Source organism: Abyssisolibacter sp. ZYX002 (assembly GCF_056892235.1).
In genome coordinates, this window is sequence record NZ_JARMXH010000004.1 from 230,687 (window position 1) to 288,357 (window position 57,671).

General features: G+C 30.0%; 48 protein-coding genes (2 of these 48 running past the window's edge). 44 read left to right on the top strand and 4 right to left on the bottom strand.

Translation table 11 applies throughout. The features are described from left to right. From P3X86_RS13600 to P3X86_RS13735, 28 genes are all read left to right on the top strand, one after another. A protein-coding gene (locus P3X86_RS13600; protein ID WP_483293245.1) for a nucleoside recognition domain-containing protein crosses the window boundary here: on the top strand, nucleotides 1-1,073 show its 3' portion. The gene continues 379 nt to the left of window position 1, outside the view; 1,073 of the gene's 1,452 nt are visible here — the last part of the coding sequence; its start codon lies off the left edge, out of view; it ends in the stop codon at nucleotides 1,071-1,073. After that, nucleotides 1,070-1,267: a hypothetical protein gene (locus tag P3X86_RS13605; protein ID WP_483293246.1), complete on the top strand. Its 198-nt coding sequence runs from the start codon at nucleotides 1,070-1,072 to the stop codon at nucleotides 1,265-1,267. The genes P3X86_RS13600 and P3X86_RS13605 overlap by 4 nt, the downstream gene beginning before the upstream one ends. Continuing rightward, nucleotides 1,242-1,487, top strand: coding sequence for a FeoA family protein (locus tag P3X86_RS13610; protein ID WP_483293247.1), 246 nt, complete (start codon nucleotides 1,242-1,244; stop codon nucleotides 1,485-1,487). The genes P3X86_RS13605 and P3X86_RS13610 overlap by 26 nt, the downstream gene beginning before the upstream one ends. A gap of 226 nt (nucleotides 1,488-1,713) precedes the next feature. Then, nucleotides 1,714-2,322, top strand: a complete 609-nt coding sequence (locus tag P3X86_RS13615) for a hypothetical protein (protein WP_483293248.1) — start codon at nucleotides 1,714-1,716, stop codon at nucleotides 2,320-2,322. Nucleotides 2,323-2,338: 16 nt separating this feature from the next. Next, a complete protein-coding gene (locus P3X86_RS13620; protein ID WP_483293249.1) occupies nucleotides 2,339-2,605 on the top strand; it encodes a hypothetical protein in 267 nt (88 codons plus the stop codon). A gap of 81 nt (nucleotides 2,606-2,686) precedes the next feature. Continuing rightward, on the top strand, nucleotides 2,687-3,973 hold the full coding sequence (locus tag P3X86_RS13625; protein ID WP_483293250.1) for an NAD(P)H-hydrate dehydratase: 1,287 nt from the start codon (nucleotides 2,687-2,689) through the stop codon (nucleotides 3,971-3,973). Nucleotides 3,974-3,983: 10 nt separating this feature from the next. Next, nucleotides 3,984-4,601 (top strand): LolA family protein, encoded by a 618-nt coding sequence (locus tag P3X86_RS13630; protein WP_483293251.1) that lies wholly within the window; start codon nucleotides 3,984-3,986, stop codon nucleotides 4,599-4,601. A gap of 21 nt (nucleotides 4,602-4,622) precedes the next feature. Then, entirely contained in the window at nucleotides 4,623-5,798 is a 1,176-nt protein-coding gene (gene alr, locus P3X86_RS13635) for an alanine racemase (protein WP_483293252.1), read from the top strand. A gap of 247 nt (nucleotides 5,799-6,045) precedes the next feature. Continuing rightward, complete coding sequence (locus P3X86_RS13640; RefSeq protein WP_483293253.1) at nucleotides 6,046-6,321, top strand: CopG family ribbon-helix-helix protein; 276 nt, start codon at nucleotides 6,046-6,048, stop codon at nucleotides 6,319-6,321. A 1-nt stretch (nucleotide 6,322) separates the two neighbouring features. Then, on the top strand, nucleotides 6,323-6,673 hold the full coding sequence (locus P3X86_RS13645; RefSeq protein WP_483293254.1) for a type II toxin-antitoxin system PemK/MazF family toxin: 351 nt from the start codon (nucleotides 6,323-6,325) through the stop codon (nucleotides 6,671-6,673). Nucleotides 6,674-6,796: 123 nt separating this feature from the next. Continuing rightward, complete coding sequence (locus tag P3X86_RS13650) at nucleotides 6,797-7,327, top strand: hypothetical protein (RefSeq protein WP_483293255.1); 531 nt, start codon at nucleotides 6,797-6,799, stop codon at nucleotides 7,325-7,327. 176 nt (nucleotides 7,328-7,503) lie between these two features. After that, nucleotides 7,504-8,631, top strand: coding sequence for a glycosyltransferase family 4 protein (locus tag P3X86_RS13655; RefSeq protein WP_483293256.1), 1,128 nt, complete (start codon nucleotides 7,504-7,506; stop codon nucleotides 8,629-8,631). Between the two features lie 11 nt (nucleotides 8,632-8,642). After that, nucleotides 8,643-9,140, top strand: coding sequence for a DUF4330 domain-containing protein (locus P3X86_RS13660; RefSeq protein WP_483293257.1), 498 nt, complete (start codon nucleotides 8,643-8,645; stop codon nucleotides 9,138-9,140). Nucleotides 9,141-9,149: 9 nt separating this feature from the next. Continuing rightward, the gene (locus tag P3X86_RS13665; RefSeq protein WP_483293258.1) at nucleotides 9,150-9,692 is read left to right on the top strand and encodes a hypothetical protein; all 543 of its coding nucleotides are present in this window, start codon (nucleotides 9,150-9,152) and stop codon (nucleotides 9,690-9,692) included. Beyond that, nucleotides 9,683-11,026: an O-antigen ligase family protein gene (locus P3X86_RS13670; protein WP_483293259.1), complete on the top strand. Its 1,344-nt coding sequence runs from the start codon at nucleotides 9,683-9,685 to the stop codon at nucleotides 11,024-11,026. Before P3X86_RS13665 ends, P3X86_RS13670 begins: the two co-directional genes overlap by 10 nt. A gap of 21 nt (nucleotides 11,027-11,047) precedes the next feature. Continuing rightward, nucleotides 11,048-12,157, top strand: a complete 1,110-nt coding sequence (gene csaB, locus P3X86_RS13675) for a polysaccharide pyruvyl transferase CsaB (protein WP_483293260.1) — start codon at nucleotides 11,048-11,050, stop codon at nucleotides 12,155-12,157. Further along, complete coding sequence (locus tag P3X86_RS13680) at nucleotides 12,154-12,912, top strand: WecB/TagA/CpsF family glycosyltransferase (protein WP_483293261.1); 759 nt, start codon at nucleotides 12,154-12,156, stop codon at nucleotides 12,910-12,912. The genes csaB and P3X86_RS13680 overlap by 4 nt, the downstream gene beginning before the upstream one ends. A 39-nt stretch (nucleotides 12,913-12,951) precedes the next feature. Beyond that, nucleotides 12,952-13,815, top strand: coding sequence for a YitT family protein (locus P3X86_RS13685; protein WP_483293262.1), 864 nt, complete (start codon nucleotides 12,952-12,954; stop codon nucleotides 13,813-13,815). A 50-nt stretch (nucleotides 13,816-13,865) separates the two neighbouring features. Further along, nucleotides 13,866-14,672, top strand: coding sequence for a transketolase (locus tag P3X86_RS13690; protein WP_483293263.1), 807 nt, complete (start codon nucleotides 13,866-13,868; stop codon nucleotides 14,670-14,672). Then, nucleotides 14,669-15,607: a transketolase family protein gene (locus tag P3X86_RS13695; protein ID WP_483293428.1), complete on the top strand. Its 939-nt coding sequence runs from the start codon at nucleotides 14,669-14,671 to the stop codon at nucleotides 15,605-15,607. The genes P3X86_RS13690 and P3X86_RS13695 overlap by 4 nt, the downstream gene beginning before the upstream one ends. A gap of 527 nt (nucleotides 15,608-16,134) precedes the next feature. After that, nucleotides 16,135-17,829: a LysM peptidoglycan-binding domain-containing protein gene (locus tag P3X86_RS13700; RefSeq protein WP_483293264.1), complete on the top strand. Its 1,695-nt coding sequence runs from the start codon at nucleotides 16,135-16,137 to the stop codon at nucleotides 17,827-17,829. Nucleotides 17,830-17,962: 133 nt separating this feature from the next. Beyond that, a complete protein-coding gene (locus P3X86_RS13705) occupies nucleotides 17,963-18,397 on the top strand; it encodes a protease complex subunit PrcB family protein (RefSeq protein WP_483293265.1) in 435 nt (144 codons plus the stop codon). Between the two features lie 497 nt (nucleotides 18,398-18,894). Next, complete coding sequence (locus P3X86_RS13710; protein ID WP_483293266.1) at nucleotides 18,895-21,195, top strand: Lon protease family protein; 2,301 nt, start codon at nucleotides 18,895-18,897, stop codon at nucleotides 21,193-21,195. A gap of 298 nt (nucleotides 21,196-21,493) precedes the next feature. After that, the gene (gene ftsE, locus P3X86_RS13715) at nucleotides 21,494-22,180 is read left to right on the top strand and encodes a cell division ATP-binding protein FtsE (RefSeq protein ID WP_483293267.1); all 687 of its coding nucleotides are present in this window, start codon (nucleotides 21,494-21,496) and stop codon (nucleotides 22,178-22,180) included. Beyond that, entirely contained in the window at nucleotides 22,170-23,069 is a 900-nt protein-coding gene (ftsX, locus tag P3X86_RS13720) for a permease-like cell division protein FtsX (RefSeq protein WP_483293268.1), read from the top strand. The genes ftsE and ftsX overlap by 11 nt, the downstream gene beginning before the upstream one ends. A gap of 46 nt (nucleotides 23,070-23,115) precedes the next feature. After that, the gene (locus P3X86_RS13725; protein ID WP_483293269.1) at nucleotides 23,116-24,252 is read left to right on the top strand and encodes a murein hydrolase activator EnvC family protein; all 1,137 of its coding nucleotides are present in this window, start codon (nucleotides 23,116-23,118) and stop codon (nucleotides 24,250-24,252) included. A gap of 100 nt (nucleotides 24,253-24,352) precedes the next feature. Beyond that, a complete protein-coding gene (locus P3X86_RS13730) occupies nucleotides 24,353-25,576 on the top strand; it encodes a S41 family peptidase (RefSeq protein ID WP_483293270.1) in 1,224 nt (407 codons plus the stop codon). Between the two features lie 207 nt (nucleotides 25,577-25,783). Further along, nucleotides 25,784-26,215 (top strand): hypothetical protein, encoded by a 432-nt coding sequence (locus P3X86_RS13735; protein ID WP_483293271.1) that lies wholly within the window; start codon nucleotides 25,784-25,786, stop codon nucleotides 26,213-26,215. 136 nt (nucleotides 26,216-26,351) lie between these two features. Here P3X86_RS13735 and P3X86_RS13740 read toward each other — a convergent pair whose 3' ends face one another. Then, on the bottom strand, nucleotides 26,352-27,161 hold the full coding sequence (locus P3X86_RS13740) for a MerR family transcriptional regulator (protein ID WP_483293272.1): 810 nt from the start codon (nucleotides 27,159-27,161) through the stop codon (nucleotides 26,352-26,354). Between the two features lie 292 nt (nucleotides 27,162-27,453). On the opposite strand from P3X86_RS13740, the gene P3X86_RS13745 reads away from it, so the two are divergent. From P3X86_RS13745 to P3X86_RS13765, 5 genes are all read left to right on the top strand, one after another. Beyond that, the gene (locus tag P3X86_RS13745; RefSeq protein WP_483293273.1) at nucleotides 27,454-28,959 is read left to right on the top strand and encodes a DUF1846 domain-containing protein; all 1,506 of its coding nucleotides are present in this window, start codon (nucleotides 27,454-27,456) and stop codon (nucleotides 28,957-28,959) included. Between the two features lie 564 nt (nucleotides 28,960-29,523). After that, entirely contained in the window at nucleotides 29,524-30,870 is a 1,347-nt protein-coding gene (locus P3X86_RS13750) for a radical SAM protein (protein ID WP_483293274.1), read from the top strand. A gap of 301 nt (nucleotides 30,871-31,171) precedes the next feature. Next, nucleotides 31,172-32,485 carry a radical SAM protein gene (locus tag P3X86_RS13755; RefSeq protein WP_483293275.1) on the top strand — a complete coding sequence of 438 codons (1,314 nt, stop codon included), beginning with the start codon at nucleotides 31,172-31,174 and terminating at the stop codon, nucleotides 32,483-32,485. Nucleotides 32,486-32,507: 22 nt separating this feature from the next. Further along, nucleotides 32,508-33,920, top strand: coding sequence for a radical SAM protein (locus P3X86_RS13760; RefSeq protein ID WP_483293276.1), 1,413 nt, complete (start codon nucleotides 32,508-32,510; stop codon nucleotides 33,918-33,920). Next, the gene (locus P3X86_RS13765; protein WP_483293277.1) at nucleotides 33,917-35,134 is read left to right on the top strand and encodes a radical SAM protein; all 1,218 of its coding nucleotides are present in this window, start codon (nucleotides 33,917-33,919) and stop codon (nucleotides 35,132-35,134) included. The genes P3X86_RS13760 and P3X86_RS13765 overlap by 4 nt, the downstream gene beginning before the upstream one ends. A gap of 83 nt (nucleotides 35,135-35,217) precedes the next feature. Here P3X86_RS13765 and P3X86_RS13770 read toward each other — a convergent pair whose 3' ends face one another. After that, the gene (locus P3X86_RS13770; protein ID WP_483293278.1) at nucleotides 35,218-37,620 is read right to left on the bottom strand and encodes an ABC transporter permease; all 2,403 of its coding nucleotides are present in this window, start codon (nucleotides 37,618-37,620) and stop codon (nucleotides 35,218-35,220) included. Continuing rightward, nucleotides 37,613-38,587 (bottom strand): ATP-binding cassette domain-containing protein, encoded by a 975-nt coding sequence (locus tag P3X86_RS13775; RefSeq protein WP_483293279.1) that lies wholly within the window; start codon nucleotides 38,585-38,587, stop codon nucleotides 37,613-37,615. Before P3X86_RS13775 ends, P3X86_RS13770 begins: the two co-directional genes overlap by 8 nt. A gap of 242 nt (nucleotides 38,588-38,829) precedes the next feature. Here P3X86_RS13775 and P3X86_RS13780 point away from each other — a divergent pair, with 242 nt between their 5' ends. The 4 genes from P3X86_RS13780 (at nucleotide 38,830) to P3X86_RS13795 (ending at nucleotide 46,364) form a co-directional block, all read left to right on the top strand. Then, a complete protein-coding gene (locus tag P3X86_RS13780; protein WP_483293280.1) occupies nucleotides 38,830-39,945 on the top strand; it encodes a hypothetical protein in 1,116 nt (371 codons plus the stop codon). Between the two features lie 995 nt (nucleotides 39,946-40,940). Beyond that, nucleotides 40,941-42,908, top strand: coding sequence for an excinuclease ABC subunit UvrB (uvrB, locus tag P3X86_RS13785; protein ID WP_483293281.1), 1,968 nt, complete (start codon nucleotides 40,941-40,943; stop codon nucleotides 42,906-42,908). Between the two features lie 24 nt (nucleotides 42,909-42,932). Next, nucleotides 42,933-45,752: an excinuclease ABC subunit UvrA gene (gene uvrA, locus P3X86_RS13790; protein WP_483293282.1), complete on the top strand. Its 2,820-nt coding sequence runs from the start codon at nucleotides 42,933-42,935 to the stop codon at nucleotides 45,750-45,752. Nucleotides 45,753-45,824: 72 nt separating this feature from the next. Next, on the top strand, nucleotides 45,825-46,364 hold the full coding sequence (locus P3X86_RS13795; RefSeq protein WP_483293283.1) for a hypothetical protein: 540 nt from the start codon (nucleotides 45,825-45,827) through the stop codon (nucleotides 46,362-46,364). A gap of 347 nt (nucleotides 46,365-46,711) precedes the next feature. Here P3X86_RS13795 and P3X86_RS13800 read toward each other — a convergent pair whose 3' ends face one another. Next, complete coding sequence (locus tag P3X86_RS13800; protein ID WP_483293284.1) at nucleotides 46,712-47,401, bottom strand: hypothetical protein; 690 nt, start codon at nucleotides 47,399-47,401, stop codon at nucleotides 46,712-46,714. Nucleotides 47,402-47,523: 122 nt separating this feature from the next. On the opposite strand from P3X86_RS13800, the gene uvrC reads away from it, so the two are divergent. The 7 genes from uvrC to rapZ all read left to right on the top strand — a co-directional run. Then, nucleotides 47,524-49,377, top strand: coding sequence for an excinuclease ABC subunit UvrC (gene uvrC / locus P3X86_RS13805; protein ID WP_483293285.1), 1,854 nt, complete (start codon nucleotides 47,524-47,526; stop codon nucleotides 49,375-49,377). Nucleotides 49,378-49,385: 8 nt separating this feature from the next. Then, nucleotides 49,386-50,306: an HPr(Ser) kinase/phosphatase gene (gene hprK / locus P3X86_RS13810; RefSeq protein WP_483293286.1), complete on the top strand. Its 921-nt coding sequence runs from the start codon at nucleotides 49,386-49,388 to the stop codon at nucleotides 50,304-50,306. A gap of 17 nt (nucleotides 50,307-50,323) precedes the next feature. Beyond that, nucleotides 50,324-51,055 carry a phosphatase gene (locus P3X86_RS13815; protein WP_483293287.1) on the top strand — a complete coding sequence of 244 codons (732 nt, stop codon included), beginning with the start codon at nucleotides 50,324-50,326 and terminating at the stop codon, nucleotides 51,053-51,055. 266 nt (nucleotides 51,056-51,321) lie between these two features. Then, nucleotides 51,322-54,855, top strand: coding sequence for a pyruvate:ferredoxin (flavodoxin) oxidoreductase (gene nifJ / locus P3X86_RS13820; RefSeq protein ID WP_483293288.1), 3,534 nt, complete (start codon nucleotides 51,322-51,324; stop codon nucleotides 54,853-54,855). Between the two features lie 506 nt (nucleotides 54,856-55,361). Continuing rightward, entirely contained in the window at nucleotides 55,362-56,288 is a 927-nt protein-coding gene (gene murB, locus P3X86_RS13825) for a UDP-N-acetylmuramate dehydrogenase (protein ID WP_483293289.1), read from the top strand. Between the two features lie 2 nt (nucleotides 56,289-56,290). After that, complete coding sequence (locus tag P3X86_RS13830) at nucleotides 56,291-57,028, top strand: PHP domain-containing protein (protein ID WP_483293290.1); 738 nt, start codon at nucleotides 56,291-56,293, stop codon at nucleotides 57,026-57,028. An 11-nt stretch (nucleotides 57,029-57,039) separates the two neighbouring features. Further along, nucleotides 57,040-57,671, top strand: partial view of an RNase adapter RapZ gene (rapZ, locus tag P3X86_RS13835; protein ID WP_483293291.1) — the 5' portion only. Its footprint extends 235 nt past the window's final position; the window shows 632 of its 867 coding nt (coding positions 1-632); it begins with the start codon at nucleotides 57,040-57,042; its stop codon lies off the right edge, out of view.

The window sequence follows — 57,671 nt, forward strand, 5'->3', positions numbered from 1 at the left end:
TATTATATTTTGGTTTATATAAGTTTGTAGGACAATTTGGTGCTGGTACAGTAGTAGACTATATAGAAACGAATATATTTAGTGCATACGTAAATCCGTTTATTAACAATATAGTAAACAACTATATACCTTGGGAGTGGTTGCAAAATCTGATAGCTAATGATTATGGGATACTTACGTTAGGTTTTAGATATGCAATAGCCATAGTTTTACCCATAGTTGGAGCATTTTTCTTAGTGTTTTCAATAATAGAAGACAGTGGATATTTGCCAAGATTGTCTATGTTAGTTGATAGACTATTTAAATGTATAGGACTAAATGGAAGAGCAGTTATACCTATGGTGCTGGGATTTGGTTGTGATACTATGGCTACTATGGTTAGTAGGACATTAGAAACAAAGAGAGAAAGAGTTTTGATAACACTATTATTAGCATTGACTATACCTTGTTCAGCACAATTAGGTGTTATAATGGCCTTATTATCAGAAAATGTTGTAGCATTGTTAGTATGGATATTATTTATGGCATTTATATTTTTGTTTATTGGATATCTGACATCAAAAGTTTTACCAGGGGAAAATGCAAAGTTCTATATGGAGGTTCCGCCTCTTAGGATGCCAAAAATTACAAATGTATTATCTAAAACGTATACTAGAATGCATTGGTATCTAGTTGAAATAATACCATTATTCGTGTTTGCAAGCGTACTTATATGGTTAGGTAATATTACAGGATTTTTTGATATTATATTAAAATGGTTAAATCCTGTTGTAAATATGATAGGGTTACCAGATGAGTTGTCAAAAGTATTTTTATTTGGATTTTTTAGAAGAGATTACGGAGCGGCAGGATTATTTGATATGAGACAATCTGGTCTCCTTAATTACAGACAGTTAGTAGTAGCAGCTTCAACACTTACATTATTTGTTCCATGTGTTGCACAGTTTGCTATGATGATAAAAGAAAGAGGAGCAAAAACAGCATTTGCTATGGGTGCATTTATATTTGTATTTTCATTTATAGCTGGATATTTTCTAAATATTATACTAAGTGTATTAGGAGTGTTAGCATGATAAAATGCAGTTATTGTGGGTATGAATTTAACGAAAAAGATACTCTAAAAGGCTGTAAAACATGTCCTATGACAAAGGTATGCAATAAATATAAATGCCCGAACTGTGGATTTCATATACTTAAAGAACCTAAGATAATCAAACAACTTAAGAAATGGGTGAGTAAGATTGGTTTCAAAAACAAAAACAGATAGTATTAAAGCTGTAAGTGAGCTAGAAAAAGGCGAAGAAGCTATAGTTGTTGAAATAAAAACAGAAGATGATTCAGTACTAAGAAAATTAATGGCGATGGGGGTTTTACCAGGTATTAAACTAATAGTACTACAAAGATTTCCATCCTTTTTATTTCAAGTAGGGTATACTAAAGTAGCTGTAGATAAAGATATAGCTTCAATGATATTAGTAAGCATATAAGTTTTACTCAGGAATAGATCATATAATAATGGTCTATTTTTTATCTCCTTAAAGTAACAGTCAATGTGATTTTATGGTAAAATGGCAGTAGCATACTTTTTCATGCTCAATAAATAGCTTTAAAATGTCGATATATATTTAACCTGATTTATATAATAAACTACAACGTATTTATTGAGGTTTAATAAATAAACTAAATTTAGTATAATACACTTAGGAGGAGCTTATGTTTAAATTTGGATCTAAAGAAATAGATATAGATTATAGCATAATGTCAAAAAACAATATACCAATACTTATAGAAGATAAGAGATGGTTAAAAATATTTGGAGATATAAAAGATAGGGAATTAGAAAAATTAAAAAGAGATTTAATGGTGGTTATAGCAGATTTAAATAAAGCAAAAAAAGACAAAAATAAAGCTACTAAAGACAAAAGAAAGTTAATGGCCGAAATTATAAATTTATCGCATAGAGTAAATAATGGAGATGAAAAGAATTCTTTAGCAAAACTCCAAGTTAAAAAAGAAGAATTACTTAAAATAAATGATATAATAGAAGAAGCGCAATTTAATACAGAAATACTACCATCAAAAATAAAAAAAGCAAACTTTAATTTACTAAAAACAACAATTAAGAAGGCATATGAGAATTTAAAAGAAGATGAAGAATGCTTTGAGGGAATAGTAGGTCAGATAGATGAATATCGTAAGTTGCTTAAAGATCTAATAGACAAGAAGAATGATTATGAAGAAAAGATAAATGAAACATATAAGTTTATGCACAGTATACTTGGAAGTAGTGAAATAGACAAATTAGATAAAAATATGTATTAAATAGGGGGAATATTATTTGAGTACAGAAATTATAATGGCTATTATACTGATAGCCAGTTTTTTGGAAATATTCACTAAATTATTTAGTAAAGTTTTAGAAAAATTAATCAAGACATTTAAATTAGGTGACAAGATACCTATGAAGCTAGATGTAGTATTTAAACTAATTTGGGTGGCATTGTTATTAGTTTCAGCAGTATATTTTATGTTTGCTGGAGTAGAAATTTTAGCTAAATTCTTAGGTATAAACTTAGATCAAGGTTTGTTTGATATTTTTAAATAAAACACATTACAAGTATTTTTAACAACCAATTTGTATATTAATAGATATAACCCTAAATTGGAGAATGGAAGGAACAACTATATGATAATGGGAAACGGCATAGACATAGTTTCAACACTAAGAATAAAAAAAGCTATAGAAAAAAATATGAGATTTATAAATAGAGTATTTACAAAAAAAGAGATAGAATATTTCAAAGAAAAAAACTATAGTGTAGAGACTATAGCTGGGTATTTTGCGTCAAAGGAAGCGATAAGCAAGGTGCTTGGATGTGGTATAGGCGAGATAGGATGGCATGATATAATTATACGCAACAATAAAAAAGGAAAACCACTAGTGTGCTTAAGTCAAAAAGCTACTGATTATGCTAATTCAAAAAATATAAAGCATATACACTTAACAATAACTCATAATAAGGATTATGCAGTTGCAAATGCTATAGGTGAAGATAAAGAACCTTCAGAATTCATTTTTGTCAATGAAAATACTAATAGTGACCCATTAATAACAATGGAGTATGTTAGATCAAAATTAGTGCAACGAAAAAAAAATTCGCACAAAGGTAACTTTGGAAGAGTTGGAATAATAGCCGGGAGTGTAGGTTTTAGTGGAGCAGCATATCTTACCTCTAAGGCATCAATAAAAAGTGGGGCAGGTTTAGTTTATTCGGTATTACCTAATAAGATTAACATGATAATGGAAATGAAAACAACAGAAACTATAACTATTCCAGTGCAAGATGATGATAAAGGTTTTTTCACCAAAGACAGTATAGATGAGATATTAACTAATATAGATAAGTTTGATGTTATAGCACTAGGACCAGGTATAGGAGTAGATAAAAATAGAAAAGATTTAGTTAGAGAAATACTAAAGCAATACAAGAATACCATAGTTTTAGATGCAGATGGTATAAACTGCATAGATGATGTACAGGTGCTCAAAAAACGAGAAGCTCCTACTATAATCACACCGCACCCGGGAGAGATGGCAAGGCTCTTAAAAGTTACTATTAATCAAATTTTAGAAAATAAAATATATTATACACAAATGATATCAAAATACAGTAAAGTTTTAACAATACTTAAAGGACATAGATCACTAGTAGATATAGGAGAAGAGCAATATTATAATACTACAGGAAATCCAGGAATGGCTACAGCTGGTAGTGGAGACGTATTAACGGGTATTATAGCCAGTTTAGTTGCTCAAGGGTTTAAACCAACTGATGCGGCAAATATGGGTGTATTTATACATGGATTAGCTGGAGATATGGCTGCTAACAAAAAAGGTGAATATGGAATGACATCAGTTGATATATTGGAAAATGTACCATATGCAATGAAATATATTAATAGATGGAGATGATAATGATAATATGAAACATTTCATTTTAGTGCTTTTAGCATTGTGTTTGTTGTTATTTACTTCATGTGAGAGTAACGTTAAAACAAAAGAAGATATATACAAAGAGCTTAAAAACACGATAAATGATATAGATACATATAAATGCAAAGTAAGAATAAATGTAAAAGGTACAAAGGTAGATAAGAAATATTTAGTAGAACATATATTTAAAAAACCAAACCTATTTATGATAGAAATAATAGAGCCAGCTGATAGTAAAGGATGTAAGACAATTTATGATGGCAAAAAATTGAAATATTATCATCCACAGATAGATCAATCATATATGCTAGATAGAGATAAGAGAAGATTATCTGATCATTTCTTTATGGGTTATTTTTTAAATAGTATAATGAATTCCGATATATCACAAATTAGCAAAGAAGTTTTAAGAGACGACGTATACATAGTAATAAAAAAAGAAACTAAAAGTAAACAAGGCACAAAAACTGAAAAATTGTGGGTAAATATTAAAGATTACAAACCATATAAATTTTTGATAAAATATGATGGAGCACTAAAACAAACAATAGAAATGTTATATACCAACTTTGAGTATAATTGCAAGATACAAGAGATTTTTAAATAACAATATTAATAATACAGTAAAATGGGGGAAACGACAGTGGATAAGTTGCAGGATTTAAGACCTACTTGGGCAGAAATAAATATAGATAATCTTATAAACAACATAAAAGAAGTTAAGAGATTATCAAAAGAAGACACTTTGATTACAGCAGTTGTAAAGGCAGATGGATACGGCCATGGAGCAGATGTAATAGCAAAATATTTGTTAGAAAACGGAGCAGATAGATTAGCAGTTGCTACACTAACAGAAGCAGTTCATTTAAGGCAATACTACAACGGATCTATACTAGTTATGGGATATACACCAAATAATCAATCAAATACAGTAATAAAAAATGATATAACACAAACAATATATAGGTATGAAGATGCTTTAGAATTGTCAAACTCGGCTAAAATACTAAATAAAAAAGCTCAAATACATATCAAAATAGAAACGGGTATGGGAAGATTAGGGTTAATGGTTGACAGTGAAGGAATAGATACTATTATTAAAATATCAAAACTTGAGAATATTATAATAGAGGGAATGTTTACACATTTTGCTCTTGCAGATTCAAGAGATAAAACAACTACTAAAAAACAATACGAAAAATTTACTAAATTAATAGACGAATTAAACAAAAGAGAAATTAATATTCCAATAAAGCATGTGGCTAACAGTGCATCAATTATAGATCTAAAAGAATATAATATGGATATGGTGAGAGCAGGTATTATGTTGTATGGACTAAGACCGTCAGACGAAGTAAACTTAGATAAAGTAAACCTAAAGCCTGCAATGTCATTAAAGACAAAATTAGCACATATAAAAGAAGTTGATAAAGGATATGGTATAAGCTATGGGCATATATATAAAACAAACAAAAAACAACTTATAGGAACACTACCTATTGGGTATGCTGATGGTTATACTAGATTATTATCTGAGAAAGCATATGTAAGTATAAATAACAAAAAAGCTCCAATAATAGGACGTATTTGTATGGATCAATGTATGGTGGATCTAACAGATATAGATGCTAAAGTAGGTGATGAAGTAATATTGTTTGGAGATGATGGTATAAGTCCATCAATAGATGATATAGCTGAAATGATAGAAACAATTAATTATGAAATAGTTTGTATGATTTCTAAAAGAGTTCCTAGAGTTTATGTTAAAGATGGTAAGATAATAGATGTGATAAATTATATCTAATGAAGTAATTTAAATTTAACATAAGTGATGCATTATATTGGTTGACAGAAGCAAAAAAATAGATGTATAATCAAGTATATACTAGCATATATATGAATATACTTAAAATAAAAAATATGGCAATCATAAACATTTGTGGCAGAGCGATATAGATTATAATACGAAATTTACATAAGACAAGATATTAGGGTATGAATACATTTCTGGTCTATATTTATGTTGTCAGTTTTCTTGTGGAGGTGGAAGAATGGCCCAAACAAAAAGAATTATGATAAGTTTACCAGATTCCTTATTGAAAGAAATAGATGGAATCGTTTGTATTGAAAAAAAGAACAGAAGTCAGTTTATAAGAGAGGCTATGAGGTTATACATCAGAGAAAGAAAGAAAATGCAAATGAATGAAAGCTTAAAAATTGGATACGAAGAAATGGGTGAAATAAATTCAATTATAGCTGAATTAGGATTGCAAAATGATACAAAAGAACTTTTGAAGTATGAAGCCAGACTGACAGGATGTGAATAATTTGATTGTAAAAAGAGGAGATATTCTTTATGCAGACTTAAGCCCTGTTATAGGTTCAGAGCAAGGTGGCGTCAGACCTGTACTTGTCATACAAAATAATGTAGGAAATAAATATAGCCCAACTATAATAGTTGCGGCAATAACATCCCAGATCAATAAAGCAAAACTTCCCACACATATAGAGATTAAAGCTTCTGAATACGGATTGACCAAAGATTCTGTTGTTTTAATGGAACAAATAAGAACCATTGATAAGAAAAGACTAAGAGAGAAAATAGGTCACTTCGATGACGACATGATGACTAAAGTTAATGATTGTGTAAAAATAAGTTTAGGATTAGTAGATTTTTAATAATACAATATATTTGTCATACATAATAGCTACAAATAAATATTAATAATCGATTATAGGCTTGGGGTATACCGAGCTGTATTTTTTTGATAAAATAGAGAACAGAGAGGATGTGACTGTATAATGAAAAAAAGAATGTACCTAATAATATTACCAATTGGAATAATGATACTCAGCAGTATAGCCTTTGGTCAGCCAGGATCACAAGATGATCCACTAGTAACATTAAAATATGTACAGAAGAGAATTGATCAAGTTAAGTTTTATGTAGATGAGAAGACAAATGGTATAACAAGTAAAGGGGAAGAAAATGCCAAATTGATTCAAGACTTAACAAATGAAAACAAACAATTAAAAGAGAAAATTAGTAAATTACAGGTATCAGGGGCAAGTACTTTAGATGTAGTAGAGCTCAAAAATGGACAAACATTAGTATGTAAATCAGGTTGTGAGATAATACTAAGAGGTGGCAGTGCTAAAGCTGTAGCTAGTCAAAATGGCGGTTTAGCAGACATAACAGCAGGATTAGATATACAGATGAATCAAGATATACCTTATAACCATATGCTTATAGTACCTAGAAGTGACTCTAGAGGAGTAGTAGCAGATAAATATGCTATATTAATGGTTAGAGGAAGCTATGAGATAAAATAGAAAGCAAAAAGTGTTATCAAAATAAAAAGATGGTTAATACTACATAATAAGTTAAATGGCTTAGTATAAAATGAGCTAATGTTCAGTTTATCTGTATAGAAATAGTAGAAAAGATGTGGTATAATGATTGAGATAATAAGGAAGGAGGGGAGAGCTCTTTATAATGAGCACATGATATGAAGATACTTCATTTGATAAGTGGAGGCGACACTGGAGGAGCAAAAACTCATGTATTATCTTTAGTCAAAGAACTAGGGAAGCATGTAGATGTGAAAATCATATGTTTTTTAGAGGATTCTTTCTATACTGAAGGTAAAGAGATGGGATTAAATATACAGATTTTAGCGCAAAAAAAACGTTGGGATATGTCAGTAATTAAAAAACTAAAGGAAATAATAAAAGAAGATAACTATGATATCATACACTGTCATGGTGCTAGAGCTAATTTTATAGCTATGATTCTTAAGCTATACATAAAGAGGACTATGGTTACAACAATACATAGTGATTATATGCTGGATTTTAAAGACAATGTATATAAAAGAATTATTTATACATTTTTAAACAAACTAGCTTTAAAATCATTTGATAACTATATAGTTGTTTCAAGTAGTTTTAATAAAATGATGTGTGATAGAGGTTTTGCAGCTAGCAAGATATATACAGTTTATAATGGAGTAGATTTTAACCAGAAGCTAGATGTATCTACTAAAGAGGAGTTTTTAGCTAATTATGCAGTAGAATACAAAGGTGAGAAGATAGTAGGAATAGCAGCTAGGCTTGATACAAATAAGGATATTATTACATTGCTAAGAGCTGCAAAAAGAGTGCTAGCACATAGAAAAGATGTACTGTTTTTAATAGCAGCAGAAGGTACAGAAAGAGAGAGATTAATAGATTATACAACTAAAAATAATATAGATAAGAATGTAAAGTTTTTAGGTTTTGTTAACGAAAAATACTCTTTTTTTAACGCACTTGATATAAATGTATTAACATCAAAAAGTGAGAGTTTTCCATATGTTATACTTGAAGGTGCTAGGCTCAAAAAGCCGATAATCAGTACAAATGTCGGTGGAATAGAAGATCTAGTAGAAGATGGGGAGAATGGTTATTTATTTGAAGTAGGTGATGAAAAAGCTTTAAGTGATAAATTGATAACACTACTGGATGATGAGCAATCCTGCCTGAAAATGGGAGAAAATTTATATAACAAAGCAAAAGAGTGCTTTTCAGTAAACAAGCTCTCATTAGATCACTGTGAAATTTATAGTAAGATAAAGAATAAAACAAAAAATATTTAGGAGGTAAAGTAGTGAAACTTATTGATAAAAAAGGTAAATTATTTGGTTTAATAAACATAATAGATTTATTAGTAATTTTAATAGTAGTTCTTGCAGTTGGAGGTATCGGATATAAACTAAAAACTAGACAAGGTATTGGTGGAATAGGTTCAAAGACGGAGAAAGTTAAAGCTATTATAGAAATTAGCGATGTAAGATCAGCAACAGTAAATAACCTAAATGAAGGTGACAAGCTGTATCACTATGACAGAGGAAATTACTTTGGAACAGTAAAAGAAGTTGCAGTTTTTCCACATAAAGAAGCAGTTTCAACATCAGATGGTAAAATAGTATTAGCAGAAGAACCAGACAAGTTTGATGTACAGCTGACGCTAGAATCAAATGCTTCAGTGAGCGATTCAGTCATAGTTATCGGAGGAGAACATTCTAGAGTAGGTGCTCAGTTTAGACTTAAAAATAAAAAAGTAGCAGTAATGAGCACAGTATTAAAAATAGAAGAGACGGAGTAGGTGCTGACTATGTATAACAGCTATACAGTAAGCATATTAATTAAGGTAAAAAATATCTTTGATGATTTATATGAACATAGTGTAATAAAAGCTATTTTAGATTGCATATTAAATTACTGGAGAAGAATTAACAAGTCTTCTAAAATATATAGTTTTTTAACAGAAGAAAGAAACTATATAGAGGATAGTTTCGTATATAGAATATACAAAAAAATAATAGAAGTTCTAAATAAACTATTTATATGGACAAAAAGGATTATGAATAAATCCATAAAAGGTAGTAAGACAATAGATATAATGAATGAAAGTATGAATGAGAATAGTTCAATAGTAGGACTACTTGGTTTTTGCGTTACTATGATGATACTTAAAATTTTAAATATAATTGTACTTAGCTATATTACGATGAGTCTTTTGTCATTAGTGATATTAGTTGCTATACTTATACTTATAACAAATGTCAAAATATCTGATATATTAAAAAATAGTTATATAGCAAAAAAAGTAATTTCAGTATTTACAATGGATAGCGGAGGAGAAGAATGGTGGTAAAAAGTAGAGGTATAAAAAGTATGATACTGCCATTGATTGTAGGAGTAGCATGTGCATTATCTTTTGCATACTTAGATAACAAGCTATTCATAGCAATGATAGGTGGTTTATCAATAATATGTATGACACTTTATAATGTCAATATAGGAATAGGAATAACATTATTAGCATTTCCATTTGTGTCAAATACAAAGGCACTGCTGTTATTAACGCTAATAGTGGGATTATTTATTATAAATAAAATGTTTGTAAGCAATAGAAGGCTAACAAAAAATCAAATGGATATACCAGTTTTGATATTCCTGGCAATGGCTGTTATAACGACAATAATATCTGTAGATTTAAGAGGTAGCCTAAGAGATATATCTGTGCATTTAGTGGCAATTAGCTTTATGTTTATTATGATAAACTCTATAAATAAAAAAGAAGATTTAAATATTTTAGCTACAGTATTTGTTATTGCAGCAGTTTTGCTATCACTTTATGGATTATATCAATTTAAAGTAGGAGTAAAATTAGATAAAGCATGGGTTGATGAGGCAAATAATCCAGACTTACTTACAAGAGTATATTCAGTATTTGGCAATCCAAACATATTTGCAGAATATTTAATAATGGCTATGCCTTTTTCAGTTGCATTGTTTTGGTCAAGTAAGAGATTAATAAAGAAAGCCATGTTCTTAGGAACAACATTAATATTAGTACTTACATTAGTGTTGACATCTTCAAGAGGAGGATGGGTTGGTTTTGCATTTGGAATGGTTGTATTCGTTGTGTTAGTAGATAAAAGGTTGTTATTAGGAGCAATACCTGTAGGATTAGTAACAATATTCCTAATGCCTGCTTCAATAATAAACAGGATAATGTCAATAGCGAATTTAAGCGATTCATCTACTACAACTAGATTTAAGATATGGGATATAACATTAGATATGCTTAGAGATTACTGGGTGCAAGGTGTTGGATTTGGATATATGCCCTTTAAAAAAACATTTGTAACATATATAAGAACAATGAATGTATTTCATGCACATAATACGTATCTAGAAACATTTGCTGAGATGGGTATATTTGGATTAATTGTGCTTATTTTATTAATATTTGTAGTATTTAAGTACACCATTATAGCAATAAAGAATGCCTCTGGATATCTTTCAGTAATGGGTGCAGGAGCTTTAGCTGCTTTTGCCAGTGTATTATGTCATGGATTATTTGACAGTATATTATATATGCCAAAGATTATAATGACCTTTTGGATATTGTTAGGCTTTATAATAACAATTAATAGATTGGCAAAAAAAGAGCAAATAGAGGCAAAAAGAAACACTTACTAATACAAATCGAAGGAGTATCGTATGAAAAAAGGTAAAAAGATACTTATTTCAGGATATTATGGATTTAGAAATAGTGGAGATGACGCAATACTAAAAGCGATCATAAACGAATTCAAAAAAATAGATGATACATTAGAAATAACTGTGCTATCAAAAGACCCTCAGAGTACACAAGAAATATATAATATTCGGGCAGTTAATAGATTCAGTATTTTTAGTGTTTATAAAGAAATAAAAAATAGTGATTTATTGATAAGTGGTGGAGGAAGTCTTATACAAGATATCACAAGTACCAAATCAATATTATACTATTTGTCACTTTTAAAATTGGCAAAACATATGAAAAAGCCAGTGATGGTTTACGCAAATGGTATAGGGCCTATAAATAAAAGACTGAATAAAATCTTATCAAAAAAAATACTTAATAAAGTTGACGTAATAACACTAAGAGATTTTGACTCGCTTAATACATTAAATAAACTAAATGTCAACAACGAGAATATTCACGTAACAGCGGACCCTGTATATGCATTAAAAGAAGAGAACGAAGACAGAATAAACGAGATACTTAATCTTGAAGGTATAGACATGCGCAAAGAAACCATAGGTCTTGCTGTTAGGTCGTGGAAAAATGACGAACATAACATAAAAGAGTTCGCAAAAGCAATAGATTATATAAATGAAAATTATGATGTAAATATATTATTAGTTCCTATGCATTACCCAAGTGATTATGAATTTAGCGTAGAAATCAAAAAGCATACTAAGAGTAAATGCTTTATACTAAAAAATGAATACAGTGTAGAAGAAATAATGGGTATAATCAAAAGGCTAGAGCTGATAATAGCGATGAGATTACATTCTTTGATATATGCTGCTACACAAACTACACCTATGATAGCGGTAGTATACGATCCAAAAGTAGATGGATTTATGAACAATATAGGCTTGGAGCACAAAATAGATATACAGAGCTTTAAATATGATGAATTAGCAGATATATTTGATAAAGCTTATACCAAGAGAGAAGAGACAAGAGCTCATTTAAAAGAACATAAAGAAGAATATAGAAAAAAATCACATGCAAACGTAGAATTAGCTATGAGCTTATTGAAAAGAGGTAGACAATGAACACAGTTAAAATAATGGGTGTAAATGTAGAAAATATAACATTACTAGAGGCATCTGAAGTTGCCCAAGAATCACTAGAACATAATAAACAAATTGCTATTTACACACCAAATACAGAAATAGTCATGCGCTGTAAAGACGATGAGAATTTAAGAAAACTAATCAATAGAGGAAATTTAATAATACCAGATGGAATAGGGCTTATATATGCTTCCAGAATTAAAAAGAAGCCACTTAAAGAGAGAGTTACAGGCTATGATTTATCAAAGAAGTTGATAGAAATATGTAACAAAGAAGGATATTCACTTTATATAATGGGTGGAAAAGAAGGCACAGCTAAAAGAGCAGCGGATAATATAAAGAAAGATTACCCTAATATAAAAATAGCAGGTACACATAACGGATTCTTTAAGGGTACGCATATAGGTTATGAAGGCCATGAAGAAGAGCAAGAAGTTATTAATGATATAAATAACTCAGGAGCAGATGTTCTTTTTGTGTGTTTGGGTGCTGACAAACAAGAAAAATGGATTGATAAAAATAGAGATAAGTTAAATTGTAAAGTCATGATTGGCAATGGTGGAACAGTTGATGTATTAGCTGGAGATTTAAAAGAAACACCTAAAATATTTCAAAAGCTAGGGTTAGAATGGCTATATAGATTGATGAAGCAACCTTCAAGGATAAAAAGACAATTGGCACTACCTAAATTTGCATTTACAATACTATTTTCAAAAGAAAACCTAGTTGAGTAAAAGTTTATTAAAGTTTTATATTTAGGAGGTGTAAAAACTATGAATTTGTTAAAAAACAAATGGTTTAAGCTTGCAGGGAGTTATATTTTCGTAACATTAGGAACATTGTTATTGGCACTATCATTAAATATGTTTTTACAGCCAAATACAATAGCGCCAGGTGGAGTGACAGGATTTGCAGTAGTAATATATAAACTTTTTGGGATAGAGGTTTATATACTTAACTTGGTAATAAATATTCCATTATTTATAGTAGGTGTTTTAGTACTAGGAAAAGTTTTTGGAGCAAAAACATTGTATGCTACTATAACATTATCAATTTTTCTAAAGGTATTGCCTAGCACTAACGCAACAACAAATATCCTATTAGCAGCAATATCTGGTGGAGTACTTTCAGGTATAGGAATAGGTCTAGTATTCAAGGCTGGAGGAACAACAGGGGGAACAGATTTAGCAGGAGCAATTTTAAATAAATTTTTTCCTGGTTTTAGTACATCAAAATTGATGATGGCGATAGATTTATGTGTTGTGGTATTTGCTGGTTTAGTATCGAAAAAGATAGAAATATCACTGTATTCAGTTATAACACTATATATCAGTGTTAAAGTTATAGACCAGATACTAGAAGGAATGAGCTATGCAAAATCATTTTTTATAATATCAAAATATCCTGATCAAATAGGTAGAGCAATAATAAAAGAACTTAACAGAGGAGTAACAGTATTCAAAGGAAAAGGAATGTATACAGGTGCAGATAAAGATATACTATATTGTGTAGTAAACAGAGCTCAAATAGTAAAACTAAAAAAACTTGTTTATGAAATAGATAATACAGCATTTGTAATAGTTAATGATGCCTATGAAGTACTAGGAGAAGGCTTTAAAAGAATAGAGTGTGTTTAAATAATAGTTTATAGATAAAATAATAAAGAGCAAAAGAAGGAGGTTATATAATGTTAAAAGAAAAAGCAAATATTCTTAGAAAAGATATCATAGAAATGCTATTTGAATCTCAATCAGGGCATCCGGGGGGTTCACTATCAGCATGTGATATAGTAACTACATTATATTTTAAAGAAATGAACATTGATCCAAAAAACCCAAAATGGGAAGATAGAGACAGATTAGTATTATCTAAAGGGCATGCTGCACCAGTTATATATGCTGCATTAGCAGAGAAAGGGTACTTTGATAAATCTGAGCTTATGAAGCTTAGAAAGACAGGAGAAATGCTTCAAGGACATCCTGATATGAAAGGTACACCGGGAGTTGATATGAGTACAGGTTCATTAGGTCAAGGAATAGCAGCAGCTAATGGAATAGCTTTAGGAGCAAAACTACAAGATAAGAATTACCAAGTATATACAATACTTGGAGATGGAGAAGTACAAGAGGGGATAGTTTGGGAGGCAGCAATGTTTGCAGCTCATTATAAGCTAGATAATCTGACAGCGTTTATAGATTATAATGGATTACAGATAGATGGTAAAAATGAAGATGTAATGAATATTAACCCATTAGATGAAAAGTTCAAGTCATTTGGATGGAATGTAATAACAATAGATGGACATGATTTTGATCAGATATCAGATGCTATAGACAGGAGCAAAAACACTAAAGGAAAACCAACAGTGATAATAGCAAAAACAGTAAAAGGCAAAGGTGTTTCATTCATGGAAAATCAAGCTGGATGGCATGGTAAAGCGCCAAGCAAAGAAGAAAGAGATTTAGCAATAAAAGAGCTTGGAGGTGTTAAATAATGAGCAAGATGGCGACTAGAGAAGCATACGGAAAGGCATTAGCAAAACTAGCAAAAACAAATGATAAAGTAGTAGTACTAGATGCCGATTTATCCAAATCTACAAAGACAGCATCATTCAAAGAAGTATGTGAAGATAGATTTATAAACGTTGGTATAGCAGAGCAAAACATGGTAGCTACAGCGGCGGGATTAGCAGCTAGTGGTATGATACCATTTGCAAGCTCATTTGCAATATTTGCAGCTGGTAGAGCATTTGAAATAATAAGAAACTCAGTAGCATATCCAAAATTAAATGTCAAAATAGCAGCAACACATGCAGGATTGACAGTAGGAGAAGATGGAGCTACACATCAAGCAATAGAGGACTTAAGTATAATGAGATCAATACCAAACATGACAGTAATAAATCCAGCAGATGGTATTGAAGCAGAGGCAGCAGTGCTTAAAGTAGCAGAGTATAATGGTCCAGTATATATAAGATTGGGTAGAAGTGGAGTACCAATCATATTTGATGAAGGGTATGAATTTGAAATAGGAAAAGGAGTACAACTATCAGATGGAAATGATGTAGCAATAATAGCTACAGGAATAATGGTAGCAGAAGCTCTAAAAGCAAAAGAAATGTTAGAAAAAGAAAACATACAAGCAAGAGTAATAAACATACACACAATAAAGCCAATAGATGAAGACATCATAGTAAAAGCTGCTAAAGAAACAGGAGCAATAATCACAGCAGAAGAGCATAGCATCATAGGAGGATTAGGAAGTGCAGTTGCAGAAATAGTAGCAGAAAAATCACCAGTATTGATGAAAAGAATTGGTGTCAATGATACATTTGGAGAATCAGGAAATGGAAATGAGCTGTTAGTTAAATATGGATTAACAGCAGAAAATATCGTAAAATCGGCAAAAGAGTTAATAGCTAAGAAGTAAATATAAACAATAAACATAGAACTCTCTATGGTGAGAAGAACATCACTGTAGAGAGTTTATTCATGTTTGAACAAAAAGCGAGGTAGGGTCAGGCTTGAAAAGTTGACAAACTGGGCATTAAATTCTATTTTGTAGATAAATAACTAACAAAATACTAATGCTGAACCAATAAAACTACGAATAACCATAAGACCCACATAGATAATCTAAAAAGAACTAATAACCAGAAACAAGCAAAAAGCATATCCGTTTTTTGGAGAAGCGATTTTAGAGTACTTGTTCCTACGACGTATTTATATAATCTGTAGAGCCCATAAGATATAAGGATAATCTTCTATAAACAAGTAATGATCATTTAAAATCTAGTTTTACAATCTCAATCATGCCAAAAAATAATAGATACAACAAACTAGCTTAAAGCTTATTTTTTAATAGACTAACTAACACTAATACAAGGATATAATGCTCTAGTATAATTATTATCTATCACAATATTTAAAAACAAACATAAATTAAAGTAGATAATAATGTTCGATTTTAAGGTTCAATATAAAAAAGAAGGTGGCGTAATGTTCTTTTATCCAGATAGAATTTATGTTGTCAAGCCAGAAGATACCTTGTATACAACTGCCAAGAAATTTAATACTTCAATAAAGAGTATAATGTCAGCTAATTATTTAACATCTCCTATGTTGATGATTGGTCAAAGATTGATAGTGCCTTCAGCCAATATATATAGTGCTAAAAATGGAGACTCTCTACACACAATAGCAAAAAGATTTGGTACTAGCATAAAAAGGTTAATGTCCTTAAATAGTTTAACATCTCAAGAAATATCTATAGGTCAAAGACTTATGATACCAACAGAGGACATATATATCGTAAAGCCGGGAGATACATTATACTTGATATCAAAGAAGTTCAATACAACAATCAATAATATAATTAGACTTAATAACTTATCATCTCCTCAGTTAGTGGTAGGTCAGAAATTAAAAATACCAAGATATTCTGAGGCAATAGTTAAGATTAATATAGCAAATGTAAGACAGGGAGCAGGGCTTAACAACAAAATAATAACAAAGCTGAGCAAAGGTGCTAGATTGCCATTGCTAGGGTATTCAAATAAATGGTATAAAGTGAGATTATATAACGGTAAAGATGGATGGATTTCGAGTAACAGTGTTGATGTAAGAGTCTATAGCGGAGATAAGCCATTATCTTATATATTAGGATTTTACACATTAGAGGAAGGACCATCACTTCCTAGCTCTTATAAATCATTTGTTGGTAATACACAGTCTATATCAGAGACAGCTTTGTTTATGTTTCGGTTAAACAAAGATAATCCTATACAGATAGAGAAATTTGGCAAGTTTACAAAAGAATATGTAGACGATGTTATCAATCAAGGTCATAACAAAAATGTAAGAGTACTTGCTATAGTTCATAATCTACTATATGACGGTGGAACCAAAGTAGCTAAAGAATTAGTTTCTAAGATGTTAGCAACAAAAGCAAGTAGGAATGAATTTATACAGAGTATAGTAAAATTAATACAAGAATACAAATTTGATGGAGTAAATATAGATATTGAAGATGTCAATAAAGAAGATAGTGATAAGCTCTCAAGTTTTTATAGAGAATTAGGAGAAGAGCTTGATAAAAGAAAATACTATTTTTCAGCTTCAATACCTTCAAGAGTTAGTGATAAGCCGTTTAATCCTTTTTCAGACCCATTCAATTATCAAATAATAGGAGAATCTGTAGACGAATTTGTAGTAATGTTATATAACGAGCATGGTTGGCCGGGTAGCGGTCCAGGGCCAGTTGTATCGATTGGATGGATGGAAAAAGTACTCAATTATACAATAACAAAAATGTCAAAAGACAAGATAGTAGCGGCTGTATCAGTATTTGGTTTTGATTTTAATATAACAACAGGTAAGAATCAATATGTGACCTATGATATAGCAATGAGTATAGCTAAAAAATACAATAAAAAAGTTATATTTGATGAGAAAACAAAAACGCCTATGTTTGCATATGTGGATGAGAAAGGAAATAAACATGAAGTATGGTTTGAAAATGATGATAGCATATTAGCTAAAATAGAATTAGCAAATGAGATGGGTATAAGAGGTATAGCCTTATGGAGATTAGGAATGGAAGATAGTAATATATGGAAAATGCTTGAGAATGAAGTAGTAGTTGTAAAATAATAAAGAATTGGGATTTCTCAAGATATATATTGAGATAATCCCTTTCTTTTAAGAAAATTTAATGCTTATATTAATCATAAAAGCCGTTGCTCTAGAATAAAAATACTATAGATAGAGTAGATGGGGGGATATTATGAAGAAGTATATGATATTAGGTATTGCAGCTATTATAGTTATGGGAGCAGTATTTGTACCAAGATTTATGCATAAAGGTGATGAAAATGTAAAATTCACAACATTAACAGAAGAGCAAATACCACAGCAGATAATGAATGTATTACCAAGATACATAGCTAAAGAGAGAGCGCTTTCATGTAGGATTGATAACAGCGTATACGTAATAGTGACAAGAGGAGAAAAGAGAAGCTCAGGTTTTATGGTAGAAATAGACAAAATTACACAAAGTGTAGTTGACAATAAGCACGTAATGACTGTTCATGCATTGTATAAAGATCCAACACCAGATCAAGTAGTTAATCCAGTTATTACATATCCATACGTTGTAACAAAGACTAAGTTATCTAAGCTTCCTGATAAAATTAAACTAAAAGTTGAATACAAGAAATAAGAAAATGAGGAAATGACTCACGGGAGTCATTTTTTTCATATGCTAATATGGAAACTAATGAAAGTATGATTAAAGCTGACTATAGTTATAACAGATATAAAGAGATAATGTTTATGGAAGATAATATAAGCTATGCAAAAATCTTTATAAGATTTTTCGGATTGTAGAAAAGAGCCATTTCTATGTTGTAGTTAAAATTTCCGTTGCTCACTTACTTTTAAGTAAGCTCTACTACTCAATTTTAACACACCTTGAACTAGAAATTTTTAATACAGTCTGTTATCTTGATGACTTTATCATCAATTTTAAAAATTCTTTATAGGATTTTTTCATATCTTAAACTTAGTGATTTACAGCGATAAAAGGCGATGTTTGTAAAGAAATATCCCCTATCACAGCACAGAACAAAGGAATTTGACAATATTTATAGAATATTATCTTTTAACGACAGTTATTAAATGTGCTTACTAAATAATTTAGTTATAGAGGTGATACTATTGTATATCGTACCTGTTCTTGAGCTTACAAATAATGATGAATTGTCAGAACTAGAATTTAAAACTACTGATGATATCTCTGCTGAAATTAGTTTGATAGGACAAGAAAGAGCAAAAAAGGCTCTGCATTTTGGATTACATTTAAACCAAAAAGGATACAATGTATTCGTATGTGGAGTAAATGGATGTGGGAAGAGTAGTTATTCTACAATCCTAGCAAAAAGACTGTCAAAAGATATGGACGTGCCAAGTGATTGGTGTTATGTGTATAATTTTAAAAAATCATACAAACCAAATGTGTTAAGACTAAAAAGCGGTTATGGAGCAATATTGAAAAAAGAATTAGAGATACTAATAAATAGATTAAAGATAGATGTTCCTAAAATATTCAATTCAAAAGAATACGAAGAAAGAAAAAATGACATATACAATGCACACAAAATTAAGATAGAAGAAGTAGTAGATAAATTGAATCTGAATGCTATAAACTATGATTTTAAATTTACAATGACCGAAAATGGTCTTACCCCTATGCCTTTGTCATTGCACCACCTAAGAAAAATAGAAGATATTTCTTCTCAGCTCAATCAAGAAATTCAATCAACACTAAGGCATATAAACGTAATAGAATCTCAACTTGTAAATAGGATAAAACAGCTAGATGGAAAAGTGGCATTTGATTTAGTAGATTTTCACATTAAACCTGTACTACAAAAATTTTATCATAACAATGATGTAGTGAATTTTCTAGAAGAAATAGAAGATGACATAGTTAAAAATTATAAAGAGTTCTTATGTGAGAGTAACTCTCTTAACTGTGAATTCTTAAACAGATATGTAGTAAATTTATTTATAGACAATAGTCAGTTAAAATCAGCACCTGTTATAAGAGAATTAAATCCTACATATAGTAATTTATTAGGGTCAATAGAGTACACTGGAGAAATAGGTGCATTAAGAACTGACCATACAAAAATCAGGGCAGGATCACTTCATGAAAGTAACGGAGGTTTTTTAATAGTAAATGCTAAAGAATTATTAGAAGATAAAGAAGCATGGCAAGGACTAAAGAGAGCATTGATATCAAAGAAAATAACTATAGAAAATCCACCCCATAACTTTAATATGGTTGAATCCATAAAACCACAACCAATAGATTTAAACATTAAAATAATTATTATAGGGGATGATGAAACGTATCTATCATTAAATAAATATGATGATGAGTTTAATAAGCTTTTTAAAATTAAGGCAGAATTTAATAGTGAGATGGATAGAACAACTAAAAATATTATTAATCTGTCAGGGTTTGTAGCAAATATGTGCAAACAAAATAAACTATTACCTTTTGATAAAAGCGCAATAAAAGAAATTATAAACTATAGTTCAAGGCTAGCAGGAGCTAAAAACAAACTTACATGTTGCTTTAACGATATACAAGAAGCAATTTTTGAGTCTGAGGCAATCTCAAGATTTAAGAGTAAGAAAATAGTATCATTGACAGAAGTACAAGAAGCTTTAGTAGATAAAAAAAATAGAGAAGGTAGATACGAAGAAATACTCAATGAATTAATAATAAATGATATGCTCTTAATAGATACTAGTGGTAAAAAAGTTGGTCAGATAAATGGACTTTCGGTAGTAGAATCAGGTAAATATTTATTTGCTAGACCCAATAAGATTACTGCTTCGACATTCTTAGGTAAAGAGGGAATAATAAATATAGAACGTGAAGCAGATCAAAGCGGTAGTATTTATGATAAAAGTGTTTATATAATAACAGGATATTTAGGAGGTAAATATGCACAGAAAAGACCATTATCACTAAATGCTAGCATTACATTTGAACAATCATATGATTATATAGATGGAGATAGTGCATCAAGTGCAGAACTATATGCTATACTTTCAAGTTTATCATTAGTTCCGATAAATCAATCTATAGCAGTAACAGGATCAGTAAATCAAAAGGGAGTAATACAACCTATAGGTGCAGTAAATGAGAAAATAGAGGGATATTTTGACTTGTGCGACAAAAGAGGTTTAACGGGTGAAGAAGGAGTTATCATACCAAAACAAAATATTAATGATTTAATGTTGAAAAAAGAAGTTATAGAAGCAGTAGCAAAACAAATGTTTACAATATATGCGATAAGCACAATAGACGAGGGAATAGAGGTATTAACAGGAATAAAAGCTGGGAAAATAGATAAAAAAGGGAATTATTGCCCGGGAACTATGCATTATTTTGTACAAAAAAAGCTAGAAAGCTACGCGCTCTTAAATAAAGATTACGAATAGATTACAAATATTAAAAATTTAATTTTTATAAAGTTACTAAAAATTAAAGAATATTAAAGGAAAACAGAGAAAAAAGTAGAAATAGTCTTGTAATGGAGTTTATTTCTACTTTTTTTCGTGCAAATAAGTATTATAATTATATTATGAGTATTTTTGCTTGCAAGTTATCGTAAATACATATAATAACAAGAAATTATAGATAAGAAAAATAGATATTTTTACATATTGGGAAACATACGTGTAAAAAAATGAAGATATATTAGATAGAACGTAGCTAAAATAGAACAGGAGTGGTGGAGTGATAGATTTTGTCAGTATAACAAAGCAATATCCTAACGGAGCAAAAGCTTTGAGAAATATAGATATACATATAGATAAAGGTGAATTTGTATTTTTAGTAGGTGCAAGTGGAGCCGGGAAATCAACATTTATAAAATTATTACTAAAAGAAGAGAATCCCACAAAGGGTAATATATTATTTAATGATTTAGATATTACATACGTAAGAAATCGAAAAATACCAGATATCAGAAGGGGGATGGGAGTAGTTTTCCAAGATTTTAGACTTTTAGAGAACAAGACAGTATTTGAAAATGTAGCATTTGCAATGGAAATAGTCGGGTCGCCATCAAAGGAAATACGGAGAAAAGTCCCGAGTATACTGAGTATGGTTAATTTGAGCACAAAAGCAAACTGTTATCCAAGAGAACTTTCAGGAGGAGAACAGCAAAGAACATCAATAGCTAGAGCAATAGTCAACAATCCTAGATTGTTAATAGCAGACGAGCCTACCGGAAATTTAGATCCAGATACAGCTTGGGATATAATGAAACTTCTTAAAATGATTAATAGAAGAGGAACAACCATATTAATGGCTACACACGCTAAGGATATAGTAGATTGTATGAAGAGAAGAGTTATTGAATTAGATGCAGGAGAAGTAGTAAGAGACGAAGCGAAAGGTGTGTATGACAATGGGTATTAGATCCTTAGGAAGGAGCATAAAAGAAGGTTTTAAAGGTGTATTTAGAAACAGATTAATGAGTATAGCATCAGTATGTTCCGTGACATCTGTGTTGATTATACTAGGTATAATCATGATAGTTATACTGAATATTAACAACTGCACATTAACAGTTAAAGATTCATTTGATGAAATGCAGGTATACATAAAAAATGATGTAATAGGCGAACCATTAAAAAATATGAAGTCCCAAATAGAGGCTATAAAAGGAGTAAAAAAAGTAGAATTCTTATCAAAAGAAAAAGCATTTGAACTAGAAAAAGAGAGATATGGTGATGATGCATTTTTGTTAGAAGGTTTTAAAGATGAAAATCCACTCCCAAACAAATACATAATATATTTAATCGACATATCTTATGCTGATAGCGTAGTAAAAGAGCTAAAGAAGTTAGAAGGTACAGACATCGTAAAATATTATAAAGATATTATAGATAAAATGCTTTATATATCTAAAATGGTTAGAATGGGTGGATTAGTAATCATAGGTATACTTATGGCTATATCAATATTCATAATTACAAACACTATCAGAATAACAGTAGCTGCTAGAAAACGAGAAATAAATATTATGAAATACGTTGGAGCTACAAATGGATTTATAAGAGGACCGTTTGTGATGGAGGGTATAATACTTGGTTTAATAGCATCTGGGATATCAATATTAATAGTTAATTTTACATATAACTATGTATTCAAAATTGCTAACGAAAAATTATATATATTTATGACAATGTATATAATACCACCTTTTAAAATATTCAATGACATAGTTATACTATTTACAGCAATAGGGGTTGGAATAGGAATTTTAGGAAGTATTATTTCACTTAGAAAGTTCTTAAAAGTTTAAATGAGACAAGCTAATAGTTTAAGTAATAATAAGGGGGAGAAAGTAATTGAAGAAGAAAATAGCTATTCTAACAGCTGTTATTATGATGTTTATTGCACTGGATAGTATATCATACGATAGTTATGCCGGCAATAGTATCAATAGCTTAAAAAATAAGCTTAATAATACTAACAGTGAAATAAAGAAACTGGAAAAGTCATTAAAACAAAATGAGGCAGAAAAGAAAAAAGTTGCAAATGAGATAAAACGATTAGATTTAAATATGGACAAGGCACAAGAAGAACTAGAGATAGTAGAGGCTGAGCTGAAAAAAGTCCAAGGAGAGATTGAAGTTACAAAAGGTGAACTGGCTCAGGCTGAGGATAACATACTCAAAAAAAATGATGTGCTAAAACAAAGAGTACGTGCTACTTATATTAACGGAAATCTAGGATACTTAGAGGTATTATTAGGAGCAAAGGATTTTGGTGATTTATTGTCAAGATTAGATATGGTTCAGTATATTATGAAGCAGGACAAAGAATTATTAGGATATATGAAAGAGCAAAAAGAAATTATTGAAGATAAAAAGAAAGAGTTAGTAGGAAAAGAAGCTACGCTTACAGTAACGAAAACTAATGTAAAACAAAAAAAATCAAGTTTAATGCTAGCATCTAGACAGAAGGAACAGATTATAGCAAAGCTAAAAGATAGTAATGCACAATTAGAAAAAGAACTTAACACAATGGAAAGACAAGCAAAAGAGTTAGATAAACTTATAGCAAGCCAGATGTCAAAAGCAAAATATTCTGGTGGAGTAATGCACTGGCCAGTAGAAGGATATTTTTATGTTACATCTAAATTTGGAATGAGAAAACATCCAGTTTTGAAGAGACCTATGTTTCATTCGGGCGTGGATTTAAGAGCACCACAAGGAACAAGTATATTAGCAGCAAACGATGGTGTTGTAGCTTTTGCAGGTTATTATGGGACTTACGGCAAGCTAGTGATAATAGACCATGGTGGAAAGATTGCTACGGCATACGCACATAACTCAAGGTTATTAGTAAAGAAAGGACAGAAAGTAAAAAAAGGACAAGTAATATCCAAATCAGGTAGCACAGGAAGATCAAAAGGTGCTCATTTACACTTTGAGGTTAGGAAAAATGGCGATAGAGTTAATCCAATAAATTGGATAAAATAATATTATATTTCTCAAATTGACACTAACTAGGTATAATATGAGTCGTTGTTTAATAAAATAAACTATGCAATTGTATCCTAATTTTAGTAGAGGTGATGAAATGATACCAAAAAGAAAAGCAATAGTGATTGCAGTTCTTCTTGTAGTTATAACTAGTGTGTCTACAATATTTGTTACGAATTTAATAGAGTACAATTTTCTCGAATCGGTTAGAATCAGTAAAACAGAATACGATAAGATAAAAGATATATACAAGAATCATACAAAGCTTTTTCAGCTAGAGGAATATATCAAAGAAAATTTCTTAGAAGATATAAAAGACACAAAGTTATTTGATGGACAATTGAAGGGAATGTTTGAAGCTTTAGATGATCCGTATTCAGAGTATATGACGCCAAAAGAGTTTAAAAGCTATATGGATTTAGCAAAAGGTAGTTACGAAGGGATAGGTATCTACATAGCACCAGGAAAAGACAATCTTATAACAGTAATATCACCTATAGAAGATACACCAGCAGAAAAAGCAGGCATAAAGCCAGGAGATAAAATAATCAAAATAAATGGCAAAGAGTATTTGGCAGAAGACTTAGATGACGCTGTTAAAATTATGAAAGGCAAGCCAAATACAAGTGTAACAATAACCATAATGAGAAAAGACAAAAACAATAAAACAATAACCAAGGATATAAGTATTAAAAGACAGATAATAAGAGTAGAGAAAGTCAAATCTAAGTTAATAAATAAAGAAATAGGATATTTGAGATTAAGACATTTTGACGAATATGCTTATGATGAATTCATGAGTCATCTAAAGAATCTTAAGAGTAAAAATATAAAAGGATTAGTTATAGATTTAAGAAGCAACCCAGGAGGGTACTTAGACGAATGTGTAGATATAGCTGATGAGTTAATAGGTAAATCACTGATAGTTTACACAGAGACTAGAAAAGGAAAAAGAAAAGAAGAATATTCGGATGCAAATAAGTTACAAATACCATATGTGCTGTTAGTTAATCAAGGTAGCGCTAGTGCGTCAGAGATTCTTGCTGGAGCAGTACAGGATACAAAATCAGGAGTTATAATAGGAACAAAGACATATGGTAAAGGTATAGTTCAGCTAGTAAATCCACTTGACGATGGATCGGGGTTTAAAATAACAGTATCAAAATATTATACTCCTAATGGAAGAAGTATACATGGTATAGGTATAATACCAGATATAAAAGTAGAGATGTCGTCTGACATAAAAATAGGAGTAGATAACATAAATGCTGATGTTCAATTAAAGAAAGCAGTTAGTGTGCTAAAACAGAAAATTAAATAGTTATTAGTTGAAGGAGTTATTTTGTTTGTGAAATCAAATAAAAAAGCTCCTTTTTTAAAGATTTTTTTATAATTTTCAAGTAAGATTAGATCAAATATAAAGAGGTTATTAAAATAATTTAACAATTTACATATATAAACATAGTTGACAAATAATATAAATAAATTTATAATGTAGTAAAATAAATAATACAAAGGAGTGAGAAATATGAAATGTAAAAAAATAGCCTTATTATTAGTTATTGTATTGCTAATAGGAGCAAATGGTGTATTTGCTAAAGATTTATGTGCGTCGGAATATGAAGTAGGTATTAGAGCTGTTTCAGCACCTACATCTGAACCTTCAAGCTATCCGTACGAAGGTAGCTGGGATGGTACATCTAATTACACATATACTAAATATTATTTTACATCAAGCACTTTCTATGCTAAGGCAGATGGCAAATTCAGTGTTAAATATTATTATGATAATGGAGAATATATCAGCACTCAAAAAGCAACATATGATAGTTATAGTAAAAAATATGTAATCAGTGCACTAGTGAATGGACTTGGAGGTAGAAAATATTACTGTAAGATATACAATAAAGCATCTGGCTCAGCATCTGGTACAAGCTATATAGTAAGTACAGCATACTAATAAGCGTATTATAAAGAAATTATGCTTATTAAATTACGTACTAGCTTTCAATATTATAACATTTGATTTAGCTATAGTATTTTAATATAAGGAGCTTTACATTTAGCTAAATGTAAAGCTCCTGCTCTTTATCAAGTTATTTTTTTATAGGCATTTGTATCTCTGTTACAAAATTTGCAGGGTCAGATTCATTCCATCCTCCTTTAACAGAGACATGACGAACATTACCATTAATCTCATAGCGATTATCTTCAATCCACTTAGCAAGATAAAAGAAAGCAGCATCAATATTTTCATAACTACCTTTATGCTTAACAGATGCTACTAAAGGAATAGAAGACACTTCTCTAAAAATAATGCTATCTTCATTATCCTTTAGCACCGAGATAGGCATAGCTACTTCAATATCTACATCTTCTGTTTTATGCTCACCATCATGATAGATAGCAAAGGGTGGAGCTAAGGGTTGCAGTTCATTATTAATACAATAACTACCCAATTTTTCCCAAAGAGCTATTTCATTACTATAATTTTTAACAATTGCTCTAGTTGATACAACTTTAATAGTAGGTATTTCCTTTAACTTTACTTCATATTTCATAAAAAAATCATCCTTTCCCATTATAGATATAATATTATCGATATTATTAACTTTTTTCTTTTCTTCCTCAATACCTTTTAAGAGTTCTTTTTGCTTAAGCTTTAGTTGGTTTAAAAAGTCATGATTATCTTTACATTCAATCAAGTAAGTAATCTCATCTACATTAAAACCAGAGTCTCTGAGAGTGATAATTTTGACCAGTTTAGGTATTTGATAAGCAGAATAATAACGATAACCTGTAAATTGATCAATTTTAGCAGGTTTAAAAAGTCCTACTTTATCATAATATCTAAGCATTCTAGCTGATATTTTAGCAAACTTCGAAAATTCATTAATTTTATACAAAATTATACCTCCTAATAATATGCATATTATTGACTTAATTTTATTATAAACTTTGTCAGTGTGATAAAGTCAATATGATTTTATATAAATAAAAATAGAAATATAAAATATCGGATAAAATACTATTGACAAATTTAAAATAAGTATAATATTTAATAGTCTAAATTTTCTAAGTCTTTATAGAGCATTTGCTAATAAAAATAAATTTTTAATTTTTAATAAATTACTATTATAATCTATCAAATTTTATGTTAAAATAGTCAGAGAATAAAAAAAGATTGAGAGGGTAGATATGAGAATAGGTTTTGATCACAAGAAATACTTAGAAGAACAATCAAAGTTCATACTGGAGAGAGTAAATGATTACGATAAGTTATACCTAGAGTTTGGAGGCAAGCTACTTTGTGACTTACATGCAAAAAGAGTTTTGCCGGGATTTGACCCAAATGCAAAGATAAAATTACTACACAAGCTTAAAGAGAAAGTCGAAGTTATTATATGTGTTTATGCTGGTGATATAGAGAGAAATAAGATACGGGGAGATTTTGGTATAACATATGATTTAGATGTGTTAAGATTAATCGATGAATTTAGATTCTATGAGCTTGATGTAAACAGTGTTGTTATTACAAGATATGATAACCAACCTTCTGCTAAAGTTTTTATAAACAAGCTTGAGAGAAGAGGAATTAAAGTATATACTCATAGTTCAACGAAGGGATATCCAACAGATGTAGATATAATAGTAAGTGATGAAGGCTATGGACAAAATCCATATATAGAGACAACAAAACCAATCGTAGTAGTTACAGCACCTGGACCTGGAAGTGGTAAGCTAGCTACATGCTTAAGTCAGTTATATCATGAACATAAATTAGGTAAAGTTGCTGGATACTCTAAATTTGAAACCTTCCCAGTTTGGAATGTACCATTAAAACATCCACTAAACATAGCTTATGAAGCAGCGACGGCGGATTTAAAAGATGTAAATATGATAGATTCATTCCATTTTGATGCATATAACGAGATAGCGGTAAACTATAACAGAGATATTGAAACGTTTCCTGTATTAAGGAGAATAATAGAAAAGATTACAGGGGAAGAATCGGTGTATAAATCCCCAACTGATATGGGAGTAAACAGAGTAGGTTTTGGTATTACAGATGATGAAGTAGTCAAAGAAGCTTCAAAGCAAGAGATAATCAGAAGATACTTCAAAACTGGATGTGAATATAAAAAAGGGTATGTTGATCTTGACACATTTCAAAGAGTAGCACTTATTATGGAAGAGCTAAATCTTAAAGTAGAAGATCGTAAAGTAGTAGTACCAGCTAGAGAAAGAAGTGCTAGGCTAAAGCAAGAGGAAAATAGAACAGAGCAAGCCCCAGCAGTAGCATTAGAATTAGAAGACGGCACTATAGTTACAGGTAAGGGTTCTGAAATAATGGATGCTTCAGCAGCAGTAATATTGAACTCCATCAAGCATTTAGCCAAAATAACAGATGAGATTCATTTAATATCACCAGTGATATTAGAACCTATTATTAACCTTAAATCAAAAACTTTTGTTAGTAAAAAGGTAGCATTGACATGTGAAGAAATACTATTAGCATTAAGTATATGTGCAGCAACAAATACTATGGCTGCAGCAGCGATGGAAAAACTAGCAGAGTTAAGAGGATGTCAAGCACACTCAACAACAATATTGAGTACTAGTGATGAACAAACTTTTAGAAAACTTGGAATTGATGTAACATCTGATCCTGAATATCCATCTAGTAGTTTATTTTATAATTAGATAAAATAAAAAACGAGCAATTGTATATTCAAAAAAATATATGACTATGCTGTATTTAAACTAATCTTATCAAATAAATGTATGTAATATTTAGTCTTAAATAAGACTGTAAAGAAATTGATATAAAATATAGTTATTAAGCTTAAGTTGAGGGGGGAATTTAATTCTCCCCTCAAATTTATGCTTATCTTGAGCTAAGAATTCATTACAATTTCAGTATTCAGCGAGTAATAATTTACACCTCTATAAGTAATAACATAAAAATAACTACTCATTATATTTTCAAACCAGTTCTTAATTTTACTCTCTTGAAATTAATATTCTTTTTATACCTATCAGAGTCCATACCCAAAATTTAATTATGTAATAAATATAAATAAGAGCAACATTAATGTATTAATATGGATGTGTTTTTGAAAATAGTTTTATTATTTTTAATCCAGTGACATAAAGGGGTAAAAGAATAATGTTAGAATTGCAATAGATAGAAAAAAATACAATAATATATATTAAATAAAAAATAAGGAAAAAATATTGCAAGCTGTAAACAAAAGGAGAGGAAATATGAAATTAAATTTGCTAAAATTTAATGAATTAGATAGAGAGTGGATATTCATAGGGGATTATAATATATTGCTTCAAAGTACTGATTTAATAGATGATATAATTTGTCTTTTAGAAAACGATATGAATGAACAAGATATGATTAAAGAATTAGCAAAAAATTACAACAAAAAAGAAGTGCAAGCTCAAGTAAGAATTATTAAAGAATCTTTGGATTCTAGCATAGAACACAAAAAAAAGTACCTAGATAAAATATATAATGTAACACATCAGGAATGGTTAGATGGTAAGCTTTTAAGAGGATTGCTTATGAATATTTCTAATGACTGTAATCTGAGATGTAAATATTGCTATGGCGATGGTGGAAGTTATGGATTTATGAGACAAGTCATGGATATTGATATGGCAAAAAAGACAATTGACTATTGGTTAAGGTACGCAAATCTAAACGAGAAACTATCTGTCATTTTTTTTGGAGGAGAGCCATTATTAAATAAAAAAGTATTAGTATTTTCAGTTAATTATATAAATGAATGTCTTAAAAAGTTCAATAAAAAAACGACTTATTCCATAACAACAAACGGTACTATACTAGATGAAGATATACTGACATTATTTAGCGAGAATGATTTTAGAGTCACAGTTAGTATAGATGGGGATGAAACTTTTCACAATGACAACAGACCATATGTTTCGGGTAAAGGTAGTTATATTACAATAAAAGAAAATATATACAAGTTAATAGAAAAAGGAATTAATGTAGGTGCAAGATTGACGCTGACACATGATAAAGTCAAAAATTTGTATGAGTCTGTAAATAATATATGGAATATTGGTATAGATAAAGTGAATTTTGATTTAGTAATTTCAGAAAATGAAACGTATAAAATAACACATAAGGATATAAAAGATATAGAACAACAGGTAAGTAAATTAGCTAATATCACATATGATAGCATAATTAATGATAACAATAAAGTCTTACAAGTGTTAATGAGATATGTACAAGCAATACATGGTAAGGTAGTAGCGCAAACTTGTGGATATAACTCGTTGAGAGCCTTGATGGTAAACACAAATGGAGAAGTCTTTAGATGTCATAGATTACTTGGAAATGACAAATTTACAGCAGGAAACATTGAAAAGGGAATAGACTGGGATAGATATACTACTGATGTTGATTTGAGTTGTAGCACATGTTGGGCAGACAGTATATGTAATAAATGTGCACAAATAAACTATAGTTGTAGTGGTGATGTAAAAAAAGTCTATGATATATGGTGTGATTTTAGAAAAATATTGATGAAAGAGGGTTTAAAACTTTATGTTAAATTAAACGCTATATAATCAGTATATAAAAAAAGGGTATAAGTTTTGACATAACTTAAAATACATAAAAACCAATAAATTATACAGGAAAGGAGGAGAAGGAGTGAAAACTATACAACCATTAAATAACAAAGATACATTTAAGATTCCAGATATAATAAGTTGTGGTAACGACGATTACTGTGGCTCATGCGATGGAATTTGTATGCCTACATGTAGATAGTAGAGAAAAAGTCTTAGAGGTGTGTTTTATACACACCTTTTACCTTATTTGATCAGTTAAGTTTATGTAAGTTCTTTTAGAGAGAGGAAGAATAGTATGCACAAAGTACTAGAAATAAAGGGGAAAAAATATATTTTTTTACCTAATAGTTTACTTATATTTGGATATGACAAGGAATTAGACAAGTTATTTATAAATAGTTACAAAGATAATCAAATGAGTGCAACTAGTCAAGTTGATAAAATAATTTATAATGAAATAGAAATGGGAAAGATTTTAGAAAAAACAAACAAAGAAGCTTTACTAGAGAGTGAAAAAAAGCATGTTGATTTACAGATAAATATAGCCCATGGTTGTAATATGAATTGTAAATACTGTTTTGCTGATGGAGGAAATCATGATAAAGTAGGCAAAATGTCAAGTGAAACTGCAAAAGATGTCATAGACTATATTTTTAAAGAAGATTCAAATGTTATAGCTAAATCAATACAAATTGTTGGAGGAGAACCACTTATTAATCCAACTATATTTAAAGAGATAGTTGAAAATATACAAAAATATGCTCAAAAGTATAACACTAAAGTAGAAATTACTACAACAACTAATGGGACAATGTTTAACGATGAAATAATAGATCTTTTTAATAAAAAAGAAGTGAGCTTTATGGTTAGTTTAGATAGTATGGATAAGAAGACAAACGATTATTTAAGATCGTGCTCAAATAAAACCATCAGCCAGTATGATAATGTAATGAATAATTTCAATAAATATAAAGAAGAAGTAAACTTTGATATATTTCATATAACCGTTACCCCATATAACAAAAATATTCTAGAAACAGCTGAGAAATTTTACGATATGGGAGCTTTCCATCTTCATTTTGATTTGGTGAAGTCACATGATAAGAATTTTAAGTTTTGTAAAGAAGATATCGAAGAAATAAAAAGTGAATATTCTAAACTAGCAGACATGCTATTAGATTTCATGATAAGAGGAAAGAAAGTTAGCTGTCACCCTTTATTGACTAATTTAGATAGACTATATGAGAGAAAACCTATAAGAAGGAAATGTGGATCAATGTATAATCTCTTTGCATTTGATTCGTTTGGAAACATATATCCGTGTGATATGTTAATGTGGGATGAGTACAAATTGGGGAATATCAATGGAGACTATGATTTGAGAAAGCATAAGAAATTAAAGCTATTCTTAGATGATGACTTAAAATGTAAAAAATGTTGGGCAAGGTATGTATGTGGGGGGCTATGTCTATCCGAAAAATTGATTTATAACGACAATGAACAGCGTGAATTATTGTGTGAATTGAAAGAACACATAGCCAAGCTCAAAATATATATTTACGACATATTAAAGCAAAAAGGTTTAGAAAAAATGGTAGCGTTAAAATGAAAATGAAAGGATATCCATAAAGATGAAAGATTTAATTTATGAAAATAGAAAGACAATCTTACCATTTGAAGAAGATGGGAGTTTTTTCATATACAATGGAAGAAAAGGTATGCTATTTAATGTACCAGAAATAATTTATTATATATTTAAGTCAATTAATTTGTTTGATAAACAATATAATGAAGAAAGGTTTATAGAATTTTTAGGAGAAAAATATAAGACTAATGATATAAAAAATGCACTAAAACAAATCAAAGAACTTAATAAGCAATACGAGCCACTAAAAAATGTGGTGTATGAAGCTTATAATAGAGAAAAAAATCGCAAATATATAACTGGGTTATGGCTAAATATAGCACATGATTGCAATTTGAAATGTAGTTATTGTTATGCTGATTGTGGTACATATGGAGGAAAAGCACAATTAATGACTAAAAACACAGCTAAAAAATGTATTAACCATTGGTTTGATAAAATAGATAAAACTAAGAAAAGATTTAACATAGCTTTTTTTGGAGGAGAACCTTTAGTCAATAAAGATGTACTTATATATTCAGTAAATGAAATAAATAAATTATTAAAAAATATAGGGGCTAGAGCTAAATATACAATGACAACCAATGGAACGATTTTAGATTCTAAATTAATAGATTTTTTAAAAGAAAATGATTTTGATATGTCTGTTAGTATTGACGGATTAGAATTGATTCACAACAGAAATAGACCGTATGTATCTGGGAAAAATAGTTATAAAGATGTATTAGAAAACACAAAAAAATTATTAGAAGTCTTTCCTGAAATGGTTATAAATATGGTAGTTAAAAAAGAAGATATTTCTTTTATGGAATCATCTGTTGAGCATTTATGGAATCATGGAATAAAATTTGTCAATATAGCACTTTGTATTGATAAAGATCAAACATTTGACTATGCAGATTTACTATCTTATAAAGATCAAATAAAAAGCCTTGCAAATAAAACTAGTCAAAATATTATCAAAGGTAATTATAAATCAGTAAACAACATAATAGAAAGTATAGTAGATATTAGAGACAGAAAAAATAATGGGAAATGCTCATTGTACAATGATAAAGTACTTGTATTTGCAGCAAATGGAGATATCTACAAATGTTATAAGACTGTAGGCGAAGACGAGTATAAAATATCAAATGTAAAAGAAAAGAACATTGATTTTTACAGGAAAAATTACGAAAAACAAAAAATAAATAAATGCGAAAATTGCTGGGCACAAGCATTGTGTAATGATGGGTGTCCTATAGAGAATAAACTGTATACAGGCGATATAGATTTACCATCTGATATAAATTGTGCTCAAATCAAGATTATAAAAGAAGAAAGTATAAGAGTGTATTCTAAAATGCTAGTAAGCAACAATAAAGAATTAAATAATTTTTTTATGGAGATGAAAATATGAATAATAAACTATTTTTGTATACAAGTAACGGAAAAAATTATGTCTATGAAACAGAAACAGGATTAATTTATTTAGCTGAGCAATATGACTTTAAACAATATAATAACCAAAAGAATGGAAAATCTCTTGTGAGAAAGACCTTTGATATAAGTGAGGATATGTGGAAAGATGGGAAAGTGCTACAAAATCTATGGCTAATAACTACACATTCTTGTAATATGAATTGTTCATACTGTTATGAAAAAGAAAATGATCTTGAAAATAAATTTATGAGTAAAGAAACAGCAAAAAAAAGTATTGATTACTTTCTAAAATATTTAAACAAGGATACTAGAAATATAAAAGTAAACTTTTTTGGTGGAGAGCCATTATTAAACAAGGAAGTTTTCTTATTTGCAACAGAATACATTAACGATAAATTATCTAAATCAAAATATAATATTAGCTATATATTAACTACAAATGGAACAATTTTAGATGATGAAATACTTGATGTAATAGTTAAAAACAACATGAATATAAACTTTAGCATTGATGGTAACAAAGAAACTCACGATGGTAATAGAAAATTTAAAGATAATAAAGGAACATTTGACGTGGTAGTAAGTAACATAAAAAAAATATTAAAAGTTCACAATAATGTAATGGCTAGAATTACACTAAATAAAAAGTATATAAATAATTTTAAGGATGATGTATTATTTCTATGGAAACTAGGACTAACAAGTGTATATTTTTCACCAGTTGATACAACTGATGAAAATTTAAGGCTCGATAAACAAGCATTAAATGTTTTTCAAAAACAATTGATTGATTTAATTCAAATAATGAATGATGAAACCAATAATAAGAATAAATTTACATTAGCAAATATAATTGATTATGAAAGTAGAATAGAAAATAATAGATTGATGAACGAATGTCAATTTTATAATTCATTTACTATTATGTTTTCACCAGAAGGAGATTTGTATAACTGTTCAAGAGTTGTTGGAAATAAGCAATTCTGTGCAGGTAATTTGGATTCAAAGTTAATATGGAACAAATTTAAGAGAGAATTTAAACCTATGAACCAATGTTATGACTGTTGGGCAAAGAGATTATGTGGCGGTGGTTGTCTTATAACAGAGATGGATGAAGAGGATTGCTTATATAACAAAATAGTCATTGAAAATTCACTAAAAAGCTATACATTTATAAAGACAAGTAGTTAAAAAAGATTTAAAAAACTATAAATAATCACCCTAGAGAAATTAATGGGTGATTATTTTATATAGATATAAATGGTATAAGAAATTTATTCACTTCTTACTTGTTGTTTTAATCTTTTAATAGTAAATTTAGAAGGTAGTAAACCAGCAAGCAAACCTAAAACAAATGAACCAATAATTAAACCAAAGAAAATTTTAGAGTTTACGATATAATCAAATACACCAGTGTTGACATATGAATAGTGTCCACATATAGCTATTATCAAAATAGTACCAAGCAATAAACCAGTAGTAACAACTATCAACGTCTCAATAACAGTCATCTTGAATATTTGAGATTTTTTAGCTCCTACAATTTTTAATGAATTAAACTCTCTTTGTCTGACACTCATAATGATAGCAAATGTATTAAACAATGCAATAACAGATAGCAATATAGATATACCTATCATTAATAATGTTGCTGCTACTTGGATATCAAAAGCAGGATTATTTTGATAATAACTTAAGCTATTTTCTTTAGCATTCGCTATTTTATTATTTAAGTAGATAGTGTTGTATTTATTATCAAAACTGTTTTCAAAAGCAACTTTATCACTTATTATGGCATCATATATTTCGCCATTGTAGTTTGAGTTTATATTATAAAAACCTACTACAGTCATTATTTTTTTAGACCCGTTCGTAAACCAAACCTCAATATCATCTCCTATATTAAATCCATGTACATATTCAGATAATATTATTTGATTATCGGACAATTTTCTTGAACTATCAAATCCCTTAATAGTGATGTTCAGAGATACATTATTTGCACCTATAATACGCAATTTATTTAGTTTATTTTTTTTATTCACCAATATATCTAAAGTCTTAATTCCAGTATAAGAAGCTGTCCGTGGGATGTCTTGATTACTTATATTTGTTACTATATAAGGATAGTTACTAGCTATATCATACTTTGCATTTGTTACAGTTTTAATATATGTCATGTTATTAAGCACCATTACGCCATTTATAGATATCATTATTGCGATAGAAATGCTCGCAATAGCAAATTTTGATGCTTTAATTTTAACATTGGCACTAGCAACTTGACCTAAGCTATTGTGCATATTTCTAGTGAATATAGACAACAGGAAGTTTATAATAATCATGATAACAGGAGATAGAAGCATTATTCCGCCTAGAAATACTGAACATGATAGAAATCCCATACCAACACCAATACCTCCTCTAAATGGAGTGAATTTGGCTATTGAAACACCTCCTGCAATCAATATGATTCCAATAAGCATGCTCATTATAGAATACTCTGAGAATTTACCTCCAATCTGCTTAAAAGCAGACATAGGAGCTATCTTTAATGTTTTTCTAGCAGTAATGAATGAAACTATAGAAATAAGCAGTAATATACAAATAACAGATAATATATTTATAGATAAATTTGAAATAGGTTTAAAACTAATATCTGTAACACCTAGTCTAAAAAATCCATCAGCAATGAATTTTGAAACAGGAATGCTTGTATATATACCGATTATGCCACCTATTAAACCAATAAAAATATTTTGAACAGATATTAATCTATTAATCTTACTTTTAGTAAATCCAAGTATTCGCAGTAAAGCAAAACTTTTTAGTCTATGCTTAATACTAAATTTAATAGTGCCACTTAGTACAAAGCCTGATATAACTACGCATATAAATGCCATAGTCAAGAATATAATAAAAAGCGAAGAGTTAACATAGGCTATATAAAACAGCTCACCTTTATTTATACTATCTCCTGTTAGGACATTAAAATCATGGTCTTTTAGTTTATTTATATCGTTTTGAATATGTTGTGATTTAATTCCAACATTATAGCATCCATTTGATAAACTTATAGCTGTATCATCGTCAAAAAACACATAGTTTTGTAAATCGTATATATTATTTAAACTACTACTTACAATACCAGATACAGTGTAGAGTTTCTTATCTCTTTTAGTTTCAATAAGAATTGAATCTCCTACATTTAAATTATTTTTGTTAGCTAAATCATTATCAATCAATACTTGTTTTTTACTAGGAACATTACCCTTAACTATAGAAAACTTAGTTAAATCCATACTTGAAGCATTATGCCCAGCAATTTTACGATATGATAATTTTTTAGCATTGATGTAAAATGTATAATCAAAAACACAATCATACTTTTCAGACAGATAAGATATATCTGAATCATTTAAAGGGATATTGCCATCAACATCTTTAGAATGAGTCTTAATCTTATCTTTTTTATTATATTTTAGTACAATTTCGTTATTATTACTTACTACTATATCAACACCATCAAATCTATGACCATAATCTTTAAGTTCCAAAGCACCAAATAATAAAGAAAGGCAAGAACATATTATAGTGACAGAAACTATAACAGATAAAAAAGTGCCGAAAAAGAGTTTTTTATTTTTAAATATATCATTAAATATTAATTTATTCATCACTCGATAACCTCATCATAATATTAGCTACTTCATCAGTAGATGGCCTTTCTAGAGTTTTAATTATTTTACCATCAAGCATGAAATGAACAATGTCACATTTGGATGCAACATTTATATCATGAGTTATTATTAATATTGGAGATTCAAATTCCTTAGCTCCTAATAATAATAATTTTAAAACCTCATTGCTTGTTTTTAAATCTAATGCACCAGTTGGCTCATCTGCCAAGATAATATTATTTTCACCTAATAAAGCTCTAGCAATTGCAACTCTTTGTTGTTGACCACCGGATAGTTTATTAGGTAGTACTTTTTCCTTACCTTTTAGCCCTAGAGTATTAATTAGATGCTTGAGTTTTTTATTGTTGATTTTTGCACCTGATGTTTTGTAGGGTAATTTTATGTTATCAATTACATTTAGAACTTCTATTAAATTATATTGTTGAAAAATATATGTTATATTGTTTCGTCTAAATTTAGTTAGTTTAGATTCTTTCAACTTAGTAATATCTGTTCCCAGTATATAAATACTACCTGATGTTGATTTTTCTAATCCAGATATACAATTTAATAAAGTAGATTTACCACAACCAGATGGTCCCATTATGGCAGTTGAGACATTATCATATATATCTAGATTTAAGTTTTCAATAGTATACTTTTTACTATCATCGTATTTTTTACTAAAGTCTTTAATACTGATAGCTACTTTTTCTTTATTAATGAAATGTTTTGATTTATCATCAGTAACATTTTTATCAAAAAAATAATCTATATCAACATCAAAATATTTTGCAATACTAGGCATTAACAATATGTCTGGCATAGAGAGTCCATTTTCCCATTTAGATACTGCCTGCTTTGATATACCAAAATGCTCTGCAATATCTTTTTGTGTCCTGCCTTTTAATTTTCTTAGATATGCTAAACGCCCGCCAACAAATACGTTATTTACATTATTCATAAACAAATACCTCCTTCTCATTAATATGATTCTCAATAATAACAAAAGTAATTACATTGTTGCATAATAAAAATAAAAAATCAATATCATTTAGTCAACCATTGGTTGACTCGCATAGAAACTTGGTTTTATAAATAGTTAAATTTTAATATATAACAATAATAATGAAAATTCTCAGGTTTAACTTATTTGATTAACGGGGAAAATACTAAATATTTACAAAAGGAGAGCGTGTAGATAGTATGTATATGTTTAATAAATTATTGAAATTAATAGTTAACCCAATATACATCATAATGATCATATTAGTATTTTATCAATACATAAGATTAGAAAAAAAGGAAAAAGAATTATTAGGCATTGTCAGAGTGACATATTTAAAGCATTTTTTATTATCTCAGTTTAATGGACTAGCAGTTGGTATATTAATAAGTATAGTACTTAAGATTATTCCTATTAAAATTGATATATCTTGTTTTAAGTATGCTTTAATATTATCTATACTTATGTTTTTAGTCAATCCAAGATATGCTTGTATAGCTTATTCAGGTGCAGGAGCATGTATAATAGGGATGGTATTAAACAAAGACATACAAGCATTAAGGAGCATAATAGTTATAGTAGGACTGTTACACTTAGCAGAAGGTATGCTAATAAAGCTAGATGGGCACAAATCATACTTACCATTATATTTAGAAAAAAACCATGAATTAATAGGTGGCTATAAGCTAAGTAGATTTTGGTGTGTACCATTCTACATAACACTTAGAGGATACAATATGTTATTTCCAGTAGCTTCAGTGCTTGGATACACAGATTTAGCAATATCAGATAGTGTTAGTAATACAACAAAAGAATCCGCTAAAATGTTAATAAGTTATAGCTTAGTAATTTTTACATTAGTAGCTGTATCATACGTATATGATTTGATTTTAATAATTGCTATAATAGCAAGTCCAATACTACATGAGTTGATAATTATAAAAAGAAGAAGTGCATGTAAGAGCAAGAAACCAAGTATAACAGTTTGCAATAATGCAGTACGAGTATTAGACGTAATACCAAATACTATAGCAGATGAACTAGGTTTAGCTATAGGAGATGAAGTTATAACAATAAATAAAACAATAGTAAAATCAAAGGATGATGTAAAAAAAGCTGTTACTAAAGATAACGAATTAGAAATAGTTTATTATAGCAATAATGAAAAACGAGTAATAAAAAAAATACATAGAAATATAAACAACAAGACATTAGGTGTGCTTATACTAACAGAAGATGCAAAGATGACGTTAGATATAAAGCCTAATTACAGTATTTTTTATAGGATAATTAACTATATTATAAAGAAAACTTAAGAATGACTAAGTCGTTGATATGACTTTTTTATCAATGGAAAAACTCCAATATTAAAGAGCAAAAAAACAGTATAATAAATGGTGTATCCCTTCTATTTGATTATATCATTATAGAAGATTACACCATTTCGTTAATATTATTTATATAACCATTTTTTACGATAGGTTATTAGATTCTTATTTTTGTATCTTTTTTAATACTGTAATTCCCAAGGTTTACAAGAAGAAAAAGTTGTTCTTTGTAAATTTAAAACTATGATATTATTTTTCTTAGTTAGCTTTTTCATTTTTCCACCTCCTTTAATTCTTCGATTTGCAGAACTCTATAAACCTTATTAGCACGTGATTTTAAATGATTTTTTCACATAGTGTTAATGAATATATAACACATAGCATAATAATAAAATCACTTTTAAAAGACAAATCACTTAAAAACATTGTATAAATGAACTCACTTAAGTGAATTCACTGGCAATGTTAAAATCAGATTAGATCATAGTAAAATCAAACCATAATAACAAAAATATTATTTATATTTAATAAAATTCTATTTTTGTTATTTTTATAAGTTTCGATAAAAAATTTCATTTTCCTTCTTATTTTTATAATTAATTTGTCCTTAAATACAATAAACTAGCAACAATTATAGAATTATCTTTCTTTAGTTCTATGTACAGGACTTAAATTTACCATCTTTAGACGGTATATGCATTTAGCCATTAAATGAATAAAAAACAGATATTATAGTTAATAATGGATAAAATAAAGGGCTATCAGTTTTATTAGCAAATATTACAATTCAATAGTTTAATATTATGTTTGACATATAAAAATAAGTAATATATAATAAGTAACGAACAAACGTTCCTTGAGTATGAATTCTTAATTCGATAGCACCAATCTGTAGTGTATATTTAGGTGGATAAAATATAATTAATTAAGAAAGGAAAAGTATAATGATTTTCCCAATGTTTTCATTATACAAAGGTGAATATATGGGACAATTTAAAATAAGTTCGGAATATGTACCAAGAGGAGATCAACCAAAAGCTATACAGAAATTAAGTGAGTCAATTTTAAATGGAGTTAAAAAACAAACATTACTTGGAGTAACAGGTTCAGGTAAGACATTTACTATGGCGAATATAATACAGGAGGTTCAAAAACCTACAATTATTATAGCACACAATAAAACATTAGCAGCACAATTAGCAAGTGAATTCAAAGAGTTTTTTCCGGAAAGTGCAGTAGAGTATTTTGTCAGTTTTTATGATTACTACCAACCTGAAGCATATATACCTGGTACAGATACGTTTATAGAAAAAGATTCATCAATAAATGAAGAAATAGAAAAATTAAGACACTCAGCTACAGCTTCGTTATTTGAACGCAAAGATGTGATAATAGTAGCAAGTGTATCGTGCATCTATGGATTAGGTGATCCTATAGACTATGAAAACCTTATACTTTCGCTCAGACCGGGTATGATTAAAGATAGAGATGAAGTCATTGAAAAGTTGATAGATATACAATATACGAGAAATGATATCAACTTTACAAGAGGTGTTTTTAGAGTTAGAGGAGATGTAGTAGAAATATTTCCAGCATCATCGACTGAAAACGCTATAAGAGTAGAATTTTTTGGAGATGAGATAGATAGAATAACGGAGATCAATTCACTTACAGGAGAGATAATAGGACAGAGAAATCATATATCAATTTTCCCAGCATCACACTACGCCACAACAAAAGAAAAAATAGACAGAGCGATAAATACAATAGAAGTAGAACTTGAAGAGAGATTGAAGATACTTATTAGTGAGGATAAGTTACTAGAAGCACAAAGACTAAAGCAAAGAACGAGATATGATATAGAGATGTTGCAAGAAATGGGCTATTGTCAGGGAATAGAGAATTACTCAAGGCATATCAGCGGTAGAGAAAAAGGTAGTAAACCATATACATTACTGGATTATTTTCCAGATGATTATTTAATGATAATAGATGAATCACACGTTACATTACCCCAAGTTAGAGCTATGTACGGTGGAGATTATTCCAGAAAATCAAATCTAGTAAATTATGGCTTTAGATTACCATCAGCATTAGATAATAGACCACTTAAGTTTGATGAGTTCGAAAAGCATATGAACTATGTATTGTTTGTTAGTGCAACACCTAGTGATTATGAAAAAAAATTATCAGAGAATATTGTGGAGCAAATAATTAGACCGACAGGATTATTAGATCCACTGATAACTGTCAAACCTACTAAGAATCAAATAGATGATTTAGTTAAAGAGATAAATATAAGAGTAGCTAAAAATGAAAGAATATTGATAACAACGCTTACTAAAAAGATGTCAGAAGACTTAACTGCTTACTTTGAAGAATTAGAAATTAAGGTCACATATTTACATTCAGAAATAAAGACTATGGAGAGAATGCAGATAATAAGAGATTTCAGGTTAGGAAAATATGACGTATTAGTTGGGATAAATCTTTTAAGAGAAGGACTAGATCTGCCAGAAGTATCATTAGTTGCAATACTAGATGCAGATAAAGAAGGATTTTTAAGATCTGAGACATCAATGATTCAAACTATAGGTAGAGCAGCTAGAAATTCAAATGGAAAAGTAATAATGTATGCAGACAAGATTACTCGTTCAATGGACGTAGCAATAAGTGAAACAAATAGAAGGAGAAGCTTACAGAAAAAGTATAACCAAGAGCATGGTATAACACCAACAACTATAAATAAATCAGTTAGAGATGTAATAGAGGCTACAAAAGTAGCAGAAGATGTAGAAGAATACAATGTATCAAGCTCTGTAAATATAGAAGATGTTAAAGAAATGATAATTAAGCTAGAAACTCAAATGCATAGAGCTGCAGAAAAACTTGAGTTTGAAAAAGCAGCAGAGCTCAGAGATGAGATAGAGAAACTTAAAAAGCAATTATAACATTAGAAGAAGGGAATGAAAAGGGTGGAGAAGCTAATAATCAAAGGGGCTAAGGAACATAACCTAAAAAATATAGATATTGAGTTACCAAGAAATAAGTTTATAGTATTAACAGGTCTAAGTGGCTCAGGAAAATCTTCTTTAGCGTTTGATACTATATATGCAGAGGGTCAAAGAAGGTATGTTGAGAGCTTATCTTCATATGCTAGACAATTCCTAGGTCAAATGGAGAAACCACATGTAGAGCATATAACTGGTTTATCACCAGCTATATCAATAGATCAAAAGACAACGAATAGAAACCCAAGATCAACGGTAGGGACTGTAACAGAAATATATGACTATCTTAGACTATTGTATGCGAGAGTCGGGATACCTCATTGTCCAAAATGTGGCAAAGAAATAACTTCACAGACGATAGACCAAATAGTAGATCACGTATTAGAACTAGAAGAGAGGCAAAAAATTCAAATATTAGCACCAGTTGTACGTGGCAGAAAAGGAACACACAAAAAGCTAATAGAAGATATAAGGAAGCAAGGTTACGTTAGAGTTAGAATAGACAAAGAAGTATACGATATAAACGATAACATAGACCTGGAAAAAAATAAGAAACATACAATAGAGATTGTCATAGATAGATTAGTAATAAAAGACGGTATACAAAATAGATTGACTGGTTCAATAGAGACAGCAATAGAGTTATCTGGGGGGCTAGTAATAGTGGATGTAATAGAGAGCGAAGAACTGTTATTTAGCACTAAATTTGCTTGTGTAGATTGTGGAGTAGCAATGGACGAGTTAGCTCCTAGAATGTTTTCTTTTAACAGTCCTTTTGGAATGTGTCCAGTCTGTAACGGTCTTGGAAATCACAAAAAAGTTGACGAAAAGCTAATAATACCTAATAAAGAATTATCAATTAATGATGGAGCTATCGAGCCTTATAGTAGAACAGGAGAGGATACCTATTATTACAAGATAATTAGGACAATAGCAAAGGACAATAACTTTAGTTTAGAAGAACCAATAAAGAATGCACCGAAGAAACTCATGGACGAATTACTATATGGAACTGGAGAAAGAGAAATATCTTTCACCTTTGATAGTAAGTATGGAGGAGAAAGAACACATAGGGGTACTTTTGAAGGTGTAATAACTAACCTTGAGAGAAGATACAATGAAACTAACTCAGACTATATGAGGAACAAAATAGAAGAGTATATGAGTATAATTCCATGTGAAGCTTGTGGTGGAAATAGATTAAAGCCTGAAAGTTTAGCAGTTACAGTTGGAGATAAAAACATAATAGAAGTTACTGGTCTTTCAGTAGCAAAATCACTAGAGTTTTTTAACAACCTAGAGTTAAGCGAGATGCAAAAATTTATAGCGGAGCAAATACTAAAAGAGATAACCAAGAGATTGTCGTTCCTCAAGGATGTAGGGTTAGGATATTTGTCGCTGTCAAGAAGTGCAGGGACGCTATCAGGAGGAGAATCTCAAAGAATAAGACTTGCTACACAAATAGGTTCTAGTTTGGTAGGAGTTTTGTATGTGTTAGATGAACCAAGTATAGGGTTACACCAAAGAGACAACGACATGTTATTGAAAACACTTAGGAATCTAACAGATATAGGCAATACACTATTAGTAGTAGAACATGATGAGGATACAATGAAATGCGCGGATCATATTGTAGATATAGGGCCTGGTGCAGGAGTACATGGTGGAGAGATAATTGCACAAGGTACATTACAAGAAATAATGGCAGTAGAAGATTCAATAACAGGACAATATCTAAGTGGTAAGAAAAAGATAAAAATTCCAAGCAAGAGAAGAGTGACTAACGGAAAATGGATAGAAGTAAAGGGTGCAAAAGAAAATAATCTTAAAAATATAAACGTTAAATTTCCGTTAGGTCTCTTTACATGTGTCACAGGAGTATCAGGTTCAGGTAAAAGTAGCTTGATAAATGAAATACTATACAAGGGAATAAGAAGAGAGCTTAACCGTAGCAAGGTTAGACCAGGAAAGTTTAAAGAAATAAAAGGCTTAGAGCATATAGATAAGATAATAGACATAGACCAATCACCAATAGGTAGAACACCAAGAAGTAATCCTGCAACATACACAGGGGTATTTGATCATATCAGAGACATATTTGCAATGACAAAAGAAGCCAAAGTTAGAGGGTATAGCAAAGGTAGATTTAGTTTCAACGTAAAAGGTGGAAGATGTGAAGCTTGTAAAGGTGATGGAATAGTGAAAATTGCGATGCACTTTTTACCAGACGTATATGTCCCATGTGAAGTTTGTAAGGGTAAGAGATATAACAGAGAGACATTAGAGGTAAAATATAAAGGCAAAACAATAACAGAAGTATTGGATATGACGGTAGAAGAAGGTGTAGAATTCTTTGATAATATTCCAAAAATAAAGAGAAAATTGCAGACAATGTATGATGTTGGATTAGGATATATAAAGTTAGGGCAGCCATCAACGCAACTTTCAGGAGGAGAAGCTCAGAGAATAAAACTTGCTGCAGAGCTTAGTAAAAGAAGTACAGGTAAGACGCTATATATACTAGATGAGCCAACTACAGGACTTCACATAGCTGACGTACACAAATTGATTAAAGTACTTGACAAGCTTGTAGAAGGGGGAAACACTGTAATAGTAATAGAGCATAACTTAGATGTTATAAAAACAGCTGATTACATCCTAGATCTTGGGCCAGAAGGAGGAGATGAAGGAGGATGTATAGTAGCAAAAGGAACACCAGAAGAAGTAGTGAAAGTCAATAAATCATATACAGGAAAGTTTTTAGGAAAGGTTATGAATCAATAAAAGTAGAGAATAAGTATTGTAAAAAGTGTCTATACTCCTAATAACTATTTAATATATTAGGAGGTGCTATAAATGCTATATAAGATTAGAGTTAGTATGATAGTGATATTGATATTTATGCTTTTTACATTTGGAGTATATGGTATAAGTACAGAAAAAGCCACAATATACAAAAGTAACGATATAGGAATCAGTATTAATAGAGAACAGTTGGATGTAGACAAGTATTTAATAAATGGCAAACTATATGCTCCAGTAAGAGAACTATTTGAGAAATTTTCAGATGTTAGTTGGAATCAAGTGCATAAGCATGTTTCAATAAAGACTTATAAGGATTTTAAAGAATGTGACTACCAAAAGGGTGAACATTTTGTATATGGTTTAATAACAAAAGTTGATTATAAAAACAATACTATAAACATAGAACAACATTTTGATGATAATAGTAGAGAAATACTATCGCCATTATACCTAAGAGATGATGTAATAATAGTTCTTAAAAGAAATGACAAATGTGTGAATTTAGATATAGCAGATTTAAAATGTGGAGATTTAATCGGAGCAGTAGTCGACAAAGATGATAGTATTAGAGGATTGATTATAACATTGTAAAATCTATTGATAATAGGGCTATTGGAAAATGATAGCCTTATTTTTAATTGAAAATCTGGGTGGGGTAAGTCATAAAAATAGATAACTTATGGTAAAAATTTAATCCTAACAATCCAAGATTAAACCAAAACAACTACTAATCTGTAGAAAATCTAAGAAGCTGTTTTTCAACTTTTTATTAAATTACTTGAAACAGCTTCTCCACTGCAAAAAAATATTTACTTATACCAACATACTAGATTTTCACAAAGAGCGTATGCTGCAAAGTATCGCTCATAAATAAGAGAATAATCGCAAAAAACTTCATTTTTACTATTTATTGTAGAATTTTAAATGATATTATAAACTTAATCAAATTTCTTCATTTCAATATGTTGTTGTATCATTAAACCAGTAAATCGTTTCCCCATTTCAGTATTTGAATGGAAACTTAATTTACCTTGATTATGTATAAGGTACAATTCAATTTTGTCAGGAAAGACAAAGTAGTTTTCAATGTCATTGTAGCTGTAATAGCCGGAGTTATTATACATTATGGTTCCAGTTTTCATAGGAGCATCAAGTCTTAAATCAAATCCGTTTACTACAATACCGTTCTTTAGAAAGGTTATTTTTATAGTTTTGCTTGAATATCTAAGCATAAGTTCAAAAACTAACAAAACAAGCACCAAGCTTATTACTCTAGTAATATTAAAATTCTTGATAGACTCTCCTCGTAAAAAGGGTAAACAATAGATTAGGGCAATTATAACATAATACAATATTTTATTAACCAAACTAAATCCTGCTGTGTTCACTTCCATATAAGTAGTGTTATTTTTGAGCAGCTTATCTGTCTGAGCATTTCGAACAAAATTCATGCTTAGTGCAAATACTAAGAGACAAATAGTATAATAGATAGGTATAATTACATTGAAAAGTATATTGTCATTAGTATAATTGCTAATGAAATATATAAATCGACCAGTTACAGACAAGAATAATAAAGAAATAGTAAAACTAATAAAGAAATTAATTACTTTTTTTGAACCTGACATAAGTTACCTCCCCAGAAAAATTCTATAAATGAGTACATTTGTATTATACATAAATTTGATATATACTTCAAATATGATAACAAAATTACATATTTTTAAGATTAAAGATAAAGGTGATAAATATGTTTGATATAAAAGAAGAACTCAAGAAATTGCCTGATAATCCAGGTGTATACTTAATGAAAAATGATAAAAATGAAATAATATATGTAGGGAAAGCAATATCACTACGAAAGAGAGTGAGACAATATTTTCAGTCTTCAAAAAATATGCTCCCAAAAGTCAGAGTAATGGTAAGCAAAATAAAAGAATTTGAGTATATTTTGACTGATAATGAAGTAGAAGCATTAATATTGGAAGCAAATCTAATAAAAGAATATAGACCTAGATACAACATATTACTAAAGGATGATAAACAGTATCCTTATATTAAAGTAACAGTAAATGAAGAATTTCCAAGAGTATTTAAAACTAGAACAGTTATAAAGGATAAGGCTAAATATTATGGACCGTATACAAATGCAGGAGCAGTAAATGTAACGTTAGAAATTATAAATAAGATATTTCCTATAAGAAGTTGTAGGCAGAGATTAAAAAATGAAAACCTAAATAACAGACCTTGCTTAAATTATCATATAAAAAAATGCACAGCTCCATGTGCGGGTAAAATAACGAGAAAAGAATATATAAAGATGATAGATGAAATATTAGTGTTCCTAAACGGTAAAAAGAAGGCATTAATGGATCTATTGATATCAAAAATGAAACAGGCATCTGATAAGTACGATTTTGAAACAGCAGCAGAGTATAGAGATAAACTACAATCAATAGAATATATGTTTGAAAAACAAAAGGTTCTGAGCACTTCTGAAGAGGATAAAGATGTTATAGGATTAGCAAAAAATGAGCATGAGGCATGTATACAGATATTCTTTATTAGAAAAGGTAAACTAATAGGAAGAGAACATTATTTATTAAGCAATATCAACGATAATACAGATAGAGAAATATTAGGCTCGTTTATAAAGCAGTTTTATGCTGGAGCATGGTATATACCAAAAGAGATATTAGTGCAGGAAAGCGTAGAAGAGCAAGAAATTATACAAGAGTGGCTTTCAGAAAAAAAAGAGCAAAAGGTCTTCATCAAATTTCCTCAGAGAGGAGAAAAAAGCGATTTGATGAAATTAGTAAGAGTTAATGCAATACAGGTGCTAAAACAGAACAGCGAAAAAATGCTAAAGAAATATAGTACTAGCAAAAAAGGAGTAGTCAAATTAGGCGATATGCTTAATATAGAAGTTCCACATAGAATAGAAGCTTATGATATTTCTAATACACAAGGGAATCAATCAGTTGCATCAATGGTTGTGTTTGAAAATGGTATAAAGAAAACAAGTAACTACAAGAGGTTTAAAATAAAAACAGTTAAAGGTCCTAACGACTATGATAGTATGCAGGAAGTATTGTATAGAAGATTTTCAAAAGGTAAAGAAGAACTAGAAAAATCAGATAGCAATAAAAAAGGAAAGTTCTCAATATTTCCAGATTTAGTGATGGTTGACGGAGGAAAAGGTCAGATTAATGTTGCTCAAAAGGTGCTATCGAAATTAGATATCAGGATACCTGTTTGTGGACTAGTTAAAGATGATAAACACAACACAAGGGGTATTATATACGAAAATAGAGAAATACTTATAAAAAAAACAGATGAGGTATTTCAGTTGATAACAGAAATACAAAATGAAGCACATAGGTTTGCCATAAGTTATCATAGAAATTTAAGAGGAAAAGAGATGTTTAAATCCATACTAGACGATATTCCTGGAATAGGAGACAAAAGGAAAAAAGTACTGCTTAGTTCATTTGGTAGCGTCGATTACATCCGAAGAGCTTCTGTAGAAGAGTTAGCAAAAGAAAAAGGCATGAATAAGAGAGTAGCACAAAGTGTATATGATTTTTTTAGAAATAGTAAATAGGAGGTAATATGAGCGAAATAGATTTAAATAAACTTATAAAAGATATGAATCTAGAAGTGTTATGTAAAAGCGATAATACAGAGTTAAAAATAACAAAAAGTGATATAAATAGACCAGGCTTACAAATGGCTGGATACTATAAATACTTTTCATTTGATAGAATTCAAGTTATTGGTAATGCTGAATGGTATTATGTAAATGAATTAGAGAATGAATTAAAATATAAAAGATTAGATAAACTCATGAAATATCCTATTCCAGCTATAATAATGACAAGAGGACTAGACTTTACAACACATGCGGTGGAAATAGCAAAAAAATATAATAGAACATTTTTGAGAACTGAGCTTCCAACAACAAAATTCGTAAGTAAGTTAACAAACTATTTAGAAGACTTATTAGCGCCTACAATAACAATGCATGGGGTCTTAGTAGAAGTATATGGAATAGGAATTTTGATATTAGGAAAGAGTGGGGTTGGAAAAAGCGAAACAGCGTTAGAACTAATAAAAAGAGGGCATAGATTAGTAGCTGATGATGCAGTGGAAATAAAAAAACATGACGAGGGTGTTATAAAAGGAAGAGCACCAGAGCTAATAAAACATCTTGTAGAGATAAGAGGTATTGGTATACTTGATATAAAGAGATTATATGGTGTAGGATCAATAAGGAACTCAAAGACTATAGATCTCGTAATAGAGTTAGAATATTGGCAGAAAAACAAAGAATATGATAGACTTGGTCTAGATGATGAGCATATAGAGATACTGAATACAAAGTTGACAAAAATAACATTACCTATAAAGCCCGGTAGAAATGTAGCTATGATATTAGAAGTAGCTGCGATGAACCATAGGCAAAAAGTAATGGGATATAATGCTGCATTAGAACTAAATAAAAGGTTAATTAATGGGATAGACAATAAATAAACAAAGGAGAAAATAATATGGAATTTGTATTAGATGTGCATAACCACACTATATCAAGTGGCCATGCATATAGCACAATTATGGAGATAGCAAAAGAAGCAAGTAATAAAGGTTTGAAATTGATAGGGATAACAGATCATGGCCCAAAAATGCCTGGTGGTCCTCATATTTATCATATAGCTAATATGAGAGTATTACCTGAAGAAATGTATGGGGTTGAGATATTAAAAGGTGTAGAAGCAAATATAATGGATAAAAATGGAGCTCTTGATGTTCCAGAGAAAATACTAAAAAGTCTAGATATAATATTGGCAGGTTTTCATACACCTTGCTATGAGACAGGAAGTAGAGAAGAAAACACAGAGACTATAATAAATGTAATGAAAAATAACTATGTAGATGTTATAGTTCATCCAGGAAATCCACAATTTGAGATAGATTTAGAAAAGTTTGTACAAACAGCAAAAGAAACAGGTGTATTAATAGAAATCAATAATAGCTCTTTTAGGAAGAGCAGAAGAGGAAGCAAAGACAATTGTATAAAAATAGCTAAATTATGCAAAGAATATAATGTACCTATAATAGTAGGAAGTGATTCACACTTTGCACCAGATGTAGGCAGATTTGACGTAGTGGAAAGAGTATTAGAAGATATAGATATGCCCGAGGAGCTAGTTATAAATACTTCAGTAGAAAAATTAAAAGAGTATTTGAAGGCTAGAAGAGCAAAAAGAATGTTAAATAATTAACTAAAATCCACAAAAAAATTGCCACATTATAAAAAATGAAATTTAATACAAAAGAAATTTCATAAATTTAAAAAAAATTTTAAAGTAAATTAATCCTTTTCTAACTAAGTGAAATACAGATACAGAAAGTATTCTGACTGTTACAAAATTTTTTGACATTTACAATTAATTGTAACGTATTGACTTTGTTAAATCTGTTGATTATACTTAATGTATATGTTAACAATAAAAATGAAATTTTAATATAAACGAGGAGGTAACGACACATGGCAAAGGTTATGAAAACTATGGATGGAAATACAGCAGCGGCATATGTTGCATACGCTTTCACTGATGTTGCAGCAATATTTCCTATAACACCATCGTCTCCTATGGCTGAGCATACTGATGAATGGGCAGCACATGGAATGAAGAATATTTTTGGACAAGAGGTTCACGTATCAGAGCTACAGTCTGAGGGAGGAGCATCAGGAGCGGTACACGGTTCATTAGCAGCTGGGGCATTAACTACTACATTCACAGCTTCACAAGGTCTGTTATTAATGATACCAAATATGTATAAAATTGCTGGAGAATTATTACCAGGAGTATTCCATGTAAGTGCAAGAGCAGTTGCAGGTCATGCATTATCAATATTTGGAGATCATTCAGATGTTATGGCTTGTAGACAAACTGGATTTGCAATGATTGCATCAGGTAGTGTTCAAGAAGTTATGGATATAGGTGGGGTAGCTCACTTAGCTTCAATTAAGACTAGAGTACCATTCTTACATTTCTTTGATGGGTTTAGAACATCTCATGAGATTCAAAAAATAGAATTAATAGATTACGAAGAGTTTGCAAAATTAACAGATTTTGAAGCAGTTAATAGATTTAGACACAATGCATTAAATCCTGAGCATCCAGTTACAAGAGGAACTGCTCAAAACCCAGACATATTCTTCCAAGCAAAGGAAGCTTCAAATAAATTCTATACAGATATACCAAATGTAGTTGCTGATTATATGAAGAGCATCAGTGAAATAACAGGCAGAGAGTACAAGCCATTTAACTACTATGGAGCAGAAGATGCTGAGTACGTTATGATAGCAATGGGTTCAGTTACAGATACAATAGAAGAAACTATTGATTATCTAGTAGCTGAGGGAGAAAAGGTTGGTTTAATAAAAGTTAGATTATATAGACCGTTCTCAGAGAAGTATTTCTTTAATGCATTACCAAAAACAACTAAGAAAATAGCAGTATTAGATAGAACAAAAGAGCCGGGTGCATTAGGAGAACCATTATATCAAGATGTTTGTACATTATTCTATGACAAAGCAGAGAAACCAGTAATAGTAGGTGGACGTTATGGTCTAGGATCAAAGGATACTACACCATCTCAAATAAAAGCAGTATTAGAAAACTTAAAACAAGCAGAGCCAAAGAACGGATTCACAATTGGTATAAACGACGATGTTACACATACATCATTAGAAGTAAAAGAGAACATAGTTACTGCACCAAAAGGAACTATCAGATGTAAATTCTGGGGTCTTGGTTCAGACGGAACAGTTGGAGCAAACAAAAACGCTATCAAGATTATCGGTGATAAGACAGATATGTATGCTCAAGGATACTTCTCATATGATTCTAAGAAATCAGGTGGAGTTACAGTATCACACTTGAGATTTGGTAAAAAGCCAATAAAGTCAACATATTTAATTAGTGAACCAGATTTTGTTTCATGTTCTCAACAATCATATGTTGGAAACTATGATTTATTAAAAGGACTTAAAAAAGGTGGAAAGTTCTTATTAAATACACTTTGGACACCAGAGCAATTAGAAGAAAAACTATCTCCAGATATGAAGAGATATATATCTAAAAATGATATAGAGTTATATACAATAAATGCAACTCAAATAGCTACAGAGATAGGACTTGGAAATAGAACAAACATGATAATGCAAGCAGCGTTCTTCAAACTAGCAGACGTTATCGAATTAGATAAAGCAATAGAGTACCTAAAAGAAGCTATAGTTAAGTCATATGGTAAAAAAGGTCAAAAAATTGTTGAGATGAACAACAAAGCAGTAGACAAAGGTATAGACGCTCTTGTTAAAATTGAAGTACCTGCTACATGGGCAGATGCTAAAGATCAGGCTAAAGAAGAAACTAAAGAGCCAGAGTTCATCAAAAACATACTAAGACCTATGAATAGACAAGAGGGAGACGATCTTCCAGTAAGCGCATTCGATGGTAGAGAAGATGGAACATTTGACAATGGTAGTGCTGCATTTGAGAAGCGTGGTATAGCAGTTACAGTACCAGAGTGGCAAATAGATAGCTGTATTCAATGTAACCAATGTTCATTCGTTTGTCCACATGCTGCAATAAGACCAGTATTAGTAAATGAAGAAGAACTTAAAAATGCTCCAGAAGGCTTTGAGACAAAGAAAGCTATGGGTAAAGGTTTAGAAGGATTACAGTATCGTATACAAGTAAGCACACTTGACTGTACAGGTTGTGGAAACTGTGCTGATATCTGTCCATCTAAAGAAAAATCATTAATAATGAAACCAATAGAGACACAAACAGAAGTAGAAGTTCCAAACTGGGATTACTCAGTAAATGAAGTATCAATCAAAGATGATAAGATGAGTTTAAACACTGTAAAAGGAAGCCAATTTGCTCAACCATTATTCGAGTTCTCAGGAGCTTGTGCAGGTTGTGGAGAGACTCCTTACATGAAGATTATAACTCAGTTATATGGAGATAGAATGTTTGTTGCAAATGCAACAGGATGTTCTTCAATCTGGGGAGGTTCAGCACCTTCAACACCATATTGTAAAAATGCAGTAGGTCAAGGTCCAGCTTGGGCTAACTCATTATTTGAGGACAATGCAGAGTACGGATATGGTATGGCTTTAGCAGTAAACCAAATGGTTGGATATATAGAGATAAAAGCTAAAGAATTAGTAGAACTTAATATACCAGCAGAGTTAAAAGATACATTAAACCTATGGTTAGAAGGAAAGGATTGCCCTGACAAGACTAAAGAAGCAAAATTAAGATTAATTCCTTGGTTCTCTAAAGATTTAGGAGACGATAAAGCAAATGGGTTACTAAAAGATATTAAAGAGAAAGCCGACTTCTTAGTTAAAAAATCAGTATGGATAGTTGGTGGAGACGGATGGGCATATGACATCGGTTATGGTGGATTGGACCATGTATTAGCATCAGGAGAAGACGTAAATGTAATAGTATTTGATACAGAGGTTTACTCAAACACTGGTGGACAGTCTTCTAAAGCGACTCCTACAGCTGCTGTTGCTAAATTTGCTGCATCAGGTAAAAAAGTTAAGAAGAAAGACCTTGGTTTAATGGCTACAACATACGGATATGTATATGTTGCACAATGTGCAATGGGTCATAACAAGAACCAATTCATGAAGGCGCTAATAGAAGCAGAAAGTTACAAAGGACCTTCATTGATCATAGTATACGCTCCATGTATTAATCATGGTATAAAAGCAGGTATGGGCAAAACACAAGAGCAACAAAAGCTTGCAGTAGATGCTGGTTACTGGCATTTATATAGATTTAACCCAGAGTTAAAAGAAGAAGGAAAAAATCCATTTATATTAGACTCTAAAGAGCCTAAAGGTAATTTCCAAGAGTTCTTAAGAAGTGAAGTAAGATATACATCACTTGAGAAGACATTCCCAGAGCTTGCTAGTCAAATGTTTGTAAAAGCAGAAAAAGAAGCAAAAGAAAGATATGACAGTTACAAACGTATGGCAGAAATGCAGTACTAAGAAATAGATATCAAGAAGCTATATCATTATTTAATGGTATAGCTTCTTTTTTTGTCTTTGTGAAGATTACAAGTTTATTAGTATATATAGTTTAGTTATAAATATATCAATAAATAAAAAAAATTAAGCTTACAGGTAATAAAATTATTGTTTTTAAGGAAAAAGTAAAAAAATACAATAATTAAATATTAGAAGAGGTAATGTTTTGAAACAGGTAATATATGGCTGGATCTTTTGCATTGTGTAGATATGGTACTAACGTTATAGCGACAGGTGGTACAACTCCATTGAGACTAGTTGTATTCTTCTTTATAAAGAGATAAAAAATCCTAAATAAATCATCACTATGTATAAATAAGGGGAGTTTATATTAGAATTAGTTTACATCAATTATATAGCTAAACGCTTGTAAGAAGTTCAAAAAAAAGATATACTTTTAATATCAAGGTAGAACATAAACATAGATTGTTAATAATATATATTAAAAGATAAACAGGAGTGATATTTTGAGTAGTATAAATATAAACCAAAACCTTATAGAGAGAGGTTTTTTAGGGGAGATTCTAGTAGATGAGCCTATGAAAAGGCATACTTATTTTAAAATAGGAGGCAATGCGAGTGTATTAGTATTGCCTAAAGATTCTAAAGATGTAGTATTAGCATTAAAAGTATGTGATGAGCTTAATATTAATCCATACATAATAGGAAACGGTACAAACCTTTTAGTCTCAGATGATGGTATAAAAGGAATTGTAATAAAACTAGCAGATAATATGAACAAAGTTATAGTAGAAGGAGATACAATCACTGCTGAGTGTGGAGCATTGCTATCATCAGTAGGGAAATTAGCACTGAAAAATTCCCTAACAGGAATGGAAGGTGGTAGTGGAATACCTGGCTCTATAGGTGGAGCTGTTGCTATGAATGCTGGTGCATATGGGTTTGAGATGAGTCAGATTGTATCAAGTGTAAAATGTACAGATAAAAAAGGAAATATATACGTATATAGTAGTGAAGATATGGATTTTCGATATAGACATAGTAGAGTACAAGAAGAAGATTTGATAGTACTAGAAACTAAGATGACACTTAAAGAAGGTGTATATGACGATATAAAAGCTTATATGGACGAGTTAACAGTTAAGAGGACAACTAAACAACCACTTAGCTTACCTAGCGCAGGAAGTACATTTAAAAGGCCTGAAGGGGATTATGCAGCAAGACTCATAGAAGCAGCTGGATTAAAAGGACTAAGATATAAAGATGCACAAGTCTCAGATAAGCATTGTGGGTTTATAGTTAACTTAGGTAATGCTACATCAGAGCAGGTGATGACTTTAATAGAAATAGTAAAGAAGACAGTGAAAGATAAATTTTCAGTAGAATTAGAAACAGAAGTGAAGATAATACCAAATTGTTATATAGGAGAATAAAAATGAAAGTATATGCTGATTATCATACACATACAATATATAGTCATGGGAAAGGCACAATAGAGGACAATATAAAAAGCGCAATAAAAGTAGGTCTAGAAAAAATAGCAATATGTGATCATGGACCTGGACATATAGGTTTTGGAATAAGTAAAAAGAAATTGCCAAAGATGAGAGAAGAAATAGATTATTATAACAAAAAATATAGCAAGATAGAAATATTGCTTGGAGTAGAATCTAATATAGTTAGCTACGAAGGTGATATAGATGTAGATGATGATATGATAAAATATTTTGACATGATATCCGTTGGGTTCCACTATGGAGTTTTAATGAATAGTATAAAAGATAACTTTAGAATATTTATTTTAAATACACTGGCTAAAAAATCGAAAAAAATTCATGATAAAATGATAGATTTAAATACAAATGCATTGATTAAAGCAATAAACAGATACCCTATAGACATTATAACTCACCCAGGAGCAAAATTAGATGTAGATATAGATAGATTGGCGATAGCAGCAGCTAAAAAAAATGTAGCACTAGAGATAAATGCAAAGCATGGACATTTGACAGTTGATAATATAATAAAAGCTGCAAAGCATAATGTAAACTTTGTACTAGGCAGTGATGCACACCACCCAAACAGAGTAGGTGATTTTGAGAAATCAATGAAAAGAGTATTGGAGTCTAAAATTAATATTGACAAAATAATTAACATAAGGAAGACTGAATAAGGAGTGATAGCATGGAGTTTGTCATAATAACAGGATTATCAGGAGCAGGAAGAAGTCAAGCAATGAAGATAATGGAAGATATAGGTTACTATTGTATGGACAACCTGCCACCGTCTTTGATTCCAAAATTTATAGATTTATATATTCAGTCAAAAGACAGAATAAAAAAAGTAGCATTGGTTGTAGATGTTAGAGGAGGTAAGTTTTTTAATGACTTATTTGAGAACTTAGATGAATTAAAAGCTGATGGTTACGATTACAAAATGCTATTTTTAGATTGTGATGACAATATATTGATTCATAGGTATAAAGAACTTAGAAGACCACACCCTCTTAATCCTCAAGGAAGCATTGTAGAAGGAATAGATAAGGAAAGAGAGATATTAAAAAAGGTTAGAGAAAAGTCAGATTTTATAATTAACACTAGTAACTTTACTACAGGAATGTTAAAAGAAGAAATTAAAAAATTATTTTTAGAAGGTAAAGAAGTAGATAATTTTATAGTATCAATATCATCATTTGGATACAAGCATGGAATAGTAATAGATGCCGATCTAGTATTTGATGTTAGATTCTTACCTAATCCACACTATATAGATGATCTTAGACCAATGACAGGCAATGATAAAAAAGTTAAGGACTA

What these genes read in the sequence shown, in the direction of transcription:
- P3X86_RS13605 (WP_483293246.1), top strand. Translation starts at nt 1,070, where the DNA reads ATGATAAAATGCAGTTATTGTGGGTATGAATTTAACGAAAAAGATACT.
- P3X86_RS13615 (WP_483293248.1), top strand. Translation starts at nt 1,714, where the DNA reads ATGTTTAAATTTGGATCTAAAGAAATAGATATAGATTATAGCATAATG.
- P3X86_RS13625 (WP_483293250.1), top strand. Translation starts at nt 2,687, where the DNA reads ATGATAATGGGAAACGGCATAGACATAGTTTCAACACTAAGAATAAAA.
- P3X86_RS13630 (WP_483293251.1), top strand. Translation starts at nt 3,984, where the DNA reads ATGAAACATTTCATTTTAGTGCTTTTAGCATTGTGTTTGTTGTTATTT.
- alr (WP_483293252.1), top strand. Translation starts at nt 4,623, where the DNA reads ATGGGGGAAACGACAGTGGATAAGTTGCAGGATTTAAGACCTACTTGG.
- P3X86_RS13640 (WP_483293253.1), top strand. Translation starts at nt 6,046, where the DNA reads ATGGCCCAAACAAAAAGAATTATGATAAGTTTACCAGATTCCTTATTG.
- P3X86_RS13650 (WP_483293255.1), top strand. Translation starts at nt 6,797, where the DNA reads ATGAAAAAAAGAATGTACCTAATAATATTACCAATTGGAATAATGATA.
- P3X86_RS13655 (WP_483293256.1), top strand. Translation starts at nt 7,504, where the DNA reads ATGAAGATACTTCATTTGATAAGTGGAGGCGACACTGGAGGAGCAAAA.
- P3X86_RS13665 (WP_483293258.1), top strand. Translation starts at nt 9,150, where the DNA reads ATGTATAACAGCTATACAGTAAGCATATTAATTAAGGTAAAAAATATC.
- P3X86_RS13670 (WP_483293259.1), top strand. Translation starts at nt 9,683, where the DNA reads ATGGTGGTAAAAAGTAGAGGTATAAAAAGTATGATACTGCCATTGATT.
- csaB (WP_483293260.1), top strand. Translation starts at nt 11,048, where the DNA reads ATGAAAAAAGGTAAAAAGATACTTATTTCAGGATATTATGGATTTAGA.
- P3X86_RS13680 (WP_483293261.1), top strand. Translation starts at nt 12,154, where the DNA reads ATGAACACAGTTAAAATAATGGGTGTAAATGTAGAAAATATAACATTA.
- P3X86_RS13685 (WP_483293262.1), top strand. Translation starts at nt 12,952, where the DNA reads ATGAATTTGTTAAAAAACAAATGGTTTAAGCTTGCAGGGAGTTATATT.
- P3X86_RS13690 (WP_483293263.1), top strand. Translation starts at nt 13,866, where the DNA reads ATGTTAAAAGAAAAAGCAAATATTCTTAGAAAAGATATCATAGAAATG.
- P3X86_RS13700 (WP_483293264.1), top strand. Translation starts at nt 16,135, where the DNA reads ATGTTCGATTTTAAGGTTCAATATAAAAAAGAAGGTGGCGTAATGTTC.
- P3X86_RS13705 (WP_483293265.1), top strand. Translation starts at nt 17,963, where the DNA reads ATGAAGAAGTATATGATATTAGGTATTGCAGCTATTATAGTTATGGGA.
- ftsX (WP_483293268.1), top strand. Translation starts at nt 22,170, where the DNA reads ATGGGTATTAGATCCTTAGGAAGGAGCATAAAAGAAGGTTTTAAAGGT.
- P3X86_RS13730 (WP_483293270.1), top strand. Translation starts at nt 24,353, where the DNA reads ATGATACCAAAAAGAAAAGCAATAGTGATTGCAGTTCTTCTTGTAGTT.
- P3X86_RS13735 (WP_483293271.1), top strand. Translation starts at nt 25,784, where the DNA reads ATGAAATGTAAAAAAATAGCCTTATTATTAGTTATTGTATTGCTAATA.
- P3X86_RS13745 (WP_483293273.1), top strand. Translation starts at nt 27,454, where the DNA reads ATGAGAATAGGTTTTGATCACAAGAAATACTTAGAAGAACAATCAAAG.
- P3X86_RS13750 (WP_483293274.1), top strand. Translation starts at nt 29,524, where the DNA reads ATGAAATTAAATTTGCTAAAATTTAATGAATTAGATAGAGAGTGGATA.
- P3X86_RS13755 (WP_483293275.1), top strand. Translation starts at nt 31,172, where the DNA reads ATGCACAAAGTACTAGAAATAAAGGGGAAAAAATATATTTTTTTACCT.
- P3X86_RS13760 (WP_483293276.1), top strand. Translation starts at nt 32,508, where the DNA reads ATGAAAGATTTAATTTATGAAAATAGAAAGACAATCTTACCATTTGAA.
- P3X86_RS13765 (WP_483293277.1), top strand. Translation starts at nt 33,917, where the DNA reads ATGAATAATAAACTATTTTTGTATACAAGTAACGGAAAAAATTATGTC.
- P3X86_RS13770 (WP_483293278.1), bottom strand. Translation starts at nt 37,620, where the DNA reads ATGAATAAATTAATATTTAATGATATATTTAAAAATAAAAAACTCTTT.
- P3X86_RS13775 (WP_483293279.1), bottom strand. Translation starts at nt 38,587, where the DNA reads ATGAATAATGTAAATAACGTATTTGTTGGCGGGCGTTTAGCATATCTA.
- P3X86_RS13780 (WP_483293280.1), top strand. Translation starts at nt 38,830, where the DNA reads ATGTATATGTTTAATAAATTATTGAAATTAATAGTTAACCCAATATAC.
- uvrB (WP_483293281.1), top strand. Translation starts at nt 40,941, where the DNA reads ATGGGACAATTTAAAATAAGTTCGGAATATGTACCAAGAGGAGATCAA.
- P3X86_RS13795 (WP_483293283.1), top strand. Translation starts at nt 45,825, where the DNA reads ATGCTATATAAGATTAGAGTTAGTATGATAGTGATATTGATATTTATG.
- P3X86_RS13800 (WP_483293284.1), bottom strand. Translation starts at nt 47,401, where the DNA reads ATGTCAGGTTCAAAAAAAGTAATTAATTTCTTTATTAGTTTTACTATT.
- uvrC (WP_483293285.1), top strand. Translation starts at nt 47,524, where the DNA reads ATGTTTGATATAAAAGAAGAACTCAAGAAATTGCCTGATAATCCAGGT.
- hprK (WP_483293286.1), top strand. Translation starts at nt 49,386, where the DNA reads ATGAGCGAAATAGATTTAAATAAACTTATAAAAGATATGAATCTAGAA.
- P3X86_RS13815 (WP_483293287.1), top strand. Translation starts at nt 50,324, where the DNA reads ATGGAATTTGTATTAGATGTGCATAACCACACTATATCAAGTGGCCAT.
- nifJ (WP_483293288.1), top strand. Translation starts at nt 51,322, where the DNA reads ATGGCAAAGGTTATGAAAACTATGGATGGAAATACAGCAGCGGCATAT.
- P3X86_RS13830 (WP_483293290.1), top strand. Translation starts at nt 56,291, where the DNA reads ATGAAAGTATATGCTGATTATCATACACATACAATATATAGTCATGGG.